The 44,616-nt window shown below is 63.5% G+C and carries 40 protein-coding genes; 16 read left to right on the top strand and 24 right to left on the bottom strand.

From position 1 onward, the window contains the following. Positions 1-876: 5'-3' exonuclease H3TH domain-containing protein (locus JHD73_RS10370; RefSeq protein WP_306663041.1), on the bottom strand; the 876-nt coding region annotated here is incomplete at its 3' end. 4 nt (positions 877-880) lie between these two features. Here JHD73_RS10370 and JHD73_RS10365 point away from each other — a divergent pair. From JHD73_RS10365 to JHD73_RS10350, 4 genes are all read left to right on the top strand, one after another. Beyond that, a complete protein-coding gene (locus JHD73_RS10365) occupies positions 881-1,792 on the top strand; it encodes a TIGR00730 family Rossman fold protein (RefSeq protein WP_199030205.1) in 912 nt (303 codons plus the stop codon). A gap of 95 nt (positions 1,793-1,887) precedes the next feature. Beyond that, entirely contained in the window at positions 1,888-2,310 is a 423-nt protein-coding gene (locus JHD73_RS10360; RefSeq protein ID WP_199030204.1) for a hypothetical protein, read from the top strand. Positions 2,311-2,393: 83 nt separating this feature from the next. Beyond that, positions 2,394-3,398: a homoserine kinase gene (locus JHD73_RS10355; protein ID WP_199030203.1), complete on the top strand. Its 1,005-nt coding sequence runs from the start codon at positions 2,394-2,396 to the stop codon at positions 3,396-3,398. Beyond that, on the top strand, positions 3,389-4,186 hold the full coding sequence (locus tag JHD73_RS10350) for a BPSS1780 family membrane protein (protein WP_199030202.1): 798 nt from the start codon (positions 3,389-3,391) through the stop codon (positions 4,184-4,186). The genes JHD73_RS10355 and JHD73_RS10350 overlap by 10 nt, the downstream gene beginning before the upstream one ends. 24 nt (positions 4,187-4,210) lie before the next feature. On the opposite strand, the gene JHD73_RS10345 is transcribed toward JHD73_RS10350, so the two are convergent. Beyond that, positions 4,211-6,577, bottom strand: a complete 2,367-nt coding sequence (locus tag JHD73_RS10345; protein ID WP_199030201.1) for a UvrD-helicase domain-containing protein — start codon at positions 6,575-6,577, stop codon at positions 4,211-4,213. A 154-nt stretch (positions 6,578-6,731) separates the two neighbouring features. Between JHD73_RS10345 and JHD73_RS10340 the strand changes: the two genes are divergently transcribed. Continuing rightward, positions 6,732-9,608 carry a valine--tRNA ligase gene (locus JHD73_RS10340; RefSeq protein WP_199030200.1) on the top strand — a complete coding sequence of 959 codons (2,877 nt, stop codon included), beginning with the start codon at positions 6,732-6,734 and terminating at the stop codon, positions 9,606-9,608. A 38-nt stretch (positions 9,609-9,646) separates the two neighbouring features. Next, entirely contained in the window at positions 9,647-10,525 is an 879-nt protein-coding gene (gene galU / locus JHD73_RS10335; protein ID WP_199030199.1) for a UTP--glucose-1-phosphate uridylyltransferase GalU, read from the top strand. Between the two features lie 125 nt (positions 10,526-10,650). Here galU and JHD73_RS10330 read toward each other — a convergent pair whose 3' ends face one another. The 3 genes from JHD73_RS10330 to JHD73_RS10320 form a co-directional block, all read right to left on the bottom strand. After that, entirely contained in the window at positions 10,651-11,646 is a 996-nt protein-coding gene (locus JHD73_RS10330) for a hypothetical protein (RefSeq protein WP_199030198.1), read from the bottom strand. A 471-nt stretch (positions 11,647-12,117) separates the two neighbouring features. After that, entirely contained in the window at positions 12,118-12,336 is a 219-nt protein-coding gene (gene infA, locus JHD73_RS10325; protein ID WP_004631109.1) for a translation initiation factor IF-1, read from the bottom strand. Positions 12,337-12,694: 358 nt separating this feature from the next. Continuing rightward, positions 12,695-12,988: a hypothetical protein gene (locus tag JHD73_RS10320; RefSeq protein WP_199030197.1), complete on the bottom strand. Its 294-nt coding sequence runs from the start codon at positions 12,986-12,988 to the stop codon at positions 12,695-12,697. 301 nt (positions 12,989-13,289) lie between these two features. Here JHD73_RS10320 and JHD73_RS10315 point away from each other — a divergent pair, with 301 nt between their 5' ends. Continuing rightward, entirely contained in the window at positions 13,290-14,399 is a 1,110-nt protein-coding gene (locus JHD73_RS10315) for an endo alpha-1,4 polygalactosaminidase (RefSeq protein WP_199030196.1), read from the top strand. On the opposite strand, the gene pobA is transcribed toward JHD73_RS10315, so the two are convergent. Continuing rightward, the gene (gene pobA, locus JHD73_RS10310) at positions 14,377-15,609 is read right to left on the bottom strand and encodes a 4-hydroxybenzoate 3-monooxygenase (protein WP_199030195.1); all 1,233 of its coding nucleotides are present in this window, start codon (positions 15,607-15,609) and stop codon (positions 14,377-14,379) included. The two genes, JHD73_RS10315 and pobA, sit on opposite strands and share 23 nt — an antisense overlap. 119 nt (positions 15,610-15,728) lie before the next feature. Between pobA and JHD73_RS10305 the strand changes: the two genes are divergently transcribed. Further along, the gene (locus JHD73_RS10305) at positions 15,729-16,706 is read left to right on the top strand and encodes a LysR family transcriptional regulator (protein ID WP_199030194.1); all 978 of its coding nucleotides are present in this window, start codon (positions 15,729-15,731) and stop codon (positions 16,704-16,706) included. 140 nt (positions 16,707-16,846) lie between these two features. After that, the gene (locus JHD73_RS10300) at positions 16,847-18,016 is read left to right on the top strand and encodes an ABC transporter substrate-binding protein (RefSeq protein ID WP_199030193.1); all 1,170 of its coding nucleotides are present in this window, start codon (positions 16,847-16,849) and stop codon (positions 18,014-18,016) included. 13 nt (positions 18,017-18,029) lie between these two features. Here JHD73_RS10300 and JHD73_RS10295 read toward each other — a convergent pair whose 3' ends face one another. From JHD73_RS10295 to JHD73_RS10250, 10 genes are all read right to left on the bottom strand, one after another. Continuing rightward, on the bottom strand, positions 18,030-18,731 hold the full coding sequence (locus JHD73_RS10295) for an ABC transporter ATP-binding protein (RefSeq protein ID WP_199030192.1): 702 nt from the start codon (positions 18,729-18,731) through the stop codon (positions 18,030-18,032). Next, complete coding sequence (locus tag JHD73_RS10290; protein ID WP_199030191.1) at positions 18,724-19,497, bottom strand: ABC transporter ATP-binding protein; 774 nt, start codon at positions 19,495-19,497, stop codon at positions 18,724-18,726. The genes JHD73_RS10295 and JHD73_RS10290 overlap by 8 nt, the downstream gene beginning before the upstream one ends. After that, positions 19,494-20,528, bottom strand: coding sequence for a branched-chain amino acid ABC transporter permease (locus JHD73_RS10285; protein ID WP_199030190.1), 1,035 nt, complete (start codon positions 20,526-20,528; stop codon positions 19,494-19,496). The genes JHD73_RS10290 and JHD73_RS10285 overlap by 4 nt, the downstream gene beginning before the upstream one ends. Continuing rightward, positions 20,525-21,394, bottom strand: a complete 870-nt coding sequence (locus JHD73_RS10280) for a branched-chain amino acid ABC transporter permease (RefSeq protein ID WP_199030189.1) — start codon at positions 21,392-21,394, stop codon at positions 20,525-20,527. The genes JHD73_RS10285 and JHD73_RS10280 overlap by 4 nt, the downstream gene beginning before the upstream one ends. Before the next feature lie 85 nt (positions 21,395-21,479). After that, positions 21,480-21,875 (bottom strand): 4-carboxymuconolactone decarboxylase, encoded by a 396-nt coding sequence (gene pcaC / locus JHD73_RS10275; protein ID WP_199030188.1) that lies wholly within the window; start codon positions 21,873-21,875, stop codon positions 21,480-21,482. After that, entirely contained in the window at positions 21,868-22,680 is an 813-nt protein-coding gene (pcaD, locus tag JHD73_RS10270) for a 3-oxoadipate enol-lactonase (RefSeq protein ID WP_199030187.1), read from the bottom strand. Before pcaD ends, pcaC begins: the two co-directional genes overlap by 8 nt. A 21-nt stretch (positions 22,681-22,701) precedes the next feature. Further along, entirely contained in the window at positions 22,702-24,063 is a 1,362-nt protein-coding gene (locus JHD73_RS10265; protein WP_199030186.1) for a 3-carboxy-cis,cis-muconate cycloisomerase, read from the bottom strand. A 7-nt stretch (positions 24,064-24,070) separates the two neighbouring features. Next, positions 24,071-25,273 (bottom strand): 3-oxoadipyl-CoA thiolase, encoded by a 1,203-nt coding sequence (gene pcaF / locus JHD73_RS10260; protein ID WP_199030185.1) that lies wholly within the window; start codon positions 25,271-25,273, stop codon positions 24,071-24,073. A gap of 27 nt (positions 25,274-25,300) precedes the next feature. Then, positions 25,301-25,963, bottom strand: a complete 663-nt coding sequence (locus JHD73_RS10255; RefSeq protein ID WP_199030184.1) for a CoA transferase subunit B — start codon at positions 25,961-25,963, stop codon at positions 25,301-25,303. Beyond that, complete coding sequence (locus tag JHD73_RS10250) at positions 25,960-26,649, bottom strand: 3-oxoacid CoA-transferase subunit A (protein WP_199030183.1); 690 nt, start codon at positions 26,647-26,649, stop codon at positions 25,960-25,962. The genes JHD73_RS10255 and JHD73_RS10250 overlap by 4 nt, the downstream gene beginning before the upstream one ends. Positions 26,650-26,971: 322 nt before the next feature. Here JHD73_RS10250 and JHD73_RS10245 point away from each other — a divergent pair, with 322 nt between their 5' ends. From JHD73_RS10245 to JHD73_RS10220, 6 genes are all read left to right on the top strand, one after another. Further along, on the top strand, positions 26,972-27,763 hold the full coding sequence (locus JHD73_RS10245; RefSeq protein WP_199030182.1) for an IclR family transcriptional regulator: 792 nt from the start codon (positions 26,972-26,974) through the stop codon (positions 27,761-27,763). Between the two features lie 90 nt (positions 27,764-27,853). Continuing rightward, entirely contained in the window at positions 27,854-28,456 is a 603-nt protein-coding gene (locus JHD73_RS10240; protein ID WP_199030181.1) for a hypothetical protein, read from the top strand. 383 nt (positions 28,457-28,839) lie between these two features. After that, a complete protein-coding gene (locus tag JHD73_RS10235; protein WP_199030180.1) occupies positions 28,840-29,685 on the top strand; it encodes an ABC transporter substrate-binding protein in 846 nt (281 codons plus the stop codon). Between the two features lie 47 nt (positions 29,686-29,732). Continuing rightward, complete coding sequence (locus JHD73_RS10230; RefSeq protein WP_199030179.1) at positions 29,733-30,428, top strand: amino acid ABC transporter permease; 696 nt, start codon at positions 29,733-29,735, stop codon at positions 30,426-30,428. 12 nt (positions 30,429-30,440) lie between these two features. Continuing rightward, positions 30,441-31,133, top strand: coding sequence for an amino acid ABC transporter permease (locus tag JHD73_RS10225; RefSeq protein WP_199030178.1), 693 nt, complete (start codon positions 30,441-30,443; stop codon positions 31,131-31,133). Beyond that, positions 31,130-31,879 carry an amino acid ABC transporter ATP-binding protein gene (locus tag JHD73_RS10220; RefSeq protein ID WP_269848271.1) on the top strand — a complete coding sequence of 250 codons (750 nt, stop codon included), beginning with the start codon at positions 31,130-31,132 and terminating at the stop codon, positions 31,877-31,879. The genes JHD73_RS10225 and JHD73_RS10220 overlap by 4 nt, the downstream gene beginning before the upstream one ends. Before the next feature lie 67 nt (positions 31,880-31,946). On the opposite strand, the gene JHD73_RS10215 is transcribed toward JHD73_RS10220, so the two are convergent. Both JHD73_RS10215 and JHD73_RS10210 read right to left on the bottom strand, forming a co-directional pair. Further along, entirely contained in the window at positions 31,947-32,882 is a 936-nt protein-coding gene (locus JHD73_RS10215) for a glutamate/aspartate ABC transporter substrate-binding protein (protein WP_199030176.1), read from the bottom strand. A 102-nt stretch (positions 32,883-32,984) separates the two neighbouring features. After that, entirely contained in the window at positions 32,985-34,253 is a 1,269-nt protein-coding gene (locus JHD73_RS10210; protein WP_199030175.1) for a D-amino acid dehydrogenase, read from the bottom strand. A 445-nt stretch (positions 34,254-34,698) separates the two neighbouring features. Here JHD73_RS10210 and JHD73_RS10205 point away from each other — a divergent pair, with 445 nt between their 5' ends. Then, positions 34,699-35,172, top strand: a complete 474-nt coding sequence (locus tag JHD73_RS10205) for a hypothetical protein (RefSeq protein WP_368735530.1) — start codon at positions 34,699-34,701, stop codon at positions 35,170-35,172. 178 nt (positions 35,173-35,350) lie between these two features. Here the strand turns inward: JHD73_RS10205 and pelG are convergent, their stop codons facing one another. The 6 genes from pelG to JHD73_RS10175 form a co-directional block, all read right to left on the bottom strand. Beyond that, entirely contained in the window at positions 35,351-36,721 is a 1,371-nt protein-coding gene (gene pelG, locus JHD73_RS10200; RefSeq protein WP_199030174.1) for an exopolysaccharide Pel transporter PelG, read from the bottom strand. Continuing rightward, positions 36,721-38,334: a GT4 family glycosyltransferase PelF gene (gene pelF, locus JHD73_RS10195; RefSeq protein WP_199030173.1), complete on the bottom strand. Its 1,614-nt coding sequence runs from the start codon at positions 38,332-38,334 to the stop codon at positions 36,721-36,723. Before pelF ends, pelG begins: the two co-directional genes overlap by 1 nt. After that, positions 38,331-39,317 (bottom strand): lipopolysaccharide assembly protein LapB, encoded by a 987-nt coding sequence (locus tag JHD73_RS10190; RefSeq protein WP_199030172.1) that lies wholly within the window; start codon positions 39,315-39,317, stop codon positions 38,331-38,333. Before JHD73_RS10190 ends, pelF begins: the two co-directional genes overlap by 4 nt. A 17-nt stretch (positions 39,318-39,334) precedes the next feature. Beyond that, positions 39,335-40,789 (bottom strand): PelD GGDEF domain-containing protein, encoded by a 1,455-nt coding sequence (locus JHD73_RS10185; RefSeq protein ID WP_199030171.1) that lies wholly within the window; start codon positions 40,787-40,789, stop codon positions 39,335-39,337. Further along, complete coding sequence (locus JHD73_RS10180) at positions 40,789-41,349, bottom strand: penicillin-binding protein activator LpoB (protein ID WP_199030206.1); 561 nt, start codon at positions 41,347-41,349, stop codon at positions 40,789-40,791. Before JHD73_RS10180 ends, JHD73_RS10185 begins: the two co-directional genes overlap by 1 nt. Positions 41,350-41,431: 82 nt before the next feature. Then, a partial coding sequence (locus tag JHD73_RS10175; protein WP_199030170.1) for a tetratricopeptide repeat protein occupies positions 41,432-44,616 on the bottom strand: 3,185 nt, incomplete at its 5' end.

Here is a 44,616-nt window from a genome sequence, read left to right as displayed (position 1 = left end):
GGGCAGCGCCTCACCAGACGCCTCGCGCAGCCAGGTCTTGAAGCCGTAGCGCGAGAAGAAATCGACCAGCTCGCTCTTGTCTTCACCGCCGTCAATCAGCGCATCGAACGTCGGCACTTCCTTGGACAGATCGCAATCGAGCTTTACCGTCAGCAGCTCTCGGCCCTTGGGCAGCCACTCCAGCGTGTTGCGCAGGTTCTCGCCCACCACGCCTTTGATCTCAGCCGCGCGGGCCATGACATTGTCGAGCGTGCCGAATTCGGTCAGCCACTTCACCGCCGTTTTCGGGCCCACCTTGGGCACGCCGGGCACGTTATCGACCGTGTCGCCAATCAGCGAGAGATAGTCGACGATGCGCTCGGGTGGCACGCCAAACTTGGCTTGCACACCGGCCGGGTCAAGCGTCTCGTTGGTCATCGTGTTGACCAGCGTGACGTGGTCGCTCACCAGTTGCGCAAGGTCCTTGTCGCCGGTGGAGACGATGGTTCTTACGCCTTCCCGTGTCGCCCGTTCAGCCAGGGTGCCGATCACATCATCGGCCTCCACACCCTCAACCACCAGGATGGGCCAGCCCAGCGCGCGCACGGCTTCGTGAATGGGTTCGATCTGCGCGCGCAGATCATCCGGCATGGGCGCGCGATGCTCTTTATAGGCGGGATACAGATCGTCGCGGAACGTCTTGCCTTTGGCGTCGAAAACGCAAGCGCTATACTTGGCCGGGTAGTCGCTGCGCAATTTGCGCAGCATATTCACGATGCCGTAGATGGCCCCCGTAGGAAACCCTTCTCCGTTACGCAAGTCGGGCAGTGCGTGATAAGCACGGTACAGATAACTCGAGCCATCGACGAGCAACAGCGTTTCTTGACTTTCCGACATTCCCATGGACTCTAAAGTGAATGGAACGCCCGAGAGCGTTTCCAACAATGGCGCTTCCGCTGAAGGCGGCGTGGCGAAGCAGGCTGCTGGTGCATCCACGGCTGACATGGACGTCAACGTGACGGTGGGTGCGGACCGTACTGTGGAGATTGCCTCCACCAAATCCGACGCTGCACAAGGCCGCACCGACCGCAAGATGATCCCCAGCCTGCGGGCACTTGCCGATGAAGAACGCGCTACCGCAAAGAAAGCGCGCGCCTCCTGGCAGATGTTCACGATTATGGCAGAGTTCATCGAGGCGACCGAGTACCTCTCGGAGATCCGTCCGGCCGTCTCGATCTACGGCAGCGCGCGCCTGCGCGAGGATTCGCCGTACTACGAACGCACGATCGAAATCGCCCGGCTGTTCTCGGATGCGGGCTTCGCAGTCATCTCCGGCGGCGGCCCCGGCATCATGGAAGCAGCCAACAAGGGCGCGCACGCCGGCAAGTCGGCCAGCGTCGGCTTGAACATCGAATTGCCGCATGAACAGCAAGGCAATCCGTATCAGGACATTTCGATGCGGTTCCGCCATTTCTTCACACGCAAGGTCACCTTCGTGAAGAACTCCGACGCGTTCATCGTCATGCCGGGCGGTTTCGGTACGCTCGATGAACTGGCAGAAGTGCTCACGCTCGTGCAGACCGGTAAATCGCGCAGCGTGCCGGTGGTCATGTTCGGCAGCCACTTCTGGAAGGGACTGCTGGACTGGTTCCGCTTCACGCTGCTGCCCATGGGCCTGATTGCCGAACACGACCTCGACATCATGCGCATCGTCGACGAACCGAAAGATGCGCTCGACGCCGTCTACGAGTTCTACGAAAAGCGCGAAGGCACCTCGCCGATTCCGCCCAAGGAAGAGATGTTCTATCTGTGACCTTGGGTGTGACATTCAGCGCCATCCAGATGGACGATGGTGGGATGGCCGGACTGCTAGAATGTAGGGTCCCGGATCACTCGCTGGAGTCCATCATGGATTCGCCGCTTCACCCGCCTGCCGCCCGTCGTTTTTCTGCCTCCGCACGCCTGATGCGCCACGCGGGGCTGGCCGCGGGTGCCGCCCTCTGCCTAGCCCTGCCTGTGCACGCTGAAGTGACGCAGGACAGCGCCGGCCTGGACTTGCCTGACGTCAAGGCCATCAACAACCAGCCGCTGTCCAAGCCGACCAAGGGTGCGATCCACAACGAAGCCGCCAAGCCGAGCTTCGAGTACCGCGACAACGACGGTACGCAGGTCGAGGAATACCGTTTCCAGAAAGGCCAAGCGCCGGACATCCATGTCAAATCCGGCATGGGCACGTCCTACAACCTGAGCAAGCCTGAAGACAGCTCGCCGCGCATTCGCGAGCGCGGCGATATTGACCGCGTGCCCTCGGTCAACGTCCTGAAGTTCTGAATTCCTGCGCCCACGAGGCGCACCGGCGCGGCGATATCCGTTCACCGCGCCGCCTCCTTTCACCCGTTTCCCATTTCTGAAGCATGGCTGTTTTCACCCCGGTCTCCGACGCCGAGATCGCTCTCTGGCTGGATCAATACGATGTGGGCGCCGTGCGCGCATTTCGCGGCATCCCCTCCGGGATCGAAAACTCCAACTTCTTTCTGACCACGGAGAAAGACGGGCAAACGCACGAATTCGTGGTGACGCTGTTCGAGCGCCTGACGTTTGAGCAACTGCCGTTCTACCTGTATCTGATGCAGCATCTGGCGCAGCACGACATCAGCGTGCCGGCGCCGATTCCGGGGCGCGACGGCGAGATCCTGCGTATGCTCAACGGCAAACCGGCCACCATCGTGACGCGCCTGGCGGGCCGCTCCAACCTGGCGCCGACGGTGTCCGAGTGCGCCATCGTGGGCGACATGCTCGCGCGCATGCACCTGGCCGGGCGCGACTACACCCGGCATCAGCCCAATCTGCGCAGTCTGCCGTGGTGGAATGAAGTGGTGCCTGATGTCGTGCCGTTCGTGCACGGCGATACGCGCGCACTGCTGGAGAGCGAACTCACTCACCAGCAACACTTCTTCGCCAGTGCCGATTACGCCGCGCTGCCCGAAGGTCCGTGCCATTGCGACCTGTTCCGCGACAACGTGCTGTTCGAGCCTGCGACTGATGGTCAGCCGGAGCGCCTCGGCGGCTTCTTCGATTTCTATTTCGCCGGCGTCGACAAGTGGCTGTTCGACGTGGCGGTGACCGTCAACGACTGGTGCATCGATCTCGCCACCGGTGTGCTGGATACCGAGCGCGCGCGTGCCATGCTGCATGCCTATCACGCAGTGCGCCCTTTCACCGATGCTGAAACGCGGCACTGGCAAGACATGCTGCGCGCCGCCGCCTATCGTTTCTGGGTATCACGCCTGTGGGATTTCTACCTGCCACGTGATGCCGAACTGCTCAAGCCGCATGACCCGACCCACTTCGAGCGCGTGCTGCGCGAGCGAGTGCATGCGGCTGGGCTGACTCTGGACATTCCCGAACAATGCAACTGATCGAAGTCTCCGGCAAGCAAGGCTACGTCTGGCTGCGCCAGGGTGCGTGGCTGTTCCGCAAGAACCCGATCGGGTTTTTGCTGCTGCTGTTCATCTATCTGTTTGCCGTCAACCTGTTGATGCTGGTGGCGGCACCCATTGGCGTGTTCGCCATCCTGCTGGTCAATCCGGCCATCTTCGTGGGCTTCATGTCGGCCTGCCGCGATACGGTGGCGGGCAAGCGCGTTGGGCCAGCATCGCTCATTGCGGGCTTCCGGGCATATGGCAAGGATGCGATGCGCGGTCTGCTGAAGCTCGGCGGCATCTACGGTGTGCTGGTGCTGGTGGTCAGCGGCATCCTGATGACGATGGTGGATACCGACACGCTCATGGCGGTATTCAGCGACAAACCGCCCACCACCGAAGCCATCCGCGAGCTCTACCTGACGATGGTGATGGGCGCGGTGCTGTATATCCCGGTGGCGGTACTGTTCTGGTTTGCACCGCTGCTGGTGGCCTGGCACGGCATTCCGGTCGGCAAGGCGCTGTTCTTCAGTTGGATGGCCGTGTGGCGCAATCGCGCGGCATTCATCCTGTACGGCGCACTGGTTGGAATCCTGCTGATTGCGATTCCGCTGTTCATCGATGCGGCGTTTGCCTCAAGCGGCGCCAACAACATCGCCCCGATCATCGCTACGCCGTACCGGATTCTGGTGATGGCCGTGCTGTACTGTTCCTTCTACGCCACCTACCGCGGCTGCTTCAACGTGACGCAAGCTGCGGGTCAGACCACCGACACGACGGCCTGACCTTCACGCCTACCCGATCGACGCTCAGTTGATCGGGTCCAGCTTGGCAATGCCCAGGGCCAGGATCTTCACCCCGTGACGGTTGAATTTGATGTGGGCGCGCGCCTCGGCGCCCTCACCTTCCAGCGTCGTGATAACGCCTTCCCCGAACTTGTTGTGGAATACCGATTGGCCAACGCGAAAGCCCGTGGCCTCCGCACGCTTGGCATCGGCGTAGTTCTTGCCGGTGTCCATGCCGCCGGTCGGGCGCGTACCAGTGTAGGCGTCTTCGTCACCGCGCTCGGGGCGCTTAAACCAATCTTTGCCCCAGGCACCGCTTTCGCCTTGCGCGCGGCGCGTCGATTGATACCCCGAGTGCTGTGGCGTCAGCCACTTCAGCGTGTCTTCCGGCAGCTCGTCAAAGAACCTTGAGCGGATGTGGTAACGAATCTGGCCATGCAGCACGCGGCTTTGCGCAAATGAGAGATACAGCCGCTCGCGCGCCCGCGTGATCGCCACGTACATCAGACGGCGCTCCTCTTCGAGGCCGTCCTTCTCCATCTGGCTGTTCTCGTGTGGGAACAAACCCTCTTCCAGCCCGGTGATGAAGACCACGTGGAACTCCAGCCCCTTGGCTGCGTGCACGGTCATCATCTGCACGGCATCCTGGCCGGCCTGGGCCTGGTTGTCCCCCGCCTCTAGCGAGGCGTGCGTGAGGAAGGCGACCAGCGGGCTCATTTCCGCCGGCGTTTCGTCGGTGACAAGTTCGGAAACAGTATCGGTCTCGCCGCCTTCAATGCGGATCAGCGCGTCATGGCGCACCGGCAATGCGGTGGCGATGGCATCCACGCCGTAGCCCTCTTCGGCCACGAACGCCTGCGCGGCGGTCACCAATTCCTGCAAGTTCTCGATACGGTCCTGGCCTTCCTTCTCGCCTTGGTAGTGCGTGATCAGGCCGCTGGCATGAATGACGTGCTGAACGATCTCCGGCAGCGTCATCTGGCGCGTGTCGGCACGCATCTGCTCAATCAGACGCACAAAGGCGGACAGCTTGGTCCCTGCGGCACCCGTCAGATAGGGCACCGAGGCCGCCAGCGAAATGCCATACAGCTTGGCTGCATCCTGCAGCAACTCCAGGGAGCGCGCCCCCACGCCGCGTGCCGGGAAATTCACCACGCGGCCAAACGCGGCATCGTTATCCGAGTTCTCCAGCAGTTGGATGTACGCCAGCGCGTGCTTGATTTCCGCACGCTCGAAGAAGCGCAGGCCGCCGTACACCTTGTAGGCGATGCCCGCCGAAAACAGCGCGTGTTCAATCACCCGCGACTGCGCGTTGCTACGATAGAGAATGGCGATTTCCGAACGCGACATGCCGCTGGCGATGCGGTCACGGATCTCATCGACGATCCAGCCCGCTTCCTGACCATCCGTGGCGGCCTGGTACACGCGCACGGGTTCACCGTGGCCGGCGTCGGTACGCAGGTTCTTGCCCAGGCGACGCGAGTTGTGCGCGATCAGGTGGTTGGCCGTGTCGAGGATGTTGCCGTGCGAGCGGTAGTTCTGCTCCAGCTTGATACGGTGCTCGACACGGAATTCACGTTCGAAGTCGACCATATTGCCGACGTTCGCACCACGAAACGCGTAGATGCTCTGGTCATCGTCACCCACGGCAAAGATGGCATTGGGCGTGACACCCGGCTCGCCCAAGCCGGCCAGGATCTTCAGCCAGGCGTATTGCAGCTTGTTCGTATCCTGGAATTCGTCGACGAGGATGTGCTTGAAGCGCCGCTGATAGTGCGCGCGGATGGCATCGTTGTAGCGCAGCAGTTCGTAGCAGCGCAGCAGTAGCTCAGCAAAGTCGACCACGCCTTCGCGCTGGCATTGCGCGTCGTAGGCGGCATAGAGGTCGGCCATGCGGCGATCGTACTCGTTGGCAATTTCCAGATCACCTGCGCGCTGGCCCTGCTCCTTGGCCCCGTTGATGAAGTATTGGACGTTCTTGGGCGGAAACTTCTCGTCGTCGATATTGAGCGACTTGAGCAGCCGCTTGACGGCAGAGAGTTGGTCCTGCGTATCCAGAATCTGGAACGTCTGCGGCAGGCCGGCATCGCGGTAGTGCGCACGCAGCAGGCGGTTACACAGACCGTGGAAGGTGCCAATCCACATGGCGCGGGTGTTGATCGGCAGCATGGCCTGCAAGCGCGCTGTCATCTCCTTGGCCGCCTTGTTTGTAAACGTGACGGCCAGCACACCCACCGGCGACACCCGCGCACTCTGGATCAGCCAGGCGATGCGGGTGGTCAGCACGCGCGTCTTGCCGCTGCCCGCCCCTGCCAGGATCAGCGCTGATTCATCGGGAAGCGTGATGGCAGCGCGTTGTTCGGGGTTCAGATTGGCGAGCAGGTCGGACATGCGGGAGGAGCCTCGGCAGAATCCGCAAATTATACCGGCCCGCTTTGCCGCCTCGTCCGTAGCTGACACGCACAAGTCGTATAATTCCAAGCTTTCGCCCAGCATTTTTCCCGGGCCAATCGTCTTTTTGCGCGGATTTGCGCCCCCTGTCAGCATGACCGATCAAAACCAGTCCCTCGCCAAGAGTTTCGAACCCGCCACCATCGAGCAGAAATGGAGCGCAGCGTGGGAAGCAATGGGCGTATCCCGTGCGACGCTTGAAGCCGGCAAGCCGGACTTCTGTATCCAGCTCCCGCCGCCGAACGTGACGGGCACGCTGCACATGGGCCATGCGTTCAACCAGACCATCATGGACGGTCTGACGCGCCATGCGCGCATGATGGGCGCCAACACGCTGTGGGTGCCTGGCACGGATCACGCCGGTATCGCCACGCAGATCGTCGTCGAGCGTCAACTGGATGCGCAGGGCGTTTCCCGCCACGATCTCGGCCGCGAGAAGTTCACCGAGAAAGTCTGGGAATGGAAGGAGCAATCGGGCTCGACCATCACGCGCCAGGTGCGCCGCATGGGCGCCTCGATCGACTGGGAACGTGAATACTTCACGATGGACCCGAAGATGTCGCGTGCTGTGAGCGACGTATTCGTGCGCCTGTATGAGCAGGGCCTGATCTACCGCGGCAAGCGCCTGGTCAACTGGGACCCGGTGCTCGGCACCGCCGTGTCCGACCTGGAAGTGGTGAGCGAAGAGGAAGAAGGCTCGCTGTGGCACATCCGCTATCCGCTGGCCGAACCGGACGCCGTTCGCGGCCTGACTCATCTGACCGTCGCTACGACGCGCCCGGAGACGATGCTCGGCGACACCGCCGTGATGGTGCACCCCGAAGATGAGCGTTACGCCCACCTGATCGGCAAGTTCGTTCACCTGCCGCTGACCGATCGCCAGATCCCGGTGATTGCCGACGAGTACGTCGACCGCGAATTTGGTACCGGCGTAGTCAAGGTGACCCCGGGGCATGATTTCAACGACTACGCGGTGGGCCAGCGCCACAAGCTGCCGCAGTTGTCGATCCTGACGCTCGACGCGAAGATCGTCGCCGATGCGCCGGCCGCCTACGCCGGCATGGACCGCTTCGATGCGCGCAAGAAGATGGTCGCGGACCTCGAAGCGCAAGGGCTGCTGGCCGAGGTGAAGAAGCACACGCTGATGGTGCCGCGCGGTGATCGCACGGGCGTCGTGATCGAGCCGATGCTGACCGACCAGTGGTTTGTCGCCATGAGCAAACCGGCACCGGAAGGCACGCGCTTCCCGGGCCGCTCCATCGCCGAAGTGGCGCTGGACGCGGTGCAGAGCGGCAAGATCAAGCTGGTGCCCGAGCAGTGGGTCAACACGTACAACCAGTGGCTGAACAACATCCAGGACTGGTGCATCTCGCGCCAACTGTGGTGGGGCCACCAGATTCCGGCGTGGTATGACGAAGCCGGCAACGTCTACGTGGGCCGCACCGAAGAAGAAGCCAAAGCGCAAGCTGCCGCCAAGGGTTATACCGGCGCGCTCACGCGTGACGACGACGTGCTCGACACGTGGTTCTCGTCGGCGCTGGTGCCGTTCTCTTCGCTGGGCTGGCCGGCTGATACGCCGGAGCTGAAGCACTTCCTGCCCTCCACCGTGCTGGTGACGGGCTACGACATCATCTTCTTCTGGGTGGCGCGCATGGTCATGATGACCCTGCACTTCACCGGCGAGGTGCCCTTCCACACCGTCTACGTGCACGGCCTGGTGCGCGATTCGGAAGGCAAGAAGATGAGCAAGTCCGAAGGCAACACGCTCGACCCGGTGGACCTGATCGACGGCATTGCGCTGGAGCCGCTGCTGGCCAAGCGCACCACTGGCCTGCGCCGCCCGAAGGACGCACCGAAGGTGGAGAACCGCACGCGCAAGGAATTCCCCGAAGGCATTCCGGCTTTTGGTGCTGACGCGCTGCGTTTTACGTTCGCGTCGCTCGCCACACTGGGCCGCAGCATCAACTTCGACTCCAGCCGCTGCGAGGGCTACCGCAACTTCTGCAACAAGCTCTGGAACGCCACGCGCTTCGTGCTGATGAACACCGAAGGCCAGGACTGCGGCATGCAGGAATGCGTTGGTGATTGCGGCCCCGAAGGCTACTTGCATTTCTCGCAGGCCGACCGCTGGATCGTCTCGCTCTTGCAGCGCGTGGAAATCGAAGTGGAGAAAGGCTTTGCCGACTACCGCTTCGACAACATCGCCAGCGCCATCTACAAGTTCGTCTGGGACGAGTACTGCGACTGGTACCTCGAACTCGCCAAGGTGCAGATCCAGACCGGCACGCCGGCCCAGCAGCGCGCCACGCGCCGCACACTGCTGCGCGTGCTGGAAACCGTGCTGCGCCTGGCCCACCCGATCATCCCGTTCATTACCGAAGAACTCTGGCAGAAGGTTGCCCCGATGGCCGGCCGCGCCAAGGGCGACGGCACTGAGAGCCTCGCGCTGCAGGCATACCCGCGCGCTGCACTCACCAAGATCGACGAGCAGGCCGAGCAATGGGTGCAGCAACTGAAGGCCCTGGTGGATGCGTGCCGCAACCTGCGTGGCGAGATGAACCTATCCCCGGCGCAGCGCGTGCCGCTGTTTGCCAACGGTGAGGCTGAATTCCTGCAAACCGCCGCTCCGTATGTGCAAGCGCTGGGCAAGCTGTCAGAAGTGAAGGTCTACACGGATGCCGCCGCCATGGAGCAGGACGGAGCCGGCGCCCCGGTTGCGATCGTCGGCGAGAACAAGCTGCTGCTGAAGGTCGAGATTGACGTGGCTGCCGAGCAGGCACGCCTGGGCAAGGAAGTCGACCGTCTGCGCGGCGAAATCGCCAAGGCTGAAGGCAAGCTCGGCAACGAATCCTTCGTTGCCCGCGCGCCGGCTGCCGTGGTGGAACAAGAACAGAAGCGCCTGGCGGATTTCAAGGCCACGCTCGCCAAGCTGGAAGCCCAGATCGCCCGCCTGCCAGTGCAGACCGCCTGAGCGCACCAGCAAACCCAATCGATACGAAGGAAACCACGATGCAACGCGTTACCAAAGCCGTCTTCCCGGTCGCGGGTCTGGGAACCCGCTTCCTGCCGGCCACCAAGGCCAGCCCGAAGGAAATGCTGCCGGTGGTGGACAAGCCCCTGATCCAGTACGCCGTGGAAGAAGCCATGGCTGCCGGCATCACCGAGATGATCTTCGTAACGGGCCGCAGCAAGCGCGCCATCGAAGACCACTTCGACAAGGCCTACGAACTGGAAGCTGAACTCGAAGCCAAGCAGAAGACTGCGCTGCTGGAAGTCGTGCGCTCGATCAAGCCGTCGCATGTGGACTGCTTCTACGTGCGTCAGCCCGAAGCACTGGGCCTGGGCCATGCAGTGGCATGCGCAGAAAAGCTGGTCGGCGATGCGCCCTTCGCCGTCATCCTGGCGGACGACTTGCTGGACGGCACCCCGCCTGTCATGAAGCAGATGGTCGACCTGTACGACCACTACAACTGCTCGGTGATCGGCGTGGAAGAAATCGACCGCGAGCAGAGCCGTTCGTACGGGGTGGTTGACGGCCGCCCGTGGGAAGAAGACGGCAGCGTGATCAAGATGTCGGGCATCATCGAGAAGCCGGCACCGGAGAATGCGCCGTCCAACCTGGGTGTAGTCGGCCGTTACATCCTCACGCCTCGCATCTTTGACCACATTCGCAACCTCAAGCCCGGCGCAGGCGGCGAACTGCAATTGACGGACGCCATCCAGTCGCTGCTGTCGGCCGAGCAGGTGCTGGCCTATCGCTACAAGGGCGTGCGTTATGACTGCGGCAGCAAGCTGGGCTATCTGAAGGCCACCGTGGAACTGGCACTCAAGCACAAGGAAGTCGCTGACGAATTCCGCGCTTACCTCGCCTCGCGCGGCCAAGCCTGACCCCGCACACCACCATAGAAAAAACCCGCGCAGCTTGAGCTGACGCGGGTTTTTTGTTGCCGGATTCACTTCCCCGTCCGGCGCGGTGTCCCGTCCCTCGGGTCCGGAGGCTTACAAGCCCCTCGTTATTGCGGTGCTGCCAGCGGCTTGATGGTGTTGTTTAGCAAGCTCCAGTACGAGCTGCTGCTGTACGGCAGCATCTGCTCGACGTAGTTCCACCAGAAGTAGCCGCCGATGAAACGCGGGTCGGCAGCCATCGTGGCGGTACCCATGGGGTAGTACGACTTGATCAGGTTCTGCTGCACCGATTTCGGCGCCGACGTGCTCGACGTACCGATCTCGCCAAAGCCGACCTTCGCCACCGGGAAGATGGACTCCAACAGCTTGAAGTCGTTCGTCCACGTCGGGTTCAGGCCTGGGCAATCCTGGTACGGGTAGTAGCTGAACAGCGCGTAGTCAGCACCTTGACGCACGCGTGCGGGCAGGTAGGTCTGCGCCCAAGTGCGCCACGAGTCCATCGGCAGCTCGTAGCAGTTGGTGCCCTTGCCGTCGTCGTTGTAGTACATCGTCACAGCGGTCAGGCCACCCGCAGCTTTAACGATATCGTGAGCGGCAGCCACCATGTTGCCAATGGCTTGCTCTTCCGGTGCTGCAACCGAGTTCGGGCCGCTCGAATCCGGGCGCAGCCATTCGCCATTGATCTCGTTGGCAATCTCCCACACGTCCACCACGTTCTTCAGCGTGCCCACCAGCTCGTTGGTACGGGCTGTGTAGGTTTGCAGATCGCTCGGGAAGTAGTACGAGTCCATGATCTCGCCCATCACGTAGGCAACAGCATGGAGTTTGACGAGAGCCGGGTAGTACTCAGCGGCCGTCGTGCCCGGATCGAACACCACGCGCACGGTCGGCTTGTACGGCAGGTGCGTGAGCGATGCCACGATCGCGTTGATGTTGCTGACGTCGTCCAGGGTGACGCCGTAGATGGGAGCCTTCGGACGCGTAGCTTGCGCCGAGGCAGTTTGCATACCCAGACCCGTCAGCGCTGCTGCTGCCATCAGGCCCATCATGACGCGCCGGCTCGCGCGTGCCATGCCCTGTGCTGCTTTTGTGGTTTCCAACATTGTGATTTCTATTCCCTCGGACGCAAAACGTTACGCCCAGATTTCGATGGACAAGCGCCGTCCTACCTGTACGGTATCCCGATGTGGTGTGACTCGATTGACACACTGAGCACCGAACGGGTGCGAGCGTCAGATGACGCCCCGGCCGGCGAATTGAATGCGCGATTGGAAGCCTCAGCCGAGGTTATCGGCGGGCCGTGCGCTTATTTGAGGACTGGTACAGCTGGCACGCGCTCACCCAACATTGCGAAGGCGAGGCGTGGCTTGACAAGATGAAAAGCCCTGCACTTCAGTTGATCGCTGACTGTGCTACCCCCCGTCAGCGATCGGGGGAGATACTACCCCATCCAGGTGACACGTCCATGAATATTAACGATCGCTAATGGACAGGCGAAAGAAAAAAACCGCGGGCCATGCGTACTCGCGGTCTCTTATGTGTCTTGCTGGGCGCTTTAGTGCTTTGTTGCCGTATTACTTGTGTCGATAGTTGATACGACCCTTGGTGAGGTCGTACGGCGACATTTCCAGCTTCACGCGGTCACCCGCCAGGATACGGATGCGGTGCTTCTGCATCTTGCCCGAGGCATATGCCCAGATTTCCACGCCGTTTTCCAGTTGCACGCGAAAACGATTGTCGGGCAGTGCTTCGGAGACCACCCCTTCAAATTCAATCAGTTCTTCCTTAGCCAAACTCGTTCCTTTGTATGCAGCACACGGCTGCGTCAATGGTTGCAATAGTGTGATGACCCACCCGAACCACGCCGCACGCCCAATCTCATTGGGCATGCAACGGCATCGCCGCGATCATCGGCCCGCACAGCGGGCTTGGGGGGTACCGAGTTGCACCCAACGCAGGTTGCGCCCGCCAACGGCGCGCGCCTCATTTCGTACGTTTAGTGCAAGCGAGGAATGGGTGGCGGTCGCAGATAGCGCGCCGCCCGGCTCGACGCGGGGGGAACCCCGGTGCTGGACTCGGCTGCACGGGCCTCAGGCCCGGCGGCAAGCCGGATTCGCCCGGTATTCTATCACGGACAGGAGCCGTGCCGCTTTAGACCTTGTCAACTGCCAGCGACAGGTCCGGCACTTCGCCGTCGATGATGCTTTCTGCAAAGCGCAAGGCTGCCACGCGCGCATCCCCCACGTTGCTGAACTGCTGCTCCCCCGACAGGCGAAATACCTGGGTCTGCCCTGGCTCGGGCGACTCCCCTGCTCTGCAGATCATCACGGCGGCGTTGTAGCTGCGGTCCTCTCTGGCCTCGGGCCAGCGTGCCGTACGCTCGTGCTGGAAAGCCAACGGATAGATGTCGAAGCCTTTGTATTGGCCCGCCGGCAAAGTGTCCATCGCAAATGCCCCCTTTCTTGAAGGTCGAGTGCTGTCCGACTATACACCGCTGCACTTTGCGTGGCGATGAAAGCGCCGCCAACCTTTGATCTACCTCCGCAGGGGGCTTGTGCGCTTGCGTGATCTGCTCGGGCAAGCAGATCGAAACCAGGTCTTAAGAACTTTCAGGGGGCCTCCCCGCTTTCGTACGGGGGCCTGTGCTAGCGTGCTCGCCGTGCGCTTCGCAAACGTTTCTCGCGTGCCGCAGCGCGTGCACGCAGGATCGCAGCATTCCACTAGGTCCCCTCTCTCGAGACCAACCATGCGCCTGTCCAACACCTCTCTCACACTCGTTTGCTCTGCCGTCATGCTCTCCGCCTGCGGAGGCGGCGACGGCGGCAGCTCTCTGTCCATTCAATCCGCCATGGCCGCGCCAACCACCACATCCCTCGACGCCAAGGCTCCCGCTCCAGCCACAGCTACCGCCCTGTGCGGCGCGAGCAGCGCGTCGCCGCTCGCTGGCGTACAAACGTGGATGTATCAGTTGCAGAACCTCCAAACCGACGCACAGATCAATGCGCTCGATGCGCAGCCGTACGACATGGTCGTGGTCGAAGCCGGCAACACGGTCAAGGGCCAAGAGACGTTCAACACGGCCGGCATGGTCACGCGACTGCATACCAAGGCCGACGGCTCGCCACGCAAGGTCATCGCGTATATCGACATCGGCCAGGCGGAAGACTTCCGCACCTACTGGACCACCGACTGGAAACCGCCCACCCCCACGGGCCCCGGCACCCCCAACTTCATCCTGACCACAGACCCGGACGGTTGGGCCGGCGACTATCCGGTGGCCTATTGGGACCAGCGTTGGCAAGACCTGTGGCTTGGCCCCAACGGGGCGGTGGCACAACTCGCACGCGAAGGCTTTGACGGCGTTTACCTGGATTGGGTGGAGGGCTACACCAACGCGACAGTGGTTGCCGCTGCAAAGAAAGCCGGCGTGAATCCGGCCAAGGCCATGGTCGATTTCATTGCGAAGATCCGGGCGGCGGGCCGCACGATCAACCCGCAATTTGCGGTGATCCAGCAAAACGCGCCGGAGCTCATCGATGCCGTGGGTGCAGCACAACTGCTGCCCAACCTCGATGCCATTTCGCAGGAGGACACGTGGTTTGGCGGCGACGCAGGTGTCGCCTGGAGCGACCCGGCCGGCGGTGATCAAGCTCCACCTGCCGCAGACACCAAGTGGACCATTGAACAGTTGCAAAAGCACTGTGCGGGCGGCCTGCCGGTCTTCACGATCGACTACGCATTGAAGACCGCCAACGCACAGAAGGTCTACACCACCTCTCGCAGCCTGGGCTTCCGCCCGCTGGTGTCGCGCATTGCGCTGTCCAAGCCGACGACTACGCCGTCCTGGAACGACTGACGTTCCCCACAGCGCTCAACTCCCTCGCCGGCGCATCGACAAACGGCAGGCCGACGTAGTTCTCGGCCAGCACGCGCGCCGCTGCCGGCGAGGACGTCACGTACTCCAGCTCTGCGCGTTGCAGCCGCTGCATGAACGGCGTGTAGTCGTCGAAGCGATGCAGCATCGACGTCATCCACCATGAGAAATGCTCCGCACGCCAGATGCGTTGCAGGCAACGCTCCGAGTAGCCGGCCAGTTGCGTCGTATCGTTCTGCCGATAACGCGCAGTCAGCGCCTGGGCCAGCACGCGCACATCGGCCACGGCCAGGTTCATGCCCTTGGCGCCGGTGGGCGGCACGATATGCGCTGCATCGCCCGCCAGGAACAGGCGGCCGTACTGCATCGTCTCGCAGACGAAACTGCGCATCGGCGTCACGCTCTTCTGCAGGATCGCACCCTCTTTGAGATGCCAGCCGTCGTTGGTTTCCAGGCGCGTGTGGAGTTCATCCCAGATACGGGCGTCGGACCATTCGGCCAGGTTTTCGTCGGGCTCGCATTGCAGATAGAGCCGCGTGATCTTGGGTGAACGCATGCTGAACAGCGCGAAGCCGCGGTCGTGGCTCGCGTAGATCAGTTCCTCGGCAGCGGGCGCTGCCTCAGCCAGGATGCCCAGCCACGCAAACGGGTAGACGCGCTCGAACACGGCCTGCCGCTGCGCCGGGATCGCCGGCCGGCAGATGCCGTGGAAGCCGTCGCAACCAGCGATGTAGTCGCACTGCAGCGTCTGCGGCACACCGTCATGCACAAAGCGCACCGAGGGCGTGGCCGATTCAATGTCGTGCACCGATACGTCGCTCACCTCGAAGAGCAGCGGAGCGCCCTGCTCCACGCGTGCGGCAATCAGATCCTTCACCACCTCGTGCTGCCCATACACGGTGATGGAGCGCCCGCCCGACATCGTCGTCAGGTCCACGCGATGCCGCTTACCGCCGAACAGCAGATCAATGCCGTGGTGCACCAGCCCCTCACGGCGCATACGTTCACCCACACCGGCTTCATTGAGCATGTCGACCGTACCTTGCTCCAGCACGCCAGCGCGGATGCGCTCTTCCACATACGTGCGGCTCCTGGTTTCGAGGATGACGGCATCAATGCCGTTGCGATGCAGAAGCTGCCCGAGCAGCAGGCCGGCGGGGCCCGCGCCGATGATGGCGACCTGGGTGCGCATGGTGGTTGTCTCCAGACGGATTGGAATCGTTCTGGCAAGCATTGTTGGCGCGCTCCTTGATATCGCACAATGCAATATCGGCGATAAACTCTATCGCTCATTCAGATAGTGCGATTGCCATGTCCACGCTGCCCGACTTTGACCTGAACCTGTTGCCGATCCTGCTGGCATTGCACGACGCACGCAGCGTGAGCATGGCTGCGCAGCATCTCGGCATGAGCCAGCCAGGCGTGAGCACGGCGCTGGCCAAGCTGCGCACGGCGTTCGATGACCCGCTGTTCGTGCGCACCTCGCGCGGCATGGAACCGACACCGCGTGCGCTCGCCCTCATTCCCGCCGCACGTGATGTGTTGGCGCGCGTGCAGCAGGGCATTCTGGAGACCAGCGCGTTTGACCCGGTCACCACCACGCACCTGTTTTCGATTGCCTTGTCGGACGTGGGCGAGATGGTGTTCCTGCCCCGCATCATCGAGGCGATGGCGCGGGAGGCGCCGGGGGCGTCGGTGCAGTCCGTATCGCTGCCGCCGGCGCAGATTGAGCGTGCGTTGGAGACCGGCGCACTCGATCTGGCCGTCGGCTATTTTCCTGACCTGAAGAAGAACAACTTCTTCCAGCAGCGGCTGTTCACGCACTACTTCACCTGCATCGTGCGGGCAGATCACCCCGTCACACGCGGCGGCAACACGAAGCTATCGATGGCGCAGTTCCTGGAATACGGCCACGCCGTGGTGCGTGCGGAAGGGCGCAGCCAGGAGTTGTACGAGCGCTTCCTGGAGCGCAAGCGCATCCGCCGTACACCAGCTCTGCTCACGCCGCACTTCATGAGCATTCCGTTCATCCTCGCGCGCACGGACTTGATTGCCACAGTGCCGCATGCGGTGGGGCTATCGTTCATGCAATCGCACGCCAACATCCGCGTGATGGAGCCGCCGCTGGAGCTGCCCAGCTTCGACCTCAAGCAGCACTGGCACCGCAAGTTCCACAACGATGCGCGCAGCCAGTGGTTCCGCGCGCTGGTGGCATCGCTGTTCAACGACGAGGCCGACGAATGGCGCGAGCCCGGTCATGCACCGGCCAAGCGCAAACACACCAAGTAGCGACCTTACGACACATGTTCACTATACGAACACTCGGTTGCAATGCGAACACGAAGCCTTTAGGATCGTCGCCACGCGCAGGCGACGCCACTGCCCCAAGTTTCCGGCCCACGCTTGCCGCTCAACCTTTGGAGACCTTCATGAAACGTCGTGTGCTGCTGTTGACTGCCATTGCTGGTACGTTGATGCGTGCGTTGCCCGCCTTCGCGGACGAGCCGATCAAGATCGGCCTGATCGCACCCTTCTCCGGCACCTTTGCGGATTACGGCAAGCAGATGGAAGGCGGCATCAAGGCGTATCAGAAGCTTCATGGCACAACGGCCGGCGGGCGTCAGGTGCAGATCATCATGAAGGACACGACCGGCCCCGCACCGGATGTCGCCAAGCGTCTGGCGCAGGAGCTGGTGGTGCGCGACAAGGTCGACTTCCTGGCTGGCTTCGGCCTCACGCCGGAAGCGCTGGCCGTGACACCCATCGCGCAGCAGGCCAAGAAGCCGATGGTGATCTTCAACGCCGCGTCGTCATCCATCACCACCAAATCCGACTACGTGACGCGCGTGTCGATGACGCTGCCGCAGGTCTCCGCGCCGATTGCCTCGTGGGCGTTGAAGAACGGCATCAAGCAGGTGGCGACGGTGGTGGCCGACTACGCGCCCGGCATCGACGCAGAAAACGCCTTCAAGCAGACCTTCACTGCAGGCGGCGGGCAAGTCGTGGAAGCCGTGCGCGTGCCGCTGCGCAACCCCGAGTTCGCGCCGTTCATCCAGCGCGTGAAAGACACGAAGCCACAAGCCGTGTTCGTCTTCCTGCCGGCTGGCGAGCAAGGCGTGGCGTTCATGAAAGGTTTCCGAGAGCGCGGGCTGGCACAGGCTGGCATCAAGGTCATCGCCACCGGGGACCTGACGGACGACCACGTACTGCCGGCCATGGGCGACTCGACGCTGGGTGTGATCACGTCGTTCCACTACTCGGCGGCGCACGACTCGCCGCAGAACAAGACCTTCCTGAAAGCCTTTGCCGAGGCCAACCCCGGTGCGGGCCGCCCCAACTTCATGGCGGTGGCCGCGTACGACGGCATCGGCGCGATCTACGACGTGATCAACAAGCTGGGCGGCAAGATCGATGGCGAGAAGGCCATGGCTGCCTTCAAGGGCATGAAGATCGACAGCCCGCGCGGACCGATCACCATCGACCCCGCCACCCGCGATGTGGTGCAGACGGTTTATATCCGCAAGGTGGAAAAGGTCGGCAACGAGCTCTACAACGTCGAGTTCGACAAATTTGCCGACGTGAAGGACCCGGGCAAGTAAGCCCTACCCAGCCTCAGGCGACCGCCACAAGCCGCTGCAGCAGCGGCTTGTCGGCAAGCAGATCGGCGCTGCTCGATGCGTGAACGATGCGCCCACGATCGAGCACCATCGCGCGCTGCGTCAACTCCAGCGCCAGACGTGCATGCTGCTCCACCACAATCACCGCCATGCCGCCCTCTTCCACCAGCGCACGGATGGCGCGGCCGAGTTCCTGCACGATGATCGGCGCGAGGCCTTCCATCGGCTCATCAAGCAACAGCAGCGCAGGGTTCGTCATCAGAGCACGGGCGATGGCCACCATCTGCTGCTCACCGCCGGAGAGCTGGTTGCCGAGATTGCGCCGCCGCTCCTGCAGGCGCGGGAACGTCTTGTAGACGCGCGCCACATCCCAGGTGCCTGGCCGAGCGACGGCCGTCAGGTGCTCTTCCACCGTCAGCGAGGGAAACATCCACCGTTCCTGCGGCACCCATCCAAGCCCAGCCCGCGCGCGGCGGTGCGGTGCGACCTTGCCGATGTCTGCGCCTTGCCAGCGGATGCGCCCACGATGCAGGCGTGTGAAGCCCATCAACGTACTCAGCAGCGTCGTCTTGCCAACGCCATTGCGGCCCAGCAGCGCAAGGCTGCCACCCGTGTCCAGCGTGAACGACACGTCGTCCAGCACGATGGCGTTGCCATAGCCGGCGGTCACGTTCTCAAACGCCAGCAACTCAGGCATGTTCGGCCTCCCCCAGGTAGACCTCCCGCACGCGCGGGTCGGCGGCGATCTCCTGTGGCGAGCCTTCGGTCAGCACGCGGCCGGCCACCAGCACACTGATCCGCTCGGCAAAGCGAAAGACGAGGTTCATGTCGTGCTCGATGAAGAGGATGGTGATATCGCGCGGCAGGCTGGCGATCACCTCGAACAGTTCGGCGCTCTCCCCCGCCGGGATGCCGGCGGCAGGTTCGTCAAGCAACAGGATGCGCGGCTGCGTGGCCAGCGCGAGCGCAATCTCCACCAGCCGCTGTTTGCCATACGGCAACGCATGCGTTTGCGCCAGCGCATCGGCGCCAAGTTGCAGGCGGCACAGCAGCGCCATGGCCTCGTCGCGCGCCTCCTTATGCGCGGCGACCGTGCGATGCCATTGCCACGCAACACCTGTGCGCTCGAAGATGGCGAGCATCACGGATTCCAATACCGTCAGCCCCGGGAATAACGTGTTGATCTGGAACGTGCGCGTAATGCCGCGCTTGACGCGCTGGTGCGCCGGCAGGCGCGTGATGTCTTCCTCGCCTAGCAGCACCTGACCAGAGGTGGGCGCAAACGCGCCGGTCAGCAGATTGATGAAGGTCGTCTTGCCTGCGCCGTTGGGGCCGATCAGCGCGTGACGTGCGCCGGGCGCGAATGACAACGAGATCTCCGAGTTGGCATGAAAGCCGCCCCAGCGTTTGGACAATCCGCGTGTACTGAGCGTTGGCGTGGGATGCATCGTCGGCGCGTTCATGCAGCACCTCCTCTGCGCGCACGCCAGGCCTTGATGCCGGAAACCGCCGCCTCCAGCCCACCCAACAGGCCGCCACGCGCAAACAGAACGATCACCATCAACAGCAAGCCGATCCAGAACTGCCAGTAGACCGGATTGATACCGGACAGCACGTCCTGCGCCACCATGAACACCGCCGCGCCGATCAGCGCGCCGTACAACCGGCCCGCTCCGCCCAGTACCAGCATGATCAGCAGCTCTGCCGAGCGCGAGAAACCCAGCGAATCCAGCCCGACAAACTGCGTGGTCTGCGCGAGCAGCCCGCCGGCAACACCGGCAATTGCTGCGCTTACCGTAAACGCGGCCACCAGGCGCATGCGCACATTCGTGCCAATCGCCGGCATCCGTTTCGGCCCCTGTTGAATGCCGCGCAGCGACAACCCGAATGGTGAGCGCACCAGCCTGCGCAGCAACACAAACACGACAAACAGCACGACCAGGCTGTAGACGTAAGCCGTGCGGCCCGTCAGGTCGAACTCGAAGCTGCCGAGCAGGTTGCTCATGGTCACGCCCGAGAGCCCGTCGACACCGCCACTCAGGAACGCCATCTTGTTGGCCGCTTCATACAGCATCAGGCCGATGCCGAGCGTGACCATCAGCCGCGTCAGATCCTGCCCACGCACGACCAGAAAGCTCACGCAGAAGCCCCCGAGCGCAGCGACGATGGCGGCAGCGGCCAACCCCGTCAACGGCTCCCCCCAACCGTGCGCCGCCAGCAGCCCTGCCGTATAAGCGCCAAGCCCGAAGAAGCCTGCATGCCCCAGCGACACGATACCCGCGTAGCCCAGCACCAGGTCAAGTGACAACGCAAACAGCCCTACGATCAGCACCTGACTGCCAAAGACCAGGTAGTCCGGAAAGAGAAAGAACACGGCGATCGGCACGCACCAGAACGCCAACTCCAGCGCCGACCAACGCGCATCGGGCAAGCCGTGCACCCGTGCGCTCTCGGCGGGCTGTGAGGCACGCATCATTTGCTGCAGCAAGCTCATGCGCGCCTCCCCAGCAGGCCACTCGGAAACAGCACGAGCAAGACCACCATCAAGCCGTAGATGACGAACGCGCCAATTTCCGGCACGTAGTATTTGCCCGCCACGTCGAACACGCCCAATACCAGCGCCGCCAGCAGCGTCCCCTTGATGGAGCCAGCGCCACCCACCGCAACCACGAGCAGGAAATACACCATGTACTTGATGGGAAACGACGGATCGAGCCCGAGCACGTCGATACCCAATCCGCCGCCCAGTCCCGCCAGCCCGGAGCCCAGTGCAAACGTGACGGAGAACACCAGGCTCACGTTGATGCCCAGCCCAGCAGATGCCTGCTGGTTGTCCACCGACGCCCGCACCTGCGCGCCAAAGCGTGTGCGCTCGATCAACCAGGCCAGCAGCACGGTCAGCGCGATCACTACGCCGATCAGGAAGAGCCGGTAGCGCCCGACCTCCAACCCGCTGCCGAACACGCTCAGCTGCCCGCGCAGCACCTCCGGCAACTCAACCGGCTGCTGCGCCGGCCCCCAGACGTAGGTCGCTCCCGCCATCGCCATAAACACGAGCGCAATGGAGAACAGCACCTGATCCAGCGGGCTCGCGCGATAGAGCCGCCGGTACAACGTGCGCTCCAGCACAAACCCGATGGCTGCGGTGACAAGGAAAGCAATGGGCAGCGTCGCCAGGAATGGCACGCCAAGGCGGTTCATCAACACCACGCACACATAGCCGCCCGCCATGGCAAACGCGCCGTGCGCAAGATTGATGAAGTTCATCAGCCCCATCGTGACCGACAGGCCGATGCTGATCAGGAACAGCAGGCTGCCGTAGGCCAGCCCGTCAAACAACACACCCAATGCACTGAGCATGGGCCTCCTCCTTGGGGTCTGTTCTGGCTCGGCGGCCAGTTTGCCCGGTCTGTGTTGCGTGGTGTCTCCCCCGAGACGAAATGCCCTACTTGTCCGCGGCCTCCGCATCCATCTCGGCAAACACGGTCTGCGCGAGGTGGAAGGCATGGTTGGCTGCCGGCACGCCGCAATAGATGGCGGTCTGCAGCAGCGTCTCCTGAATCTCGTCGCGTGTGACGCCGTTGTTGGCGGCTGCGCGCAGGTGCAGGCGCAGCTCGCCGTCGCGGCCCAACGCAACCATCATGGCGATCGTCAACAGGCTGCGTGTGTGGCGCGGCAAGCCGGGGCGCGTCCAGATCTCGCCCCAGGCATAGCGCGTGATGAGATCCTGGAACGGTGCAGTGAGGTCGGTCTGCCCGGCGTTGGCGCGGTCGACATGGGCATCGCCCAGCACGGCGCGCCGCACCTGCATGCCGGCGGCGTGGCGTTCGCGATCATCCATGGGCAGCCTCACGTGCCACACCTGTCGTGAGGAAGCTGACCAGCGCTTCGGTATAACCGTCGGCCTGTTCCCAGTTGGCGAGGTGGCCGGTGGAAAGCTCCACGTACTGCGCGCCGGGCACGCCATCGGCGATGAGCTTGGTCTGCGCGGCGGGCGTGGAAATATCGTGCGTGCCGCCAATCACCAGCATTGGCACGCGAATGTTCGGCAATTGCGCTCGCAGGTCTGCGTCGCGGATCGCACCGCAGTTGCCGTTGTAGCCGGCGTCTGGCGTGGACAGCAGCATCGCTTTGACGATGTCGACACGATCCGGCGCAGCATCGCGATAGCCCTGCGTGAACCAGCGCTCCAGCACCGTTTCGGTCACGCTGGCCATGCCGCCTTGCTCCACTTGGGCGATGCGCGTGTTCCAGCTCTGCTGCGTACCGATCAGCGCCGCGGTGTTGCTCACCACCATGCGCGGGAAGCGCTCGCCGTGATGCACAGCCAGCCACAGGCCGGTCAACCCGCCCATCGACAGGCCGCAGAACAGCGCCAGGTCAATGTCGTAGTGATCCAGCAGTGCGAGCACATCGCCGCCAAGCTGCGCGACACCGAACGGCGCATCCGGCACACTTGTTTGGCCGTGGCCCCGCTGGTCATAGCGCAGCACACGGAAATGCTGGCGCAACGCATCGAGCTGCGGCTCCCACATGCCGAGGTTGGTACCCAGCGAGTTGGACAGCACCAGCACCGGCTTGCCCGTATCGTGTGGATCGTCAAACTCGTGATACAGGCGGATGTTGTCGTGTTCGAGCCAGGGCATGGTGTCTCCGTAGATGTCGTATCAGGGGTGGCGGCGAGCGTGCTCGGCCAGCACGCGGTCGACGGCGGCACCCGCATCGCCAAGGTAATGCGTGGGATCGAGCAGCGCGTCGAGCCGTTGGGGTGTGGCGCTGCCCCAGATGCGCAGCACGTCGGGGGCTTCGGCCAGTACATCGCGCAGCGTTCGATTGTCTTGCACGGCCCTGCGGCTGGCGGCTTCCACCACGTGGTGTGCTTGCAGACGGCCCAGGTCTGCACCGAGGGCCAGCATCACGGCTTCACCGAGAATCAGGCCATGCGTCAGCCCCAGGTTGGCGCGCATGCGTGCCGCGTCGACATGCAAACCTTCGATGACCTCGCGCATGCGGTCGAGCGCGCCTGCAGCCAGGCATGCCATCTCGCGCAGCGTCGCCCACTGCGCCTGCCAGCCGCCGAGCGCACGTTCGTGCTCCTGCGGCAGCGCAGACAACAAGGTGCTCGCCAATCCGGGCATGCGCGTGGCCGCCGCCAATACCGCCGCGCACCCAACCGGATTGCGCTTATGCGGCATGGTGGAAGAGCCCCCCTTCCCTGCGCCTGACGGCTCTGCGACTTCGCCCACCTCGGTCTGCATCATCAACGAGAGATCGCGCGCGAAGTGGCCGAGTGTGCCGGTCAGCAATGCGAGCGTCGCGCCGATGTCGGCAACACGATCCTGCTCGCCATGCCACGACAGCGCGGACAGCGGCAAATCGAGTTCATGCGCCAGTGCCTGTGCCACAGCACGGCCGTGCTCCCCCAGACTGGCAAGCGTGCCCGCCGCGCCACCGAACTGCAGCACCGGCACATGCGTACGCAGCGCCGCAAAGCGATCCTGCGCACGATGTACCGCTTCCAGCCAACCGGCGACCTTGCGCCCAAACGTCGTCGGCAAGGCTTGCTGCAACCATGTGCGCGCCACCATCGGCGTATTGCGATGGCGCTGTGCCAGCGCGGCCAATCCATCGGCCAGCTTCTGCAGATCCGCATCGATCAGCTCGACGGATTGCTTCCACTGCAGCATCAACCCGGTGTCGATGATGTCCTGGCTAGTCGCACCCCAATGCACGTAACGCGCGGCATTCTCATCATGTTGCGCAACGGCAGCGGTCAATTGCTTGACCAGCGGGATCGCCAGGTTGCCCGCGCTTGCAGCGGCGTCGCCCAGTGCTTCCAGGTCAAGCTTCGCCTTGGCACATACCGCGCAAATCGGCGCGACGGCTTCCACCGGAATCACACCGACCGCACCTTCGGCCCGCGCCAGCGCCGCCTCCACCTCGAGCATCGCGCGCACGATAGCCCCGTCGGACCACACCGCCAGCATGGCCGGCGTGGAGAACGCGCGGTCGAACAATCCGCTGGTCATGGCCGGATCAAATGCGTTCGATCACCAGCGCAATGCCCTGGCCCACGCCAATGCACATCGTGCACAGCGCATAGCGGCCGCCGGTGCGATGCAACTGGTACATCGCCGTGGTTACCAGACGCGCACCGCTCATGCCGAGCGGATGACCCAGCGCGATGGCGCCACCATTCGGGTTGACGCGCGGGTCGTCATCCCGCAGGCCGAGTTGGCGCGTAACCGCCAAGCCTTGCGCGGCAAACGCCTCGTTCAGCTCGATCACGTCCATCTGGTCGATCGTCAGACCCAGTTGCTTGAGCAGCTTCTGCGAAGCCGGCGCCGGGCCAATACCCATCACGCGCGGCGGCACACCCGCGGTGGCCATGCCGACGATGCGCGCACGCGGTGTCAAGCCAAAGCGCTTGGCCGATTCCTCATTGGCGAGCAGCAGCGCGCAAGCGCCGTCGTTTACACCCGAAGCATTGCCGGCGGTGACCGTGCCGTCCGGGCGCACCACGCCCTTGAGCTTGGCCAGCGCTTCCATGGTGGTTGCACGCGGATGCTCGTCGCGGCTCACGACAATGGCGTCGCCCTTCTTCTGCGGAATCGTCACCGCGGTAATTTCCTGCGCGAGCGTGCCGTCTTCCTGCGCACGCGCCGCGTTGGCTTGGCTGCGTAGCGCAAAGCGGTCCTGGTCTTCGCGGTTGACGTTGTAATCGGTGGCGACATTCTCGGCGGTCTCGGGCATCGAGTCGACGCCGTACTGCGCCTTCATCAGCGGGTTGATGAAGCGCCAGCCGATGGTCGTGTCATAGATGGCAGCATCGCGCGAGAAAGCGCTGGCGGCCTTGCCCATCACGAACGGCGCGCGGCTCATGCTCTCCACGCCGCCGGCGATCATCAGCGAGGTCTCACCGGCGCGGATGGCGCGTGCGGCTGTGCCGGTGGCATCCATGCCCGAGCCGCACAGGCGGTTGATGGTCGAACCCGGCACGCTGTCAGGCAGCCCGGCCAGCAGCGACGACATGCGCGCCACGTTGCGATTGTCTTCACCGGCCTGGTTGGCGCAGCCGAAAATCACGTCGTCGATGGCCGACCAGTCGACCTGAGGGTTGCGCGCCATCAGCGCCTTGAGCGGCACAGCGCCCAGGTCATCCGCACGCACGGCGGACAGGCTGCCGCCGTAGCGGCCGATGGGGGTGCGGATGGCGTCGCAGATAAAGGCTTCGGTCATGATGGTTTGTCTCCAGCAACTACATTGTTATGCGCGGCGCAGCGGCGCGGCCGTCAGCGTCTGCAGCGTATCGAAATCGAGGCCGTCGGCCATCTCACGCACCACCAGCCCCTCAGGCGTGATATCGATCACGGCAAGGTCGGTGTAGATGGTATCGACACAGCCGACGCCCGTCAGCGGGTACGTGCACGACTGCACGATCTTGCTGTCGCCCTGCTTGGTCTGGTGTTCCATCATCACAAAGACCCGCTTGGCGCCGATGGCCAGATCCATCGCCCCGCCCACGGCCGGAATCGCGTCCGGCGCACCGGTGTGCCAGTTGGCCAAATCGCCCGTGGCCGACACCTGGAAGCCGCCGAGCACGCAGTAGTCAAGATGGCCGCCTCGCATCATGGCAAACGAATCGGCGTGATGGAAGAACGACGCGCCAGGCTGGATGGTGACGGGCTGCTTGCCCGCATTGATAAGGTCTTCATCCTCGTCGCCGGGTGCGGGTGCCGGGCCCATGCCGAGCAAGCCGTTTTCGGTATGCAGGATGATTTCGCGATCGGAAGGCAACTGGTTGGCCACCAGCGTGGGCAGGCCAATACCGAGGTTGACGATGGAACCATCAGGAATATCACGCGCCACGCGGGTGGCGATCTGATCGCGTGTCCAGCGCTTGAATTGGGTGGTTGCTTCGGCGCTCATGCGGCCTCCTTGGCTTGTGCAGCGCTGCCGAGTTGGACGACACGCTTGACGAAGATGCCCGGCGTGACGATGTGTTCCGGGTCCAACTCGCCCAGCTCCACTGTCTCGCTGACTTGCGCAATGGTGCATTTGGCCGCCATGGCCATCACCGGGCCGAAGTTGCGCGCGGTCTTGCGGTAGACGAGATTGCCCCAGCGGTCCGCCCGCAACGCCTTGATGAGCGCGTAGTCGGCAGTCAGCGGCAACTCGAACACGTACGGCCTGCCGTCAATGATGCGCGTCTCCTTGCCCTCTGCCAGTTGCGTGCCGTACGCGGTCGGGCAGAAGAAGCCGCCGATACCGGCACCTGCAGCGCGGATGCGCTCGGCCAGATTGCCTTGCGGCACCAGTTCCAGCTCGATCTCGCCGGCGCGGTAGAGCGCGTCGAACACGTAAGAATCAGCCTGGCGCGGGAACGAGCAGACGATCTTGCGCACGCGGCGCGCCTTGAGCAGCGCGGCAAGGCCCGTCTCGCCGTTGCCGGCGTTGTTGTTGATGATGGTGAGATCGCGTGCGCCGTGGGCGATCAGCCCGTCGATCAGCGCAGCAGGCATGCCAGCGGTACCAAACCCGCCGATCATGATGGTGGCACCGTCAGGAATATCGGCCAGCGCGGCCTCTACAGACGGACAAATCTTGTTGATCACATGCATTCTCCGGCAGGGGCGCCACGCATTTTGATCGCCTGGCGCCGCTCGAAGCATCGCGGGCCACCCGTCACGCAAATGGCCGGGCCGCAAAGGCGCGGCCTGCGAGTCTCCTGATTGACGACTGAATCGACGCGGGCCTTTGCTATCCGGCCCAGCCCTCTTTTTGTTCGGTATACGAACTCACGTTCGATCCAAGAACTAATCTACGCCTGCGCTCCAGTCCATGTCAAGGCGTACGCATGGCGATCAAGCGTTCGAGTAGCGAAACCCTTGGAATGTCAGTAGTCTTGAGGCCAGTACTTCGCTTTCGCATCCCTGCATGTCCGCCGCCGAACTTCCTGCCGAAAAACCCAGCGATTCCTACGTGCAATCCTTTGCACGCGGGTTGTCCGTCATCCGCGCATTCAGTGCAGAGCGGCCCGAGCAGACGCTGTCCGAGGTTGCCGAAGCAACCGGCCTCACACGCGCAGGCGCCCGTCGCATCCTGCTCACGCTGGTGAGCCTGGGCTACGTCAGCTTTGAAGGGCGCCTGTTCCGGCTCACGCCCAAGATTCTCGACCTGGGTTTCGCCTATCTCACCTCGATGCCGTTCTGGAACCTCGCCGAGCCGGTGATGGAGGAACTGGTGCAGACGGTGCACGAGAGCTGCTCCGCCTCGGTGCTCGACGGCACGGAAATCGTCTACGTGCTGCGCGTGCCCACGCAAAAGATCATCGCGCTGAACCTGGCGGTCGGCAGCCGCCTGCCGGCGTTCTGTACGTCGATGGGGCGCGTGCTGCTGTCCGGCCTGCCGGAAGATCGGCTTGACATCGTGCTGCGCGAATCCGACCGCCGCGCGCGCACGCAGCGCACCGTCACCGAAGTCGATGCATTGAAGGATGTCATTGCCGGTGTGCGTCAACAGGGCTGGGCGCTGGTCGACCAGGAGTTGGAGGAAGGGCTGATCTCGCTGTCAGCACCGATCCGCAATCGGGCGGGCGATATCATCGCTGCCATGAACATCAGCGGGCAGGCCAACCGTACGTCAGCCAAGCAGATGACCAAACAGTTTCTCGAACCGTTGCAAGAAGCGGCCGAGCGCATCTCGGCAATGGTGCGGGTGCGGACCTGATCGCAGACAAGTTGCGTGCGATTGGGTGCATTAGGCGCCTCGCATCCCGGCGTTTTTTTCAATAAAATTGTGGCTCCGTGGGCAAAGAGGATGTCTGTGACTCAACACGCCGCCATTCGGATCGGTCTGGATGTGAAAGACCGCCAGCGCTGCCCTCAGACGAGCGGTCGGGCGAGCGTTGCGCGCACCCTGGCGATTGCCCTGCCGTTGCTGGCCTGCCCCATGTGGGCACAATCGCAGTCCTTGGCCGCAGCGGCTGCCCTGCAGGAGTTGACTCCGCTGGCACGCATGCTGGTCGGCGCCGCCACCGGCCGCAGCACCGCTGCAGCCGGCGTGCCTGCCCTCACCGGCCCGGCCCGCAATACCGACCGGGCGCTCACCCAGGCCTGCACGGAAATCAACCGTTTCACCCCCATCCCGCTCGACCGCGAGACCGCGCTCGTGCAATGCACGCTGGCGCAGAAGAAGAACCTCGTCTTCCTCATCACGCTGACCAACTACGCGGCGCACTCAGCTGCTTCGCAGGGTTTCCGTCTGAACTTCGTGCCGATCCTGCAAAAGAACATCTGCAACAACGGTGACGTGCGCATCCTGACGCGCCTGGGCCTGAGCCTGGTCTACCGCTATCGCGGCAACGACCATGAGATGGTCGGCGACGTGCCCATCAACGAAGCCATCTGCGGCGCTTTGTAAAACCAGCGCGCGGCACCGGGAATCCCCCGATGGAGCCGGGTTGGCTGCCATGTCATTAATGGCAGCCCATGTCTTCTTTCCATAACAGGCACGCCGTGCATCAAGCTCTTCGCGCCCTCATCGCGGGTTTTCAGGCTTAACAGTGGCGCAGCGCCTGCGTTTGAGCCACCGCAGCCAGCGCTCCAGACCACCCGAAAACCCGCCGCAATCCGTTTGCCAGCCTACGATTGCGCCAGTCGTCATGGTCTATAGTTGGGCGGCTTGCACTGCCGTCATATGGTTAGCCGGATAGCGAGCAGCCAAGCCCATCGCACGCCTGTATGCTCGCGGTCGATCTTGATTCACGCACTGCCACCCACCCAAGTCGTCAAGGAGGAAATCCGATGAAAACAAGCCGGCGTCTGACACAAGTTACCGGTGCGGCCATCCTGGCCGCTGCCACCCTGGTCGCCACGACCGTCCATGCCGACCAACTCGCCGACATCAAGAAGAAGGGCGAACTCGTTTGCGGTGTGCTTGGTACCGACGAGCCGTTCAGCTACCTGAAAGACCCGATGAGCCGCGAGATCGTCGGCTACGACGTCGACATGTGCAACGCCGTGGCCAAGAGCATCGGCGTGAAGCCCGTGCTCAAGCAGTTGGCCGTGGCCGCGCGCCTGCCCGAACTGCAGCAAGGCCGCGTGGATCTGCTGGCCGCCTCGCTCACGCACAACAAGGAGCGCGAGGCGCAGATCGACTTCTCGGTGTCGACCTTCATCACTGGCCAGAAGGCCATGGTCAAGAAAGACAGCGGCATCACGTCGCTTGCCCAGCTGGACGGCAAGAAGCTCCTGACGGTCAAGGGCTCCACCATGGAAGCCAACATCGCCAAGGCCATCAAGAACGCCGATGTGGTTTCGTTCGACAACAGCCCGCAGGCGCTGCTGGCCCTGCAGCAAGGCAAGGGCGCCGCCTACGTCAACGACGAGACCACGCTGATCGGCAACATGGCCAAGATGGGCCCGGTGGCCAAGGACTACGCGATCCTCCCGCAGAACCTGTCGACCGAGCACATCGCCCTGGGTATCCGCAAGGGCGAGCCGGCCTTCAAGAAGCAGGTTGACGACGTGCTGCTCGGCATGGAAAAAAGCGGCGACGCGCAGAAGCTGTTCGACAAGTGGTTCGGCCCAACCACGAAGATGGCCTTCCCGCAGCGCACTTTCAAGATTTCCACCGACAAGATCGATTAATGACACGTCGGGCCGCCCGGACACCGCTCCGGGCGGCATGAAACTCCATGCCCCAATTTGATTTGTCGATGCTGCTCTCGGGGCAGTATCACCAGTGGCTTGTCAGCGGGTTCTTCCTGTCGATCAAGCTGTCGCTGCTGGCCTTCGTGCTGGCGTTGCCGCTTGCGATCGTGGTGGCGCTGCTCCGCCTGGCGCCGGCTGCACCGTTGCGCGCCATCGGCCAGACCTACGTTGAAGCCATCCGCAATGTGCCACTGCTTGCGCACATGCTGTTCTGGTATTTCGGCGCGCCGCAGATCCTGCCGCAGTTCATCAAGGACTGGCTCTACAGCCTGAACTACGAGGCCACGAGCGCCGTCATTGCGCTGGTGCTCTACACGGCCGCCTATATGGCGGAGGACATCCGCAGCGGGATCCGCTCGATCCCGAAGGAGCAGCTGGAAGCCAGCCGCGCGCTCGGCCTCTCGTTCCTTCAGGCGATGCGGCTCGTGGTGCTGCCGCAATCGCTGCGCGTGACCGTACCACCGCTGGTCAGCCAAACGTTGAGCCTGTGGAAGAACTCCAGCATCGCCATGGTGATCGGCGTGGCTGAGCTGATGTACCAGGCACAGCAGGTGGAGTCCGCCACCTTCCGCGGCTTTGAGGCGTTTGCGTTTGCCACGGCGGCCTATCTGACCATTTCGATTGCGATCACGGTGTTCTCGGCCTGGTATCAGCATCGCTACCCCGTTCGTACGCTTTAGGACGTCGTAGCCATGCTCGAACTCATTCAAACCTACGGCGTTTACTACCTGATCGGCCAGTATCCGAACGGCCCGCTGGGCGGTCTGGCGCTGACGTTCCTGTTGGCATCGGCCGGGCTGGTCCTGGCGCTGCCGGTGGGTATCGTGCTGGGCCTATGCCGCGTGAGCCCGTTTGCCGTGCTGCGCTGGCCGGCCACTGCGCTTGTCTACGTGGTGCGCGGCACACCGCTGCTGATGGTGATCTTCTGGGCGTACTTCCTGCTGCCCACCATCACTGGCCAGCGCACCGATCAGTTCAGCACCATGCTGACCGCGCTGGTTATCTTTGACGGCGCCTATCTGGCGGAGATCGTACGCGCGGGGATCCAGGCCCTGCCGCGCGGGCAAATGGAATCCGCCCGCTCGCTGGGCCTGTCGTATATGCAGGCGATGCGCCGCGTGATCCTGCCCCAGGCGCTGCGCAACATGCTGCCGTCGCTCGTCAACCAACTCGTCTCCACCATCAAGGAGACCTCGCTCGGCTACATCATCAGCCTGCCCGAGGTGTCGTTCGTGGCGGGCCAGATCAGCACGGCCGTCATGGTCAAGTCTGCCGAGGTCTACGGCCTGCTGGCGATCAGCTATTTTGTGATGTGCTTCAGCCTGACCCGCGTGGCGTTCTTCCTGGAGCGGCGCCTTGCAGCGCAAGCCCCTTCCAAACCATGAACATGATTACGATCGAACAGGTCGACAAGTGGTACGGCGAGTATCACGCCCTCGTCGACATCAATGAAACCGTCGCCCAGGGCGAGGTCGTGGTGGTGTGCGGGCCGTCGGGCTCGGGCAAGTCAACACTGATCCGCACGCTGAACCGGCTGGAAGCGATCCAGAAAGGCCGCATCATCGTCAACGGGCAGGACGTGCATGCACACGGCGTCAACGTGAATGTCCTGCGCAGTGGCATCGGCTTCGTGTTCCAGCAATTCAACCTGTTTCCGCACCTGACGGTCATGCAGAACTGCACGCTGGCACCGGTGCAGCTCAAGCGCATGCCGCCGCAGGAAGCGCGCGACTTTGCGATGCGCCTGCTCGAACGCGTGGGCCTGCCGCACAAGGCCAACGCCTACCCTGGCGAGCTCTCGGGCGGCCAGCAACAACGCGTGGCAATTGCCCGTGCACTGGCGATGAAGCCGCCGGTGATGCTGTTCGACGAGCCCACCTCGGCGCTGGACCCGGAGATGGTGAACGAAGTGCTGCTGGTGATGAAGGACCTCGCCCGCGACGGCATGACCATGGTCTGCGTGACACATGAAATGGGCTTTGCACGCGAAGTGGCCGACCGCGTGATCTTCATGGACCAGGGCCAGGTGCTGGAGCGCGCCAAGCCGGAAGACTTCTTCTTACGCCCACAGCATCCACGTGCGCAGCGCTTCCTTGCGGACATCCGCTCGCCGTGGGCCCAACCCGCGTGAGCCCAGGCATTGCGCAATAAAAAACGGGGGACGATGTCCCCCGTTTCCGTTTGTACAGCCAGCGAATTTATTGAATCGCCTTGTCGTTCGGGTGCGCGTACAGATCCTTCATCCCAGCCGTCATCGGGTAGTTCAGGTTCAGGCCCTTCGGCGGAATCGGCGACAGGAACCACTTCTTGTACAGGTCATTGGCCTTGCCCGATTTCATCAGGTCGGCAATCACGTCATCGGCCACCTTCTTGAACGCCGGATCGTCCTTGCGCATCATGCACGCGTAGGTCTCGGTCTGCAGCGGCGTGCCGACCACCACCCAGTCGTTCTGGTTCTTGGCCTTGGTGCGTTCGCCATACAACAGCGGCTCATCCATCACGAAGGCGACGGCTCGGCCCGACTCCAGCGTCAGGAATGCCTGGCCGTGATCCTTGGCGAGGATCAGGTTCATCTTGTCGGCATCCTTCGCTTCACCGTTCATCTTCTGCAGGATGCGGTCTTCCGTCGTGCCCGCGGTGGTCACCACGGTCTTGCCCTTCAGGTCGGGGAAGTCCTTGATGCCCGAATCCTTCTTCACCAGCATCAGCATGCCGTAGATGAAGATATTGTTCGAAAACGCGACCTGCTTCTGGCGATCAAGGTTGTTGGTGGTCGAGCCGCACTCGAAGTCGATCGTGCCGTTCTGCAGCAGCGAGATGCGGTTTTGCGAGGTGATCGGCGTGAGCTTGACCTGCAGCTTGGATACGCCCAGCTTCTTCTCCACACCGGCAACGATCAGGTTGGAAATCTCCTGCGAGTAACCGGTGATGGTGTTGGCATCGGCCTGGTACGAGAACGGAATCGACGACTCACGATAGCCGACGGAAATCACGCCCGATTGCTTGATCTTCGCCAGCGTGTCGTTCGACTGCGCCTGCGCACCAGTGGACAGCACAGCCAGGGCACCGGCCGCAGCCAGCGTCAGTCCGCACAGGATGCGTTTGGTCGAATTGATCGGATGCAGCGTTTTCATGCTTCCCCTCCTTTGGGTGTGTTCGCTCCAGACTTCTTTGGTTACCAATTGGCGCAAGCCATCAGCTTGCACGTTCGGTCTTTTGAATCTCTTGTCCTTGGATCAAGCAGCCAGCGCATACGGTACTGGAGAAATTGCTGGCTTGCGCCCCGCAATCATGTCAGTCAGCAGGCAGGCGCTGCCAAGCGCCAGCGTAAAGCCCAGCGCCCCGTGGCCAACATTCAGCCACAGACCCTCCACCGGCGAAGTACCGACCACCGGCACACCGGTCGGCGTTGCCGGGCGCATGCCCGCCCACGGCGCGGCATCGGCACCCGCGTCATTGGCACGCATGGCGCCGGGAAACAGCGCGCGGGTTTCGTCGTACAAGGTCTGCACGCGGCGGGTATCGAGCGTGGTCGACCAACCGACCAGATCGGCCATGCCGGCCACGCGCAGCGTTTGCCCGATGCGGGCATAGACGATCTTGCGCGCCGCGTCCGTCACGCTGATGCGCGGCGCAACATCGCCTTCGCCCAGCGGTAGGCTGATGCTGTAGCCCTTGAGCGGATACAGCCCGGGGTCGATGCCCAGCGGGCCGAGCAGCTTGGCGCTGGTCACGCCTGCCGCCATCACCACCGCATCCGCAGCGAACTGCTCGCCATTGGCCAGCTTCAAGCCGCGCACGCGACGGCCCTCCGTCCACAACGCGCTGACGCCGGTATTGAAGCGCAGCGTCACGTTGGGCATCTCGCGCAGCCGGTTGAACAAGCCGACGCAGAGTTGATGGCAGTCGGCCACGTCTTCATCTGGCGTATAGATCGCACCGACGATCTGGTCGCGCACCCCATCGAGTGCGGGTTCGTGGGCAATGGTCTCGGCGGCGGACAGCGCGTGCTGCTCGCAGCCCAGCGTGGCCTGGTAGCCGACCTGGGCGCGCGCGGACTCGAATGCTGCGGCATCACGGTGCACCACCAGCTTGCCGCGTCGGGCAAAGCTGAAAGCCAGCTCGGGCGATGCTTCGCGCAAGGTTTCCATGCAGGCGCGACTGTAGAACGACAGCGCAAGCAGTTCGCGCGTAGTGCGGTCAGCGCGCTCGCGGTTGCAGGCCGCGATGAAACGCAGCCCCCAGCGCAGCAGTGCTGGGTCCAGCGTGGGCTTCAAGCGCAGCGGCGAATCGCTGCGCAGCAGCCAGCCCGGTACGTGAGAAAGCACGCCGGGGCCGGCCAGCGGCGCCACATAGCTGTAGCTAAGCTGGCCGCCGTTGGCGTAGCTGGTGCCCTCGCCCGGGCCCGGGTGGCGTTCGATCAACGTGACCTGATGACCTTCCTGGGCCAGCGCGACTGCCGTGCTGATGCCGATAATGCCGGCGCCGACTACTGCGATTTGCATGAAGAAGCTGCGACTTGGGGAAATGTTGTCAGCAGCTTAAGGATGCGCGAGGGTATTGCGCAAATGCGGAGTTGTTAGGGGGGATGTTGTGGGGCTATAGATGAACAATCTGTCAAAACCAATGTTGGTTTGAACCGTCCCCCCAATGTAGATAGCCCGCTCACCCCCTTCTTTGGAGGGGTGTCAGTTGATATTTCATACTCTGCCGGCTCGACGCGCAATTTTTCGATACATAATCTCGATATATTATCGCTACACGCGGGCGGAGAATTCGCCACAACTAGCCGTTGCATTTGGAGAGCACGAAAGAATGACGGTTGTGCATTGGCTAGACACAGTGATTCTATAACCGCCCCTTGCACATAGCAGCCTGAAACCGTACCCGCGCAAAAATGCGAAGAAGATTCGTTTCTACAACCCCACAATGGGAAAAATGGAGAGTGTCGTGAAGAAGATTTTCAAGTGGCTGCTAGGCATTATCTTTGCGCTGATTGTTATTGGTATGTTTGTTGGCGAGAAGAAGGAGGCTGGCTCTCCCAGTTCCAGCTCGACCTCAAACGCGTCCTCAAGCGGCAACGAAACGGCTGAAGTGAAGCCAACCGAGCCGGCGCTGGCGGTAACCGCTAGCGAACTGTTCAAGGCCTACAATGCAAACGAGGTAGCAGCGGATCAGAAATACAAGGGTAAAGCGCTCCTCGTTAGTGGCTCGGTCCAGAGCATCGACAAAGATTTCATGGACAAGATCGTCGTAAAGCTTTCGACGGCTAACGAATTCATGCCCGTGCATGCACAATTGGGCAAAGAACATGAGCAATTGGCAGCGCAACTCTCGAAGGGCGCGAAGGTGAAGTGGACCTGCACCGGTGGCGGGCTGATCGTGGGCAGTCCGATCCTGCGGGACTGCTCGCCACAATCTTGATAGTGAAAACGGGTTGCCACCCACGTACGCTCGTAATGTGCTTCACCGGAAGTGTGATTGGTTATATGTGGTGACGACTGCCCGAGCTTGGGGCCCCTGCCCACTAAGGCGCCCAAGCTCGCACCGTATGAGACGCCGTCGCACGGATTCATCTAGGCCAGAACCTTCGCGATGGCAACTACTGCAACATAAACGTCTCGTACTCCAACCGATCCAGTTTCCGATCCAGAATCACCAGACTCGCCATCACCACCAGCAGTAGCGACACCGCAAACCCATACCCGTACCAGGCCGGCCCCAGTTGTAACGTGATCCACGTCAGCACACCGTTGAGCACCACAAACGCAGCCGTCAGCCCCAGCACCACACGCCGCCGGTCCAGGTAGAAGAAAATATTCAGCACACCCAGAAACACCACCTGCAAGCTCGCAGCAATGGTGTCGACATACAGCAGTGGCAGATACAACTCGGAAATCTGCAGCACCCGCAGCACGGAAGCCCCCACGGCAAACAGCACCAGCGCCGCCATCGCCTGAATCTTCACGATCTCGTACAGACCCGCGCGAATGGTCTGCACCATCGTGTTGCGCATGTCTTCGATGTGCTCCAGTGACGCCCCGCCCCGCACGGCGTCGTAGAACGCGTCGTAATACTCTACAAAGTCCGTCTCGATCCGCACCAGGAACACAGCCATGCCGGGGATGATCCCCAGGTACGCCAGGAACACCGGAATGTCGTAGATGACCGACGCATGCAACGGCCCGATCACCTGCTGCCCGGTGCCCGGTGCATACCAGAACATGAACTTGTCGAGCCAGATGCCGAGGTTGTACAGCAGCCCGATCAGCATCAACGACGGATACGCAAACCGCTTGTCGAACACCTCGAACGACAGGAAGCGGCGTCCGCTGAAGTTGCGGTAGATCAGCCCCGCCATGCCGATCAGCAGGCACAACTGCCCCAGCACGAAGCCCAGCAGCAACCCCTCCAGCCCAACGCGGTTGAACAGCAGCGCCAGCAGCACCGTGAGCGTGTAGCCGATCAGGAAGATCCACACGATCGCTTTGTACTGCTTCATGCCCGACAGGAAGATCACCGCGATCCAGATGTTGGCCATGACCACAAAGCCCGCCAGCATCAGCACCCGATAAATGGCCGACTGCTGCGGAAACGCGAATAGCACGACGATGAGCCCCAAGCCGCCCGCCACCAGCGTCATCACCAGCGACACGGCGTGGTAGTTGGGCAGAACAAGGTCGTCGCGCTTCTCGAACAGGCGGTCTGACGTGAAGCGCGTAAAGGCGAGCTGCAGCGGCCCGGTCAAGATCAGGCTCACCGCAATCAGGTAGGTGACCGACACCTGGAACTGCGTGATGAGCGAGCCGGGAATCACAAACGGCAAGCTCAGGATACCGATCAGCAGAATCCCGACGATGGAGAGAATCCACGGCCCGGAGCTGATGATGCCGGCATAGGTGTAGGCGCGCAGCAGCCCGAGGAGGCTGTCGCGCTTGAGCATCTTGCGTAGCTCGAACCCGATGCCGGCCATCAGCGTGCTCCCTGCTTGGGATTCGGGTGAGCATGATGCGGGCAGGCCGCGGCTGCGGTCCTGGCCCCTGCCTCTGTGGTCAGGTCGGGCAGCGCGCGCAGGCGATCGTACAGCTCACGGTAGGCACCGACCATCATCTCCTGCGTGTAGTAGCGCTCCACGCGGGCGATGCCGGCGGCCTGCGCTTCATGCCAGCGCGATTCATCGCGTAGCAGCGTCAACACTTCGGTAGCCAGCGCGGCCGGGTCGGCAATGCGCACCACGGCGCCGGCGGCACCCAGCGCGGCATCTTCGCCTTCCAGGCCGAACAGCAACTGGCGGCACGAACCCACGTCGGTGGTGACCGACGGCACACCCGCGGCAAACCCTTCCAGCACCACCAACGGCAGCGCCTCACTGATGGAACTCAGCACCAGCACGCCCACCTTGGGCAGGATGTCGTCGATCTTCTGGAAGCCAAGAAACTTGATGCGGTCCCCCAGGCCCAGGCTCTCGGCCAGGCTGTGGCATTCCTGCGCGTATTCCGGGTCTTCATCTTCCGGCCCAGCAATCCAGCCTTCGGCGTCGGGCATCTCGCGCGTGACGGTGAGCATGGCGCGGATGAAGGTCTTCACGTCCTTGATCGGCACCACCCGGCCAATCAGGCACATCACGCGCGGCACGCTGGCCGGGCGCTTGTCGCGCAGTGCGGCCAGGCGCGGCAGGTTGATGCCGTTGGGGATGCTGCGCGTCTTCTCTGCCGGCGCACCGTCGATCACCTGCCGCAGCCGGTTGCCCTCGTACAGCGCGGTGATCTCTTCGGCGGCGTCATAGCAGACACGGCCCATGGTTTCGAAAAAGCGCACCCACAGGTCGCGGAAGTAGCTGATCTGTGCGATGTCCTTCTCGAAAATGCTGCGGTTGTCGCGAATCCACTGACTTTGGAACAAGTCGATCTTGCGTTCCTTGGTGTAGATACCGTGCTCGGACACCAGCAGCGGACGCCCGCGCCGGTAGCGCAACAGCGCACCCAGAAAGCCCGCATAGCCGGTCGAGATGGTGTGGAACACGTTCACCGGGATCAGGTTTTCGGCAATGCGCACCAGTTGCCACAACGGCTTGTGCATGATGCGCACGGTCCAGAAGTAGTCCGTGAACGACGGGTCCGTGCAGTAGCGCCGGTAGTAGTCCGTCATCATGTCCCAGGCGCGGTGGCTGTAGAGGAACTGCTCCTCGGCCAGGGGGCCGTCGTCACGCAGGTCGGCAATCGACGCGCGAATCAGGTCGGCCGTTTCTTCCTTGTGCGCGGGGTTGCGCAGTGCTTCGTGCAACTTGCGCGAGCGCTCGAAAGCGGCTGGATCACCGCCGCTGGCCTGTACCAGGGGCGGCGCGGGAAAGTCGTACAGGTAGTGGCATTCCAGGTGCACCACGTTGTCGGGAATGGCGTAGACGGGCTTGCCGTAGTCCTCGCGGCGGCTGCCGATGAAGACGACGGCAAAGCGGATGTCCGGAAACGCCCGGATCATCTGGTTGACCCAGCTCGACACCCCGCCGCTCACGTAGGGAAACGTCCCTTCGAGCAGCAGCGCGACGTCAGCGGACTGGGCGCGTGGAAATGAATCTCGATCGCTCATGATGTCCAGTAGCGCAGCAGCGGACGCAGCAATGGCAGCGGCGAGCGGTTGGAGAATTGCGCCAGCGCGGTGCGCGCGCCGGCGTAGTCGCGGCGCAGGTAGCAGGCTTCGGCCAGCGGCGGCAGCAGGCGGTCACGCGGAAAGCCGAACCGCTCGGCTTCGCGCAGGTGCGCTTCGGCGACATCGGGCTCGCGGCGCGACAGGGCCAGCCGGCCGCGCATGTACCACAGCGCCGCGTTGTCAGGCTGGATGTCCAGCGCGGCGCTGGCGTAGCGCTCCACCTGTTCAGCGGTGTAGCGGTACACATCGCCTTGCACGAGGTTCTGGTAGATCAGCTCCCAGTACAGGTCGGCCAGGCGCTTGTTGATGTCGTAGCGTGCTTCAGGCGTGGTGGCCTCTTCCAGGCGTGGCAACTCGGCCAGGATCTTCTGCATCAACACCTTCTCGGCGTTGTCGAGCATGCCGTAAGCCAGCAGGCGGATGTCATCCACCGGATCGGCCAACAGGTCGCGCAGCACGGGGCTGGCTGTGCGGGTCGGCATCGACTGCATGGCCACCAGCGCGGTCATGCGGCTCTGTACCGGCGCGCGCTCGTTGCTGAGCTGGGCGCGCAGCCGCGCCCCGCCGCCGTGCGTCACGCGCGAAATCAAATGCGCGACAAACACCGGCAAGCCCACGTCGGCGATGTCCTTGTCGCCCTCCGGCTTGGGGAACAACTTGCCGAGCAGCAGACTGCCCAGCACCAGCAGACACCCCGCCACCGGCACGAAGAAGCACAGGGCGACGAGGTAGCCATACGTCCAGACGAACGGCACGCGATAGCGGCGCGGCAGCAGGCGCCAGGCAGCCAGCCCGATCAGCGCGGCGGCGGTCCCTTGCAGCAGCAGGCACGACAGCAGCAGCGCCAGGCTGTTGCCGGCGTGCAGCACCATCACCACCGCTGCAATCTGAGCCGAGATACCGCCGAGCGTGAGCTTGAACATGGTCGCGTGCCCTCGCTTCAGCCGTCGAGGTGGCAGCGTGCAATGAAACGCACCAGCGCCTCACCAGGGTGCTCGCCCGTCACGTGCAGCGTCTGGACGCCAATGTGCGACTGCTCGAAATCGACACCGAACTGCGCGCGCAGGCTGTCTTCAATGCGCACAAGGTAGGCCGACACGGCACCCGCGCCCGACAGCGGCATCAGCGTGACGATGGCACGACGTGCCTTGCCGCGTGCCTGCCAGACCACGTCCAGCGCACGGCGGCTGCGCGCCACCTGTTCGAACAGCGCGTCGCTGGCCTCGTCCTGGTCAAAGATGAGCGCCACCACCGACGAGTCGATGCCGGTATCGCGATGCAGGCGCGCCAGACGGCCGAGGTCAAGCGCAAAGTCGTACGGCGCATCGGGTACGAGGTCGAGAATCTCGGAGCTGACGGTGAGGTGCCGTACGCCATCGGCGTAATAACCGAGCAGCACCAGCAGGAACTGCAGGTTCTCGTACGACAGCGACAGGAACGGCATCTGCTGCACGACCACGATGCCGATCAACTCGTCGGCACCCGACAACACCGGCGCACAGGCGACATAGCGCGAGCTATCTTCATGGCGCAACTCGGGCGCCTGCGGGTGACCGAGTGTATGGGTGTCGATGCAATGGCGGATCAGCGGGTCGTCGGCAACGATGTCGAACGGTGTGCCTACACGGGCCACTGGTTCGGTGTCGACCTGGTTGCCCGTCACACGCACCATGGCGGCCACTTCCAGTTGGCAAGCCTGCGCCGTCCACTGCAGGAACTGCACGGCACCCGGCAGTTGTGCCACGTCGGGCTGGTTGGTACCGTCGCTGTGCTCGCGCGCAGCCAGTGCCAGGTTGCGCAGTTGTGTGAGGGTGTCGCGCAGCGTGGTCGGCTTGGCCAGCAGATCATTTTCCAGCCGCTCGTGTGAAAGCCGCAGCAGGAAGTGGTTCTTGGTCAGCGCCGCCAGGCGGTCGTTCAGGTAACCGTTGACGGTGCGCGCCCGCGACAGACGCGCGCCCCAGATGTCGCCAAACTGCCCGCCGACCAGCACCAGCATCAGCCCGCCCAGAAAGTACATGCGGGGGAAGGCGCCGGCCGCAGCGGCCTGCCCGTAGAACAGCCACCATGCACCCAGCACCACCAGTGCGGCAGCCGCGCCCAGCAGCGTACCGTAGCGCAGCGCCAGGATGAGCGGCACCAGCCAGATCCACGGAAAGCCGTAGCCGAGCAGCAGCGGATTGTCCGGCACAAACAGCCAGACGATGCCGATAGCGACAACCGTGGCGCCCAGCGTTTCCAGCACCGCACTGGGGCTCGACACGGCCGGCGCGATCAGGCGCCCGTACCACGACGATGCGCCGATGCCCTGCGCATTGCGCCGGCGATCACGCCCACGCGCCTCCGCGGCGGCGGTCTGCGCGCCCTGCTGCGTGCGCTGTGCCGCTTCGGTTTTCATCAGCCTCGGCCCAGCGGCGAGAGCAACTCGCGCAGCAGCTTCTGCGCCACCGCCGAGACGGCGTCGCGGCTCCAGCCGGTGCGGCTGCCGGCGGCGCTCCAGATCACGTTGCCGCTCTGCACGTCGATCACTTGCAGCGTGATGCCGACGGCGGGTTCGCCATCCACGCCCACCTTGTAGCGCCACTCATCCACGGCGCCGGTCAAGGCATAGCGCGCCTTTTCGCCGCGCGCCCAATCCAGCGCGCGGGCCACGGCCTCGCGCTCGGCCGGTTCGAACAGCGATTCGCTGTTCAGGTTGGCCGGATACTGCTTGAGATTGGTAAAACCGCGCGCCTTCAGGATGCTGGTGGCGATGGCCTCGGCACGCAGCCCGGCCTGCGGGGTTTCGGTGTAGTTGACGATGGGCAGCACGACCCATGCGTCAGACGCGCTGGTGGCCGGTGCACGGCCGCTGTCGACCACGGCACACGCGGACAGCGCAAGCGCCATGCCGACGCCCGCGGCGGTGGCCAGCCAGCGGCGGCGGCCGGCTTTCATCTTGTCGAGCAAGGGTGTCATCGCTTTCTCCTGGATGCTTCCGTTGTTCTTCATGCTGGTGTTTCCCCGTTTCTACTTGTTCGTCGTATTCGTTGCTTGCGTGTCAGTAAAGCCAGCGGTAGCGCAAGCCGATTTCCGTCAGCGGTGATGTGCCCGACCGCGTGATCGATTGGTGTTCGATGTACAGCGCAAGATGGTCGTTGCCGAACACACTGCCCGCCACCCCAAGCTGGGCCTGCACGCCCCACCCTTCGCGGTTGTCGTGCAGCATGCCGACATCCATGAACGGCCGCCAGGCGCGGGTGTAGCGGTCCAGATAGTCCGTGCCGAAGCCAAACAGCATGCCGAACTGTGCAAACGAGCGCGGCATGATCTGGTTGACGTCCGGCGTAGCGTCGCCCGGCAGCAGGCGTGCCATCAGAGGGCTGACCGTGCCCGATGCGTTGTAGCGCGCCACCGTACCCACCACGCGGATGGTGTAGTCAGGATATTCCACCCGGAAGCGGTGGCCGATCTCGCCGTCGAACACCATGCCGCTGCCCAGGAAGGAGCGATCCTGCCCATAGAAGCGGTCGCCTTCCACGCGAGCGCGCACGTATTCGTTCTGCGTCAGGCGCCAGTTGTTGCCGATGGAGAACAGATCCTTCACACCGCCCACACGCAGTTGCGGCGTTTCGTTGGCGGGCTGGTTGCGACCGATCGACAACTCGGTACCCAACGGCCCGACCTGCCCTAGCAGGCCATCCAGCCGGAATGCGTAGAACGATGCCAGCCCCTGGCGCCAGCCCACCGTGCCCTTCCACTGCGTGTTCTGCGTCTGGTACTGCGAGATCCAGTCGACGCTGCGGTCCTGCGCGGGCACGCCGGTGAGCTGGGTGTCGTCGGTCGAGCGCTGGTTCCGCTGGGTGGCGCGCAGCAACATGCTGGTGTGGTCGGTCAGGCGCATGCCGGCTGCAGCGCTGGTCTCGAAATACGTGAGCGGCGCCTGTTTGAACCAGGTCTCGCGCGGCTCCAATGCCTGGGCGTTGGTCAGCAGCGTTTCCTGCACGCGCTCGTGAAGCTGCTCGTCATCGGGTGCGGTGGTCAGGCCTTCGAACGACAGCCGCTGCGCTTCACCCAGGCGATCCGTCATCACGTTGGCGTCGATGCGGTTGTAGAGCGGGATGCGGTCGGGCGTGTCGTCCAGCAGACGGTTGAGCGTCTGCAGGTCGCGCTCGGCCAGGGCGATGGAGATCTCGGCATAGGCCGGACGCGTCATGCGGCGGGTGTATTGCTGCAGCAGCCACGCGCGCGCCAGGTCGTTTGCTTCCTGCGACAACGCCCAACCCAGCGCGGCCTCCTTGGCCACCGCGGAAACGAGTTGATCGCTCACGCGGGCCTGCTTGCGCTTGTCAGCCGGAGGTTCCGGCGGCTCGGGCGGTAGCATGTCGATATCGCCCAACTCGGACTTGTCCATGGCCGACCGACCGCCCTCGCGTGCCTGCTTCGTGGCACGGCGATCATCACGCAGCAACTCGATCAGCAAACGCTGCGATAAATCGCCGGACCCGAACGTTTGGGCCAGCGAGACGCGCCGGGCACGCAGTTCAGTGCGGGCATCCTCTTCAAGCGGCACGGCATCGCTATCCCCACTGTTGCCCACTGTCACGCGCGTACCGACACGCCGGCCTGCGGGCGCCTTGTTCTTGTCGCCACCGGCCGTGTCTTCTGCACGCCATAGCAGCCACCACGCCTCGCGGCGCAGGGCCCAGGCGGCATCGGCCTGACCGGCCATCTCGCGCGCATCGGCATACGCCAGCAGCCAAAGCGGATCGGTCTGCATCGACTTGCCCTGGCGGCCCAGGAAGCGCAGCGCGAGGTTGGCGTCAAACAATTGCAGGCCGGCCGCTGCGTACGCGCCCCAATAGGCGGAATCGTTCTCGGCCTCGCCGCGCCACAGGGCCAGGGCGCGTTTGAGTTCGGCATTCTGGCCGGAGTCGAGCAGACCCCACAGGAAGGCGGCCTTCACATCGCTGCCGGCATCGGGCAACGAGACGGCGCGGCGCAAATCACGCATGGCCGCATCCCATTGGCCGCTCTGGCGGAAGTACTCGGCACGCGCGCCCAGCACACCGGCGGATTGCTCGGCGGCCTTGCGCTGCTCCGGCGTGAGCGAGGCGAGCAGCCCCTCGATGCGGCGGAAGGCGCGCGCTCGCGTGTAGTAGTAGATGGCCTGCTGCAGGTGGACCATCGTGCCGTCCTTGCGGAAGGCGAGTTCAGACAAGCGGCCGGCGTCGATGGGACTGGCGTCGTAGAAGTCGATCATCGTGGTGAGATCGTCCGGCTCTGCTTTGCCTCCAATCAGCAGTTGGCGATACGCCTCGCGTGACAGATCATCGCGCTGGTTCAGCCGGGCAAGCTGGGCGAAGGTGCGCCAGTAAAGATCGTCCGTGGGCGAAGCGGCCTTCTCTGCGGCCTGCATGGCAGTGAGCGCCTGCTCGAACTGCCCGCGCACATACAGGATGTTCGCCAGCTTGAGCGCGTATTGCGCATTGGGGCCGAATTCCTTCTGCAGGCGCACGTACGTGTCGTAGGCCTGATCGTCCTTGCCGGCCCGCTCGGCCAGGTTGGCATAGCGCTCCAGTACCGCCTGCCGGTGCGCACCGCGCGCAATGCTGTTCAGGTACGCCAGCCCTTCCACGGGCTCGCCCAACCGCTCATACGCTGCAATGATCTGGTCGAGCAGCTTCATGTCGCCGGGCTGGCGGCTGGCCTGGTAGCGCAGGCCAGCCAGATAGGCGTGATCTTCGTTGAGTGCGGGGGCCAGACGCAGCACATGCTGCCAGGCCGCATCGTCGCCGGTGGATTGGGCGTACGACAGCCAGTAGTTCAATGCAACCATCGGCTGACGGTTCCACTCGGCCACCTGGGCAGCGCGCTCGGTCCAGATCTTCAGGTCGGGACGCTGGCGCACGGCGGCCTCGGCCACGCGCATGGCGTCGTTCAGGTTGCCGCTGCCCATGAAGACCTGGAAGGCGAGGTCATAGTCGTCGGCGTTAAACGGCGCGATACCGCGCGCGATGGCCTGGGCGCCGGTCGGTGCATTGGCATCATCGGCCTTGTCCGCTACGTGGCGGATGCGGGCGACGTGGCGCTGGCGACGGGCCAGACCCTCCGGGCCATCCATGAACACCACATCCGTCGGGCTCGGCAGCGGTTCGGGCCGGCCAGCGAATGCCCAGTCGTGGTGCGCAACGCCTGACGCCAGCGCAATGCCCTCTCCGGTCTGACGCCACGACAGACGCAGCA

The organism is Ralstonia sp. ASV6 (genome assembly GCF_016429285.1).
Taxonomy (GTDB): domain Bacteria; phylum Pseudomonadota; class Gammaproteobacteria; order Burkholderiales; family Burkholderiaceae; genus Ralstonia; species Ralstonia flaminis.
The sequence above is the reverse complement of the archived record's forward strand: the minus strand, read 5'-3'. Positions and strand labels throughout refer to the sequence as shown.

Excerpts from the sequence above, each read along its gene's own strand:
- JHD73_RS10365 (WP_199030205.1), top strand. The coding sequence starts at position 881 with ATGGACTCTAAAGTGAATGGAACGCCCGAGAGCGTTTCCAACAATGGC.
- JHD73_RS10360 (WP_199030204.1), top strand. The coding sequence starts at position 1,888 with ATGGATTCGCCGCTTCACCCGCCTGCCGCCCGTCGTTTTTCTGCCTCC.
- JHD73_RS10355 (WP_199030203.1), top strand. The coding sequence starts at position 2,394 with ATGGCTGTTTTCACCCCGGTCTCCGACGCCGAGATCGCTCTCTGGCTG.
- JHD73_RS10350 (WP_199030202.1), top strand. The coding sequence starts at position 3,389 with ATGCAACTGATCGAAGTCTCCGGCAAGCAAGGCTACGTCTGGCTGCGC.
- JHD73_RS10345 (WP_199030201.1), bottom strand. The coding sequence starts at position 6,577 with ATGTCCGACCTGCTCGCCAATCTGAACCCCGAACAACGCGCTGCCATC.
- JHD73_RS10340 (WP_199030200.1), top strand. The coding sequence starts at position 6,732 with ATGACCGATCAAAACCAGTCCCTCGCCAAGAGTTTCGAACCCGCCACC.
- galU (WP_199030199.1), top strand. The coding sequence starts at position 9,647 with ATGCAACGCGTTACCAAAGCCGTCTTCCCGGTCGCGGGTCTGGGAACC.
- JHD73_RS10330 (WP_199030198.1), bottom strand. The coding sequence starts at position 11,646 with ATGTTGGAAACCACAAAAGCAGCACAGGGCATGGCACGCGCGAGCCGG.
- JHD73_RS10320 (WP_199030197.1), bottom strand. The coding sequence starts at position 12,988 with ATGGACACTTTGCCGGCGGGCCAATACAAAGGCTTCGACATCTATCCG.
- JHD73_RS10315 (WP_199030196.1), top strand. The coding sequence starts at position 13,290 with ATGCGCCTGTCCAACACCTCTCTCACACTCGTTTGCTCTGCCGTCATG.
- pobA (WP_199030195.1), bottom strand. The coding sequence starts at position 15,609 with ATGCGCACCCAGGTCGCCATCATCGGCGCGGGCCCCGCCGGCCTGCTG.
- JHD73_RS10305 (WP_199030194.1), top strand. The coding sequence starts at position 15,729 with ATGTCCACGCTGCCCGACTTTGACCTGAACCTGTTGCCGATCCTGCTG.
- JHD73_RS10300 (WP_199030193.1), top strand. The coding sequence starts at position 16,847 with ATGAAACGTCGTGTGCTGCTGTTGACTGCCATTGCTGGTACGTTGATG.
- JHD73_RS10295 (WP_199030192.1), bottom strand. The coding sequence starts at position 18,731 with ATGCCTGAGTTGCTGGCGTTTGAGAACGTGACCGCCGGCTATGGCAAC.
- JHD73_RS10290 (WP_199030191.1), bottom strand. The coding sequence starts at position 19,497 with ATGAACGCGCCGACGATGCATCCCACGCCAACGCTCAGTACACGCGGA.
- JHD73_RS10285 (WP_199030190.1), bottom strand. The coding sequence starts at position 20,528 with ATGAGCTTGCTGCAGCAAATGATGCGTGCCTCACAGCCCGCCGAGAGC.
- JHD73_RS10280 (WP_199030189.1), bottom strand. The coding sequence starts at position 21,394 with ATGCTCAGTGCATTGGGTGTGTTGTTTGACGGGCTGGCCTACGGCAGC.
- pcaC (WP_199030188.1), bottom strand. The coding sequence starts at position 21,875 with ATGGATGATCGCGAACGCCACGCCGCCGGCATGCAGGTGCGGCGCGCC.
- pcaD (WP_199030187.1), bottom strand. The coding sequence starts at position 22,680 with ATGCCCTGGCTCGAACACGACAACATCCGCCTGTATCACGAGTTTGAC.
- JHD73_RS10265 (WP_199030186.1), bottom strand. The coding sequence starts at position 24,063 with ATGACCAGCGGATTGTTCGACCGCGCGTTCTCCACGCCGGCCATGCTG.
- pcaF (WP_199030185.1), bottom strand. The coding sequence starts at position 25,273 with ATGACCGAAGCCTTTATCTGCGACGCCATCCGCACCCCCATCGGCCGC.
- JHD73_RS10255 (WP_199030184.1), bottom strand. The coding sequence starts at position 25,963 with ATGAGCGCCGAAGCAACCACCCAATTCAAGCGCTGGACACGCGATCAG.
- JHD73_RS10245 (WP_199030182.1), top strand. The coding sequence starts at position 26,972 with ATGTCCGCCGCCGAACTTCCTGCCGAAAAACCCAGCGATTCCTACGTG.
- JHD73_RS10240 (WP_199030181.1), top strand. The coding sequence starts at position 27,854 with ATGTCTGTGACTCAACACGCCGCCATTCGGATCGGTCTGGATGTGAAA.
- JHD73_RS10235 (WP_199030180.1), top strand. The coding sequence starts at position 28,840 with ATGAAAACAAGCCGGCGTCTGACACAAGTTACCGGTGCGGCCATCCTG.
- JHD73_RS10230 (WP_199030179.1), top strand. The coding sequence starts at position 29,733 with ATGCCCCAATTTGATTTGTCGATGCTGCTCTCGGGGCAGTATCACCAG.
- JHD73_RS10225 (WP_199030178.1), top strand. The coding sequence starts at position 30,441 with ATGCTCGAACTCATTCAAACCTACGGCGTTTACTACCTGATCGGCCAG.
- JHD73_RS10220 (WP_269848271.1), top strand. The coding sequence starts at position 31,130 with ATGAACATGATTACGATCGAACAGGTCGACAAGTGGTACGGCGAGTAT.
- JHD73_RS10215 (WP_199030176.1), bottom strand. The coding sequence starts at position 32,882 with ATGAAAACGCTGCATCCGATCAATTCGACCAAACGCATCCTGTGCGGA.
- JHD73_RS10210 (WP_199030175.1), bottom strand. The coding sequence starts at position 34,253 with ATGCAAATCGCAGTAGTCGGCGCCGGCATTATCGGCATCAGCACGGCA.
- pelG (WP_199030174.1), bottom strand. The coding sequence starts at position 36,721 with ATGGCCGGCATCGGGTTCGAGCTACGCAAGATGCTCAAGCGCGACAGC.
- pelF (WP_199030173.1), bottom strand. The coding sequence starts at position 38,334 with ATGAGCGATCGAGATTCATTTCCACGCGCCCAGTCCGCTGACGTCGCG.
- JHD73_RS10190 (WP_199030172.1), bottom strand. The coding sequence starts at position 39,317 with ATGTTCAAGCTCACGCTCGGCGGTATCTCGGCTCAGATTGCAGCGGTG.
- JHD73_RS10185 (WP_199030171.1), bottom strand. The coding sequence starts at position 40,789 with ATGAAAACCGAAGCGGCACAGCGCACGCAGCAGGGCGCGCAGACCGCC.
- JHD73_RS10180 (WP_199030206.1), bottom strand. The coding sequence starts at position 41,349 with ATGACACCCTTGCTCGACAAGATGAAAGCCGGCCGCCGCCGCTGGCTG.